General features: G+C 34.6%; 49 protein-coding genes (1 of these 49 only partly in view). 8 read left to right on the forward strand and 41 right to left on the reverse strand.

What is annotated here, in order from left to right:
• The 5 genes from IE051_RS15155 to IE051_RS15175 form a co-directional block, all read right to left on the reverse strand.
• Positions 1-181, reverse strand: partial view of a WD40/YVTN/BNR-like repeat-containing protein gene (locus IE051_RS15155; protein WP_189362174.1) — the 5' portion only. 3,101 nt of this gene lie to the left of the window's left edge; the window shows 181 of its 3,282 coding nt (coding positions 1-181); the start codon lies at positions 179-181; its stop codon lies beyond the left edge, outside the window.
• 258 nt (positions 182-439) lie between these two features.
• Positions 440-1,393 (reverse strand): proline iminopeptidase-family hydrolase, encoded by a 954-nt coding sequence (locus IE051_RS15160; protein ID WP_189362176.1) that lies wholly within the window; start codon positions 1,391-1,393, stop codon positions 440-442.
• A 213-nt stretch (positions 1,394-1,606) separates the two neighbouring features.
• The gene (locus IE051_RS15165; RefSeq protein ID WP_189362178.1) at positions 1,607-1,855 is read right to left on the reverse strand and encodes a hypothetical protein; all 249 of its coding nucleotides are present in this window, start codon (positions 1,853-1,855) and stop codon (positions 1,607-1,609) included.
• A 646-nt stretch (positions 1,856-2,501) separates the two neighbouring features.
• A complete protein-coding gene (locus IE051_RS15170; protein ID WP_189362180.1) occupies positions 2,502-2,963 on the reverse strand; it encodes a DUF4174 domain-containing protein in 462 nt (153 codons plus the stop codon).
• A 111-nt stretch (positions 2,964-3,074) separates the two neighbouring features.
• Positions 3,075-5,264: an acylase gene (locus tag IE051_RS15175; RefSeq protein ID WP_189362182.1), complete on the reverse strand. Its 2,190-nt coding sequence runs from the start codon at positions 5,262-5,264 to the stop codon at positions 3,075-3,077.
• Between the two features lie 423 nt (positions 5,265-5,687).
• On the opposite strand from IE051_RS15175, the gene IE051_RS15180 reads away from it, so the two are divergent.
• The 3 genes from IE051_RS15180 (at position 5,688) to IE051_RS15190 (ending at position 9,274) form a co-directional block, all read left to right on the forward strand.
• Positions 5,688-6,632 carry a phosphatase domain-containing protein gene (locus IE051_RS15180; protein ID WP_189362183.1) on the forward strand — a complete coding sequence of 315 codons (945 nt, stop codon included), beginning with the start codon at positions 5,688-5,690 and terminating at the stop codon, positions 6,630-6,632.
• Positions 6,629-7,534: a diacylglycerol/lipid kinase family protein gene (locus IE051_RS15185; protein WP_189362185.1), complete on the forward strand. Its 906-nt coding sequence runs from the start codon at positions 6,629-6,631 to the stop codon at positions 7,532-7,534. Before IE051_RS15180 ends, IE051_RS15185 begins: the two co-directional genes overlap by 4 nt.
• A gap of 171 nt (positions 7,535-7,705) precedes the next feature.
• On the forward strand, positions 7,706-9,274 hold the full coding sequence (locus IE051_RS15190) for an amidohydrolase family protein (RefSeq protein ID WP_189362186.1): 1,569 nt from the start codon (positions 7,706-7,708) through the stop codon (positions 9,272-9,274).
• Positions 9,275-9,373: 99 nt separating this feature from the next.
• Here the strand turns inward: IE051_RS15190 and IE051_RS15195 are convergent, their stop codons facing one another.
• From IE051_RS15195 to IE051_RS15250, 12 genes are all read right to left on the reverse strand, one after another.
• Complete coding sequence (locus tag IE051_RS15195) at positions 9,374-12,298, reverse strand: M61 family metallopeptidase (RefSeq protein ID WP_189362188.1); 2,925 nt, start codon at positions 12,296-12,298, stop codon at positions 9,374-9,376.
• A 321-nt stretch (positions 12,299-12,619) separates the two neighbouring features.
• Complete coding sequence (locus IE051_RS15200; protein ID WP_189362190.1) at positions 12,620-13,090, reverse strand: OsmC family protein; 471 nt, start codon at positions 13,088-13,090, stop codon at positions 12,620-12,622.
• Positions 13,091-13,267: 177 nt separating this feature from the next.
• Positions 13,268-14,275, reverse strand: a complete 1,008-nt coding sequence (gene ahr, locus IE051_RS15205) for an NADPH-dependent aldehyde reductase Ahr (RefSeq protein ID WP_189362192.1) — start codon at positions 14,273-14,275, stop codon at positions 13,268-13,270.
• Positions 14,276-14,622: 347 nt separating this feature from the next.
• On the reverse strand, positions 14,623-15,507 hold the full coding sequence (locus IE051_RS15210; protein WP_189362194.1) for a DUF302 domain-containing protein: 885 nt from the start codon (positions 15,505-15,507) through the stop codon (positions 14,623-14,625).
• 11 nt (positions 15,508-15,518) lie between these two features.
• Entirely contained in the window at positions 15,519-17,261 is a 1,743-nt protein-coding gene (locus tag IE051_RS15215; RefSeq protein ID WP_189362197.1) for a sulfatase family protein, read from the reverse strand.
• 157 nt (positions 17,262-17,418) lie between these two features.
• Positions 17,419-18,714: a hypothetical protein gene (locus IE051_RS15220; RefSeq protein WP_189362198.1), complete on the reverse strand. Its 1,296-nt coding sequence runs from the start codon at positions 18,712-18,714 to the stop codon at positions 17,419-17,421.
• An 85-nt stretch (positions 18,715-18,799) separates the two neighbouring features.
• On the reverse strand, positions 18,800-19,273 hold the full coding sequence (locus tag IE051_RS15225) for an AraC family transcriptional regulator (protein WP_189362200.1): 474 nt from the start codon (positions 19,271-19,273) through the stop codon (positions 18,800-18,802).
• A 217-nt stretch (positions 19,274-19,490) separates the two neighbouring features.
• A complete protein-coding gene (gene arsB / locus IE051_RS15230; RefSeq protein ID WP_189362202.1) occupies positions 19,491-20,537 on the reverse strand; it encodes an ACR3 family arsenite efflux transporter in 1,047 nt (348 codons plus the stop codon).
• 2 nt (positions 20,538-20,539) lie between these two features.
• Positions 20,540-21,172: an arsenate-mycothiol transferase ArsC gene (locus IE051_RS15235; protein WP_189362203.1), complete on the reverse strand. Its 633-nt coding sequence runs from the start codon at positions 21,170-21,172 to the stop codon at positions 20,540-20,542.
• Between the two features lie 25 nt (positions 21,173-21,197).
• On the reverse strand, positions 21,198-21,665 hold the full coding sequence (locus tag IE051_RS15240; protein WP_189362204.1) for a DUF6428 family protein: 468 nt from the start codon (positions 21,663-21,665) through the stop codon (positions 21,198-21,200).
• 49 nt (positions 21,666-21,714) lie between these two features.
• A complete protein-coding gene (locus tag IE051_RS15245; protein ID WP_189362205.1) occupies positions 21,715-22,047 on the reverse strand; it encodes an ArsR/SmtB family transcription factor in 333 nt (110 codons plus the stop codon).
• Between the two features lie 284 nt (positions 22,048-22,331).
• On the reverse strand, positions 22,332-22,928 hold the full coding sequence (locus IE051_RS15250) for a TetR/AcrR family transcriptional regulator (RefSeq protein WP_189362206.1): 597 nt from the start codon (positions 22,926-22,928) through the stop codon (positions 22,332-22,334).
• Positions 22,929-23,000: 72 nt separating this feature from the next.
• Between IE051_RS15250 and IE051_RS15255 the strand changes: the two genes are divergently transcribed.
• Positions 23,001-23,435 (forward strand): cupin domain-containing protein, encoded by a 435-nt coding sequence (locus tag IE051_RS15255; protein ID WP_189362208.1) that lies wholly within the window; start codon positions 23,001-23,003, stop codon positions 23,433-23,435.
• A 118-nt stretch (positions 23,436-23,553) separates the two neighbouring features.
• On the opposite strand, the gene IE051_RS15260 is transcribed toward IE051_RS15255, so the two are convergent.
• From IE051_RS15260 to IE051_RS15330, 15 genes are all read right to left on the reverse strand, one after another.
• Positions 23,554-24,315 carry a DUF1330 domain-containing protein gene (locus IE051_RS15260; protein ID WP_189362210.1) on the reverse strand — a complete coding sequence of 254 codons (762 nt, stop codon included), beginning with the start codon at positions 24,313-24,315 and terminating at the stop codon, positions 23,554-23,556.
• Between the two features lie 10 nt (positions 24,316-24,325).
• On the reverse strand, positions 24,326-25,198 hold the full coding sequence (locus tag IE051_RS15265; RefSeq protein ID WP_189362212.1) for an SDR family oxidoreductase: 873 nt from the start codon (positions 25,196-25,198) through the stop codon (positions 24,326-24,328).
• A 63-nt stretch (positions 25,199-25,261) separates the two neighbouring features.
• On the reverse strand, positions 25,262-26,119 hold the full coding sequence (locus tag IE051_RS15270; RefSeq protein WP_189362214.1) for a helix-turn-helix domain-containing protein: 858 nt from the start codon (positions 26,117-26,119) through the stop codon (positions 25,262-25,264).
• A 340-nt stretch (positions 26,120-26,459) separates the two neighbouring features.
• Entirely contained in the window at positions 26,460-27,131 is a 672-nt protein-coding gene (locus tag IE051_RS15275; RefSeq protein WP_229796838.1) for an alpha/beta hydrolase, read from the reverse strand.
• Positions 27,132-27,424: 293 nt separating this feature from the next.
• Positions 27,425-27,928 (reverse strand): hypothetical protein, encoded by a 504-nt coding sequence (locus IE051_RS15280; RefSeq protein ID WP_189362218.1) that lies wholly within the window; start codon positions 27,926-27,928, stop codon positions 27,425-27,427.
• Positions 27,929-28,090: 162 nt separating this feature from the next.
• Complete coding sequence (locus tag IE051_RS15285; protein WP_189362220.1) at positions 28,091-28,525, reverse strand: cupin domain-containing protein; 435 nt, start codon at positions 28,523-28,525, stop codon at positions 28,091-28,093.
• A gap of 316 nt (positions 28,526-28,841) precedes the next feature.
• Complete coding sequence (locus IE051_RS15290; protein WP_189362222.1) at positions 28,842-30,002, reverse strand: PepSY-associated TM helix domain-containing protein; 1,161 nt, start codon at positions 30,000-30,002, stop codon at positions 28,842-28,844.
• Positions 30,003-30,081: 79 nt separating this feature from the next.
• Positions 30,082-31,305: a DUF4374 domain-containing protein gene (locus tag IE051_RS15295; protein WP_189362224.1), complete on the reverse strand. Its 1,224-nt coding sequence runs from the start codon at positions 31,303-31,305 to the stop codon at positions 30,082-30,084.
• 31 nt (positions 31,306-31,336) lie between these two features.
• Positions 31,337-33,715, reverse strand: coding sequence for a TonB-dependent receptor (locus tag IE051_RS15300; protein WP_189362226.1), 2,379 nt, complete (start codon positions 33,713-33,715; stop codon positions 31,337-31,339).
• Between the two features lie 377 nt (positions 33,716-34,092).
• Positions 34,093-35,691 carry a glycoside hydrolase family 30 protein gene (locus tag IE051_RS15305; RefSeq protein ID WP_189362229.1) on the reverse strand — a complete coding sequence of 533 codons (1,599 nt, stop codon included), beginning with the start codon at positions 35,689-35,691 and terminating at the stop codon, positions 34,093-34,095.
• Positions 35,692-35,891: 200 nt separating this feature from the next.
• Entirely contained in the window at positions 35,892-36,965 is a 1,074-nt protein-coding gene (locus IE051_RS15310; protein ID WP_189362231.1) for a serine hydrolase domain-containing protein, read from the reverse strand.
• Positions 36,966-37,082: 117 nt separating this feature from the next.
• Positions 37,083-37,895, reverse strand: a complete 813-nt coding sequence (locus IE051_RS15315; RefSeq protein WP_189362233.1) for a DUF3179 domain-containing (seleno)protein — start codon at positions 37,893-37,895, stop codon at positions 37,083-37,085.
• 29 nt (positions 37,896-37,924) lie between these two features.
• On the reverse strand, positions 37,925-39,640 hold the full coding sequence (locus IE051_RS15320; protein ID WP_189362235.1) for an amidohydrolase: 1,716 nt from the start codon (positions 39,638-39,640) through the stop codon (positions 37,925-37,927).
• 156 nt (positions 39,641-39,796) lie between these two features.
• Entirely contained in the window at positions 39,797-40,195 is a 399-nt protein-coding gene (locus IE051_RS15325; protein ID WP_189362237.1) for a VOC family protein, read from the reverse strand.
• 161 nt (positions 40,196-40,356) lie between these two features.
• A complete protein-coding gene (locus IE051_RS15330) occupies positions 40,357-41,241 on the reverse strand; it encodes an SdiA-regulated domain-containing protein (RefSeq protein ID WP_189362239.1) in 885 nt (294 codons plus the stop codon).
• 407 nt (positions 41,242-41,648) lie between these two features.
• Between IE051_RS15330 and IE051_RS15335 the strand changes: the two genes are divergently transcribed.
• Entirely contained in the window at positions 41,649-42,854 is a 1,206-nt protein-coding gene (locus IE051_RS15335) for a C45 family autoproteolytic acyltransferase/hydrolase (RefSeq protein WP_189362241.1), read from the forward strand.
• Between the two features lie 185 nt (positions 42,855-43,039).
• The gene (locus IE051_RS15340; protein WP_189362243.1) at positions 43,040-43,852 is read left to right on the forward strand and encodes a hypothetical protein; all 813 of its coding nucleotides are present in this window, start codon (positions 43,040-43,042) and stop codon (positions 43,850-43,852) included.
• Between the two features lie 125 nt (positions 43,853-43,977).
• Here IE051_RS15340 and IE051_RS15345 read toward each other — a convergent pair whose 3' ends face one another.
• From IE051_RS15345 to IE051_RS15385, 9 genes are all read right to left on the reverse strand, one after another.
• The gene (locus tag IE051_RS15345) at positions 43,978-45,417 is read right to left on the reverse strand and encodes a DUF1214 domain-containing protein (RefSeq protein ID WP_189362245.1); all 1,440 of its coding nucleotides are present in this window, start codon (positions 45,415-45,417) and stop codon (positions 43,978-43,980) included.
• A gap of 160 nt (positions 45,418-45,577) precedes the next feature.
• Positions 45,578-45,985: a hypothetical protein gene (locus IE051_RS15350; protein WP_189362247.1), complete on the reverse strand. Its 408-nt coding sequence runs from the start codon at positions 45,983-45,985 to the stop codon at positions 45,578-45,580.
• A 208-nt stretch (positions 45,986-46,193) separates the two neighbouring features.
• Positions 46,194-46,856, reverse strand: coding sequence for a CPBP family intramembrane glutamic endopeptidase (locus IE051_RS15355; RefSeq protein WP_189362249.1), 663 nt, complete (start codon positions 46,854-46,856; stop codon positions 46,194-46,196).
• A gap of 126 nt (positions 46,857-46,982) precedes the next feature.
• On the reverse strand, positions 46,983-47,819 hold the full coding sequence (locus IE051_RS15360) for a LytR/AlgR family response regulator transcription factor (RefSeq protein ID WP_189362251.1): 837 nt from the start codon (positions 47,817-47,819) through the stop codon (positions 46,983-46,985).
• Positions 47,820-48,008: 189 nt separating this feature from the next.
• Positions 48,009-48,986, reverse strand: a complete 978-nt coding sequence (locus tag IE051_RS15365; RefSeq protein ID WP_189362253.1) for an NAD(P)H-dependent flavin oxidoreductase — start codon at positions 48,984-48,986, stop codon at positions 48,009-48,011.
• Between the two features lie 193 nt (positions 48,987-49,179).
• On the reverse strand, positions 49,180-50,607 hold the full coding sequence (locus IE051_RS15370) for an arylsulfatase (protein ID WP_189362255.1): 1,428 nt from the start codon (positions 50,605-50,607) through the stop codon (positions 49,180-49,182).
• Positions 50,608-51,226: 619 nt separating this feature from the next.
• Complete coding sequence (locus IE051_RS15375; RefSeq protein ID WP_189362257.1) at positions 51,227-52,501, reverse strand: metal-dependent hydrolase family protein; 1,275 nt, start codon at positions 52,499-52,501, stop codon at positions 51,227-51,229.
• 86 nt (positions 52,502-52,587) lie between these two features.
• Positions 52,588-53,106: a RidA family protein gene (locus IE051_RS15380; protein ID WP_189362259.1), complete on the reverse strand. Its 519-nt coding sequence runs from the start codon at positions 53,104-53,106 to the stop codon at positions 52,588-52,590.
• A 485-nt stretch (positions 53,107-53,591) separates the two neighbouring features.
• A complete protein-coding gene (locus IE051_RS15385) occupies positions 53,592-54,653 on the reverse strand; it encodes a DUF3500 domain-containing protein (RefSeq protein ID WP_189362261.1) in 1,062 nt (353 codons plus the stop codon).
• 402 nt (positions 54,654-55,055) lie between these two features.
• Here IE051_RS15385 and IE051_RS15390 point away from each other — a divergent pair, with 402 nt between their 5' ends.
• Positions 55,056-55,904, forward strand: a complete 849-nt coding sequence (locus tag IE051_RS15390) for a tetratricopeptide repeat protein (RefSeq protein ID WP_189362263.1) — start codon at positions 55,056-55,058, stop codon at positions 55,902-55,904.
• An 80-nt stretch (positions 55,905-55,984) separates the two neighbouring features.
• Complete coding sequence (locus IE051_RS15395; RefSeq protein WP_189362265.1) at positions 55,985-56,719, forward strand: hypothetical protein; 735 nt, start codon at positions 55,985-55,987, stop codon at positions 56,717-56,719.
• Positions 56,720-57,511 lie beyond the last annotated feature (792 nt).

The raw sequence follows: 57,511 nt of genomic DNA on the forward strand, positions 1-57,511 counted from the left end.
GATTTACGGCAACATCTGAAATTCTACCAGATGTTAAAGAGGGGCCTATACTTCGCCATTTAAGTGAATCAATATTAAATTCGTCTAAAGGTTGTGTGTCTTCTTTTTTTGTTTTTTGAGCTTGAATGTCTTGGAGTCCAAGGATTAAGAGTAGAAATACAATGACATGTAATTTTTTCATTAAGGTGTTTTTTAAATGAGAATAAACTATTTGGGTATTAAGGTGATTCTTAAAGAACATAAGGATAAACCGATTCTGGGTAATAAAATATAGGACACGTTTTATAAAGTGACCTCCAGTGCGAATGGTAAATCTGACGTACTCAAATTTAATTAATTCAACTGAAACAAGCAATGCGAAAAAAGATTAGTAATTGCCCTATGGGTCCCTGCATAGGTTTGATAATAGGGCTAAGGTTGTTATTTATTTGATTTTTCCTTAATTCTCTTGGTGATCAATAAATTCTTGTATTGCTTTTACAACTGCAGGCCTATTATCATTGAGTGAAAAATGTCCTGCGTCAGGAATGGAAACAAATGTAGCTCCTTCTATCAGTTTACTGAGTGATTTAACGGTTTCTGGACGCGCTTCATCAAATTCACCAGTAGTGAACAACGCAGGAATTGTCACTTTTTTAAGGCTTTCAACATTATCGTAATTTTTTAAGGTACCAGTTGCAGTGAATTCACTTGGCCCCCACATGTAATTATAAATGAAATTATTTCTTTTGGAAATTAAGGTGTCATAAGGGTGTTTTATAAACTCTTTTCTACGACCATGCTTGCTTGCAAAGTAACTGTCTGCAGCAATATAGGAAGATGTATTAAAGACACTATCCTTCTCAGCAATATAAATGGCGTTTTGGATGGAGTCTGGAAGTTTTGAGATAAGCACTGCGGCGTCATTGGTCCATATTGGTGTGCTAAAATAGGGACTATTGAATATAATACCTTTAATACCTTTAGGATAGTGCTTGTAGTATTCAAGCGCTAATGCTGCTCCCCAGGAGCTTCCTAGTAAATAGAATTCATTCAGTTTTAGTTCTGATTTAATCGCTTTAACTTGCTCAACAAATAAGTCGACCTTTAATAAGGTTGTGTCCTGATGATGATCTGATAGACCCGAGCCTAATTGGTCGAAAAAAATTACAGGATGCTTATTGGATATCTCAGATAAATTGTAATAACTCCTACTTGTACCGCCCGGCCCGCCATGCAGGCAAAGTATCGGTGTTTTATCTCCTTCACCCATTATGCCATACCAAATTTTTCCACCTTTTACCGCTATGAGACCTTGTTTTTGATAGAGAAACGGATTTGATGGTTTTGAATTAAAGGTACAGCTGGAAATAAAAAGAATGAACAAGAGATAATAGATTGAAGTGCGGGTCATAAGTGTATTTTGAAATCCGTTTTTAGAACATAAGTATTTTTTTAAATGTACAAATAATAAACGTATTTAAACAACGCAATTCCTGGCCTAGGCTGACTTGACATATTGATACCTGTTTTGGTGATTTAAAGTCCAAATTACCTGCTTTAATCTGCTATCTAACATCTACTTTCTCCTGAATATTTGTAGCGACCAAGCGTTTAATTTTCCCATTCATGGCACTAAATGATGCCATTTAGATTGGTCTCCTTTTACAGCGTATAGTCCCATTATATGATTTTCATCAAATCCAAATATCAATGTTCTCGAGTCTGTTCCAAGCGCATAACGTTCTTCGAGTACAGATGCCGATGCACCAGTAATAGTTAGGTTTTTTGAATCGGTTTTTAAAGGGGGTTCTTGAGTGGTTACACCACACGAAAAGTGTAAATTTATATAATCCAGAAGTAATGGGCATCTCATTTCTTTCTCGATTCCACCAGAACCATAAAAGTTGATCAGAAAGCAGCCTTTCACTTTCTAAAAAGAAATGTTGTCTTCCACTTACCTGAGTATATTCGTTATTGTCGTATAGATACCTTCCTAAGTAGGGCATTCTCCTCGCGTACCCTTCCGGATCGACGACTTCTAAGACAATTTTTGAGATTCGACCGGACTTCTTTGAGGTATTAATAATGTTGAATCGGATATAAAAAGCTGTGTTCTTTCGCAAATGATATATACGCACCTTATCCCCAATGGAGACATCTATAATGGCTTTACGTATAATGTTAAAGTAGAACGTTGAGAAAGCAAGTATAAAACTTAATACACTTATGGATATGACTATAATATCTTTTGTTTCCATGTCCTATTTTCTTTAATCGAGGCTAAGTCCAATCGAAAAGATATCGATTTACATTGGGCAGAAATTTGGGCATAGAAAGTACTTCTACTAAAATACAAAGATTCTCTTAAACTAGAATGACTCCATAAGGACTAATCTTAAATGCCGCTAATTATTTCTAAAGTAGCTTATAGCGTGAGAAGTTGTTCTGTGAATGCAACATGTCATAAGGCGCAGGAACGGCCTAATTCTTTTTACAATAACATAGTTTTATAAGCTTTATTATTTTTTATGCTTGAGTTCATTCAGTCGCATGGGCATACGGTCTATGACATTATAAAGTTCTTTTGTTGTTAAGACGTCTTGTTTTTTTAGTTTTATTCCGCCATCCAGACCAATTAAAACAACCTCAAAATCATCGGAATCATCTGAGATATTTTTATGTTTATCTTCCAAAGATTTCCAGGTTGTATTAATTTCTAACGCGTCACCATCAATCTTTTGATATTTATCTCCAACAATAAGAAATAGAATTAATTTTCTCTCCTTTAATTCTGAAAAAGCGTTTTTAAATTCTTTGAGTTGCGCTTTATATTTTGGGCTGTTTTCATTTAATGTTTTAACAATTAAAATCCGATTTTTCCATTTATAGTTATCCAAATGCTGTCCGTTTACTTTTATAAACATCATAGTACATAAAAGTATTGGAAATATCCTAAAGACACTCTTTTTATTTTTACTCATATGTTTTACTCGCTTTTTTTGGAAGTAGCATGGTATAAGCAATTTTAAATTGCGGGTCATATAATAACTCCATTAATTTATAAACGAGTTTTTGTTCCTGTCCTAAATTCATTATTCATCTCCTGGGTGATAACGCGATACAGCTCTTTTTAAAACATCTTCTTTGTAGAAAGGAACAGTTTTAAATTGCATATCAGCATAAGGCTGCGCTTGATCGTTAAAGTGTTTCGAATTTGGATGTCCACTTTGACCGCCAACTAACATTGATTTGGCTTTTACCTTGTCTCCAAATTCTACAACAGCAACAAAACTGTTACCTCTAGTGCCATAAAGTTTTTTAGTGGTTTTATTAATTGAACCCCCATAGGCTGCTAAAGCTCCCCACCAGGCAGAAGCAAAGCCTATGGGAATACTTGGTTTATCATCATCAAATGTTAGATTTATTTCGCCATTTAATCTTTGGAACCGATTAACCTCACCCCATGGTATTTCCCAAAAACCAAAATCCTGCTCTAATTGAGAAATTGTTTGTTTGAAAAATTCTATTCTTTGCTCCAAAGGAGAAGCCTCACCGCAATAGGTAATGAATTCCATGCCTGAAAACCCCTTTGGCCACTCCGCTTTTTTGATAAATTGTACAGCATAGAAATGAGCCAAGGTCATTGCCACTGATTCTTTAGAAGTTCTGTAATCCCATTGGCGTAGTATGTTAATGGGTGCGTTAAGAGATTCTGATTGGTCTAACTCATCATAGGCTTTTATTAAACCCGGGATTAAAGCTTCAAAAGCTGGCAAATAAGAGTCATGTGCTAGTTCAATAAGATTGTCTATGGTATACCCCTTGCTTTTGGTGAGCAATGCTATGGCATGGACGCCGCGGAAATTCTCTTCATCTTCAGACATATAGTTGGGGTAGTCCTTTTTCTTTGGACTGAATTCGGCTGCGGCAGTGAAAGGCGTAGAATTGCAATTTTGGATCCAGCCATTTTCGGGATTGAGAATTAAGATGTTTTCATCAACGGTATGCAAGCCTTTCCAGTCGTTTTTTGGATTGCTGCCGTCTACCGGTTTGGTGTAATCAAAAACAGTGTCACGAACGGGAATGAAGTTACCATGAAAATAGGCAATATTACCTTCAGCATCTGCGTAAACCGTATTATTAGATGAATTCGTCCTTAAATTCATCATCTCTCTAAACCCTTTATAGCCGCTTTGTTTGGTTCGGGTATAAGATTGTTCTAAAGCCTTGGTTGGATTCCACATCATGGCTGTTGAAACCCATTGTTTGTCCTGCATGTGGGTGATAGGTCCGTGATGCGTATGGTATACCGGAAAACTTTTTTCTTTAAGCGTGTTTCCTTCTTTATATTTGAGACTGACTTCTGAAACGTTTACAGGTTTCCATTCATCGCCATATTTGTAAAATAGACCTTGCCCAGTTTTCTTTATGATTTCTTTAAATTCATCCAGAATATCAGTGTATGTGGAGGTGTGCATCCAGCCAGTCTTTTCATTAAAGCCTTGGTATATAAAAAATTGTCCCCAGGTTACTGCACCGTATGCATTTAATCCTTGTTCGCTTACGGCATGAACTTCTCCCCTGAAATAAAAAGAAGTATGCGGGTTAATAAGTAGAAGGGGATTTCCAGACTGGGTTAGTTTTCCTGAAATAGCAATACCATTTGATCCTTTTGGCTCAGCCATTTCCTGCTGCTTTTGTAAGTCTAGGTCTTTGTTCAATGGGATGTCCATACCACTGTCATAGAACATTTTTAATTTTTTAGTTGATATGCGTTCAATATCTCCCCCTATAGAACCTTCGCTAAAATACATTGGCATCCAAGGTTCAAAATGGGTAATTAACTTTGGTTTTACATCGGGGTTGTTGTGCAAGTAAAAATTAATACCATCAGCAAAAGCAAGGCATAATTCTTTTAGCCATTCAGGGCTATTGTTATAGTTCTCTTTTGCCTGTTCTTGGGTCATAAAAAGCTTGGCTCTTAAATCACTATATAAGGCCTCAGCGCCTTCCACTTCAGCTAGTCTGCCTGTTGCCCAAATGTAATTTTGTTCCACACGATTAAAATCATCTTCACATTGCGCATACAGTAATCCAAAAACTGCATCAGCATCTGTTTTTCCGTAAATATGAGGGACACCAAAATCATCACGTATAATTTCTGTATTCGCTTGGTGTTTATGCCAACGTGCGTGATCATCATGAACTTGATTACTGTGTTCCTTATTGGAGCAATTGAATAATATCAGTGCTAAAACGAAATAGATTTGCTTTATAGCCATAATTTTAGAGGGATTACTGTATTGGCATATTTTGCCGGTAAAGTCCTTAAAGTTAACTAAGAAATCGCAGAAAGAAAATTTCAGTGGTATTTTAGTTTTAATGCCTAATAAATTAGCATCGATATTATGGACTGTTTTAATATGACATAATTCCTGATTTTTGATTTCAAAATGTTATTGGATTTCTTATTAAATTTTCTTTACACCCCTCTGTATTTGCTCAGGTAAGGCATGCAAAAAAATCAATGCCTAAATTTTGCTTAATTAAGTGTTATTAATTCGTAATTTCACATGAGTACTAAAAGGTCTTTTTGGGTGTTTATAAAAAACAAAGTGAATGGTCTTTGTATTAAGAACAGAAATTGGACCAACGCACATGCCAAATGATCTCTAAATAAGTATTCATAATTTCATTTAAACAATATGCCTTTTATTCCGCAAATATCGGTAGTCTCCTATAAGTCAAGGACTATTATTAGTGGATTAATATTGAATACGCCATATAAAAAAAAGCGACAAACCGGACTTCTTAATACACTAAGAGGTGTTCTTAGCTCTTATAAAAAACCATTGCTTAAAAACCAGGAGATTACAGTTTTCATAGATAATAACAGCTATGTAGTAAAGACTAATGGCCATGCTGTTTTTGAAGTTGAATTGAATATTTCCTTTGACAAGGCACCTAATGTTCGTGTTTGGTATCAAGAAGAAGAATTACATATCCATCAGAATTACCCCATTTTTTTTAAATATTCAGATACGAGATTCGCTATAATTTCTGATATAGATGATACCATTCTGGTTTCTCATACGGCTAGTTTTTTTCAAAGAATAGGTGTGCTAAGTTTTATTCCTCCCGCAAAAAGAAAACCCATTGATTTTACTCAAAAATTGTTAAAATTGGTAGAATTGAATGATATTAACATGTTCTATGTTTCTAAAAGTGAGCGAAATTTGTTTGATGTTTTAACTACCTTTATTCAAAAACAAGCATTGCCTAAAGGCGTTCTGTTTTTAACACCATATTTAAATTTACGTGAACTTACAAAAAGAAAGAAAGGAAAGGATTTTAAACTGGACAGAATTGAATTTATCTTAAAGCATTCAAGTGATAAGAAATTTGTTTTGATTGGAGATGATACTCAAAAAGACATGGAGGTTTATGAAGTGATATCTAGAAAATATAAGAATCAGATTGTTAGAATTTATATTCACCAAACAAGATCAAGAATTAATTCGCGGAAACAATTACTTTGGAAAAAGCTTAAATCAACTTTTCCAAATGCCGTTTATTTTAATGAAAGCACAGATATAGTTAAGGAGATCGATCTCCTCAGAAATTTAATTACAAATAAAGCAGAGTTATGAAAATATTACTTGTTGTAAATCCAATATCAGGCGGTGTAAACAAAGAGCCGTTTTTAAATAGTGCTAGAAACATTTGTGAAAAATATGGTGTTGATTATGAGGTTTTTAAAACTACTGGTGAGAATGATTTAGAAAATTTACAATTAATCTTGCCTAAGATAAAACCAGATAAAGTGTTATCCGTTGGTGGTGATGGAACCACATTATTTACTGCGATAGCATTATTAAATACAGATTATCCCTTGGGAATTATCCCGCTGGGCTCCGCAAATGGTATGGCTACAGAATTATTTGTAAACCCAGACCCCATAGAGGCTTTTAAAGATGTCTTGCTATCTGATGTTGTTGAAGGTCTTGATTTAGTAGTAGTGAATGATGAACATTACTCTATCCATATTGGAGACGTAGGTGTAAATGCTAGTATAGTTGAATCTTATGAAAAAGATAAGAATAGAGGGATGGCTACCTATGCAAAATATTTTCTTGAAGCGTTACAGAATTTAGAGCCATTTAAGTTTTCTATAACGGCTAACGGAGAAACTATTAATGAGTCGGGGTTAATGGTTGGTATTTGTAATTCTAGAAAATACGGGACAGGAATTCCATTAAATATTGATGGTAATCCCATGGATGGAAAATTTGAGATCGTGGTTGTACAAAAAATCAATTCGAGTACATTATTAAAAGCAGGCCTGTCTAAATTTGATGAAAACTTTTATGATAGTCAGAATAGTATATCTATTTCTACCACAAAGGCAATTATTAAGTTTCAAGAACCTAGATTGTTGCAATTAGATGGTGAGGTTATTGGTAAGTTTTTAGAATTGAAAACAGAAATAAAACCCGGAGCTGTAAAATTGATAACACATCATGATAACGCGTTCCTTAAAGCGGATTCATAAGAGTATTTTCGCTTAGTTAATGTTTTTTCCAATGCACAACTGGGCCTTATCATGAGTAGCACAGAGGTTGTGAATTTCATCTAAAAGGTCATTTATGTTCTAAGAAACAAAGAAAATCCAATTGTAAAATACTGAAAACCTTTATCTTTAAAATTAGAAATTTCCGTAGCCATGATAAAAACTAAACTTTGCTTATTTATTGCCTGCTTTTTTACGCTCTTATTACAGGCCCAAGAGAACTATTTGGGAGAAGGCCCTTTTGACCAATTAATAATACGCGGCGTTACTTTGATTAATGGTGATGGGTCACCTCCAATATCGCCAGTTGATATTGTAGTTGAAAATAATAAAATTGTAAAAATACAAGTTGTGGGCTACCCCGATGTTGAGATTAAAGACAGTGATAGACCAAAACTAATACAAGGCGGTAAAGAATTGGATGCTTCTGGTATGTATTTATTACCTGGTTTTGTAGATATGCACGGGCATATTGGAGGAGATGCACAGGGTGCAGATCCAGAATATGTGTTTAAACTATGGATGGCTCACGGTATTACTACTATAAGGCAACCTAGCGGAAGAAGTGCCGAAGAGGTTTTAGAGTTGAAAAACAAAAGTAAGACCAATGAAATCGTTGCACCTAGAATCTTTGGGTACACAGGTTTTGGTAGTGGCGCTAAAAATGGAATTAAGACGCCTGAAGAAGCACGTGAATGGGTTAGAGAAAATGCCAAAAAAGGAGCAGATGGTATTAAGTTTTTTGGGGCAGAACCTGAAATTATGAGCGCTGCATTAGATGAAAACAAAAAATTAGGCTTAGGCTCGGCATGCCATCATGCCCAATTAAGTGTTGCCAGATGGAATGTCTTGCACTCCGCAAGAGCGGGTTTAACCTCTATGGAACATTGGTATGGTTTGCCTGAAGCACTATTTGAAGATAGAACAATACAGAATTACCCCTTAGATTATAATTATCAAAATGAACAGGATCGTTTCGAAGAAGCAGGTAAGTTATGGGCGCAAGCGGCCAAACCTCATTCAGAGCATTGGAATAAGGTTATGAATGAATTACTTGATCTAGATTTCACTATAGATCCTACTTTTAATATATATGAAGCCAGTAGGGATTTACATAGAGCCAGACGAGCAGAGTGGCACGAAGACTATACATTGCCGTCATTATGGGAATTCTATGAGCCAAGTAAAATTTCGCATGGATCGTATTGGCACAATTGGGGTACAGAACAGGAGGTGGCCTGGAAAAAGAACTATCAGCTTTGGATGACGTTTATAAATGAATATAAAAACAGAGGCGGTAGGGTGACCACTGGGTCTGATTCTGGGTTTATTTATCAATTGTATGGCTTTGCATACATTCGGGAATTAGAACTTTTAAGGGAGGCCGGATTCCATCCATTAGAAGTTATAAGAGCGGCGACATTAAATGGTGCCGAAGCTTTGAACTGGGATGATAAAATAGGTTCCATTCAAGTTGGGAAAATGGCTGATTTTGTTATTGTGGATGAAAATCCGTTGAAAAACTTAAAAGTCCTCTACGGAACAGGGGCTGTTCAATTGACAAAAGAAAACCAAATTATTCGGGCAGGCGGAGTAAAATACACTATTAAAGATGGTGTTATTTATGATGCTAAACGGTTACTGCTAGATGTTAAAAATATGGTAGATGATGAAAAGAAAAAACTGAACTGGAAACTTTCACAACCTGGTGTGACCAATTAGGGCTGAAACCAATTTATAGCCCAGTTTGAACTTTAGGATAGTTTAATACCCTGGCATCTAAGAAGAGTGCACTTGCTTCTTTCAAGTGTTTACCTTGATTTATCTTTTTACGGTATTGTAGTTGGCAACTTCCTCTAAAAACTTGTCCAATTGCGTTCTGTTATACCACGTGCCTTTTAGCATTACTCCATGAATATCTTGAGTGTTTTTTATATCCTCAAGTGGGTTTCTGTTTAATAAAACTAGGTTGGCATTTTTTCCCTCTGCGATGGTGCCTTCCATGGAAATGATATTTAAATACCTAGAGGCGTTTACAGTACTAGCTTTCAATATTTCATAAGGTTCTAGTCCGGAATCTTGTAAAAATTCAAACTCTTTATGTATAGAAAACCCTGGTACTACCATACCAAAGGTATCGCTTCCTGTAAGCAGAGGCACTTGATGTTCGTTTAATATTTTAGTGAACTTTTTCATCCAGTCAAAGAAGTTTTCAAAAAAGAGATCTGAATCTATTCCTACAATTTGTATGCCTTTTAGATCTGCTCTATAATGGTTCTTTTCTGTTAGGTATTTTTCATATTCGCCGCGTGTTAAGTAATTCGATTTAGGGTGTTTTTGAAGAAGGGCAAATTTCTCCTCATCAAGGTACTGTAAAATCATTTCAAAAATCACCAAGGTTGGCGCTACATATACACCGCTTTCTTTTACTTGTCTTGCCGCCTTGTTTAGATAATCTATATCATGGATTAATATTTTTGAATTTTCAAAAAGATCGACGTTTTCATAGACATTGCCTTCTTGAAAGATATAAATAAACTCCTCTACATGCTCAATAGATTTCATTCTCAGTGAAAATTCCAATGGTAAATTATGTTGCCCATGACCAATAACCGTAATGTCATGTTTATAGGCTTCATCAAGTAGCTTTAAGTAGTTTTCTTTTGGAATATCTACTCCATCCCCAATTTTAAGAAAGTTGTATTTTTTCTCTTTATGTTCTCTAACAATGCGCTCTATGTCCTCAAAGGTTTTCAATTGATCATAACTTAAATAAGGCCCTGTAGTAAAATAGTTTGGCCCTAAAATCTCGCCTTGTTTTGTTTTTTCTCTAATGGTTACATGGTCTTGGCCTCCATATTCGGCCATATTTCTTGCAATGGTAATGCCATTGGCAAGGAGTAATTTGAATTCGTTTTCAATAGGGCTTTTTTTATCTCGCCAATGATAGTGCATTTCAGATAAACCCGGAATTAGATATTTATCAGTAGCATCTATAACAAGGTCAGCCACGTGTTTTGGTGCTGTTTTCGTTGAGGTTATGCTGGTTATTTTGCCATCTACTACAACAACAGTTTGATCATTTAAGACTTCGTTTGTAGTCATTGGGATGACATTGGCATGCTCAAATACAACAGTAGAGCTGAATTTGTTCAACCAATGACGTCTTATTTTCAGTTGTTGGTCTGTACTATTTTCATACGCTGATAGTTTGCCGTCCTTGTAATTAAGACCAACCATATCAAAATAGGTTTGATAGGGTATGGCTGCACTTCCTTCAACATAGTTTTTTAAGAATTCACCGATAGACGGTTTCGTCAGCGCTGTTATTTCATCGAGCAAATAATCATCTTCAAAGGGGGTGTTTTTCCCATAGGTTTTAGAAAGCGTTTTCATTAAATCCAATAGACCTTGCTCACCATGACTTTCTTTTCGAATTAAAATATCTAAACACATGCCTATTAAAGCACCTTTTTGGTAGACATTTGGATAGTTGTTGCTGTATGGTTCTAGGAGTATGTTTTCACTCATCTCAGTAGAACTCATGGTATCATCATAGCGTTTCGAGCGCTTTATTTTATTAGTAATAACCTTATAGAACTGCTCCTCAGTAATTAGCCCTTGGTCTATTTTAAACAGTTTAGAAAAATACTCTGTCACACCCTCATACAACCACAAATGTTTTGAAAAACTTGGGCTGTGATAATTAAAGTTATGAATATCTTCAGAGTGAATGCTTAATGGGGTAATGGTATGTAAGAACTCATGAGAGATAAAGTATTTTAAATCGCTATATAAGTCTTCTTTAGCAGTGTTTTCAGGCATTACCATAACTGTAGATGTATGGTGTTCTAAGGCACCGTAGTCTTCTGGGTTGATTTCCGTACCGTCAAAAAAGTAGATGTGAATATCATATCGCGACGTAGTAGTCCCATAGTTTTTTAAATATTCTACTTGAGATTTCATGGTGTTTTCAACCACTTCTTTGATCTCTTTGGCCGTATAGATATTGTTAGGGGAGTAGGTGCTAATCACAATTTCTATATCCTTGATTTTAAATTTTTCAATATCAATATGGCCATACATGATCGGGTTGTCTATAACCTCAAAATAGCGCGTAGCAGAGAATGTGTTAACAACGGTTTTGTTGTTGGCGTTTTTTGAACTGGATTCTAAAGGCAGGGCTGTCGCGTACTTATAACTTTCTGGAGCATTAATTTTAATTTGGTAGTTATTATTTTCTAAACCTTTAAAATAGCCTATGAAACCGTGGAGGTTCAGTACATAGTTGTCTGGATCTATATTGGTGCCGGCAGGAAATTGCGGGATATTATCAAATTCACCTTCTTTAAGATCGTAGGTGTCTTGAACGAGATAGGTGATTGAAGAGAGTTTATTTGCTTTGTCAATTTTCCATGAATTGACATCAGTTTTAGAGACTTTTAGTGCCTTTCCTTTTTTGTCAAATGCTTTAAAATCATGAACAAATCTTCCAAAATCGCTAATGGCATAGGTGCCTTGAACCACCTTTGGCAGTCTATAAATCATTGATTTACTTGCTATACCATCAAAACTAATGGTTACAGGAACCATATCGTCTTTTACCTGGTTTAAATTTATTTCACTGTAAATTACAGGCGTTTTATCTACAGGGTTGTTTTTGGCTTCTGAAGGCAAAGCGCTTAGAAAGTATATTAAGACAATTAGGTTTTGGAAAAGGGATTTCGTTTGAATTAATTTTTTCATTGACTAGTAACGTTATTCGCTTTTGAACTTTAATATTATAGAACGGCTTTCAAAGTCCAACATCTCAATAAAATAAAGCTTTGCCATATTGAAATTGGAAAACAAGTAGTCTTCATGTTTTTAATTCATGAGGTTACTTTTTGAACAATGACCACAGGTTTAAATGGATGGTTGTACTAATTTTAAAATACCATATGCGGTGTTTTGAAGGCTAAATATAGGCGTATTCCTATTTTGTTGTATCAGATAATTGAATTTTTCTGGTGACTTTTTTGTTGGAGCCTTACAATAAAAGTTTGATTAAGGTGAAAACCTGATTTTTTATTCAGCAATTGTTTTTGGTTGATGTCCAATTTTGAAATTGCAAGAATTGGCTATAAAGCAAAGTTCATTCGCTTTTTCATGCAATTCATTCGCTTTTTCAATGCTATTTGGGTCTGTGATTTTCACTATTGGTTTAAGAGTTATTTTGGTAAATTTTCCGCTACCATTTTTAGTCTCTTCCATAATGCCTGTGGCGTTATCTAAATATTCAGTTACTATTATTTGATGTTCTGCACATAGGTGTAAATAGAAAAGCATATGACAAGAAGATAAAGACGACAAAAAAAGATCTTCTGGATTATATCTTGTTTTATCGCCCAAGAAAGCGGGGTCAGATGAACCATTAATAACACTATATTTGCCGTCACCTATGATTTTATGGTTGCGGTTGTAAGCCTTATAATTTAGCGTGCCACTTCCCAGGTTACCTGTCCATTCAACTTTTATTTCGTAATTGTGTTTTTTCATGCTTATTTTGAAATTTTATGTAGTATTCAAAATGCCACACCACGGTCTCAATTATCAGAAGTTACGTGGTATGGCACTAAAAATTTTATTTGGTCTACTGGTATGCCAAACCCAAAAATCCTTAAGGATATTCAGCAATAATCAGAAGCAATGCTTAATGGTCGGTATTGCTTGTCATTATTCGTTTTTTAATACAATTCTGAATCTGGCTTTTCCGTTTTCTAGATGTTCAATGGCTTCATTCACCTGAGACATTGGGAATTCCTCAACTTCAGGATATATATTATGTCTTACACAAAAATCGAGCATCGTTTTAGTTAATGCAGGACTTCCTATAGGACTTCCACCTACTGTTTTTTCTCCCATAATTAAACTAAAGGCAGGGATTGCCATGGGTTCTAATACAGCACCCACGGTGTGAAATTTACCTTTTGGTGCCAAAGCAGTTAAAAATGAATTCCAATCCAATGATACATTAGTGGTATTCAAAATAAAATTTAATTTTCCAGTGATACTTTCTAATTCTTCAGGGGATGTCGAGTCAATGACCTGAGTAGCACCCATATTTAAAATAGCGTCTTTTTTACTTGGGTTTGAGCTGAAGGCAATCACCTCACAACCCCAGTATTTTAAAAACTTAAGCGCCATATGTCCTAAACCTCCAATCCCGATAACGCCAACGGTATCGGTTGGTTTAACACCAGCCAATATAATAGGGTTAAAAACAGTAATACCACCACACAATAAAGGACCTGCTTTACTCATATCAATACCGTCAGGAAGAGGAATAGCCCATGACCAATGCCCACGAACCATATCGGCAAATCCGCCATTTCTACCTACAATAGTGGCCTCACTTTGACCGCAAAGATGGTGTTCACCGTCCATACATTGCTCGCAACTCATGCATGACGCAGACATCCATCCCAACCCTACTTTGTCTCCAACTTTCACGTTTTTAACCGCATTACCTGTAGCTATGACTTCTCCAATGATTTCATGACCTGGCACTAGCGGATATTGAGTCATTCCCCATTCATTATTTATCATACTTAAATCAGAATGACAAATGCCACAATAAGAAATTTTAATATCAACGTCTTCTGAACCTAGTTCTCCTAAGTCATAAGAGTAAGGTGTTAGTTTTGCATTTTGCTCGGTTGCAGCGTATCCATTTACTTTCATAATATATTGTTTTTATTAATAGCTTTAAATTACTCACACACACGGTGTTCGTGTGTGGTTTTTTACTGAAAGAGAAGTGGGGTATTTCCTTGTGCACATAAAGATAATTAATAAGATTGGATTTTCTTTGGGAAACTTAACCGCATTTAAAGGCAAAGGTCGTGATGCTATCGTTGTTAGTTTTTACCTCAATATTTATGATCATTAGGTCTTTTTTGTAAAACCTTGTAATCCCATTGGAAAATGGTTTCAGAGCATTTATAAGGATTCCATTTGCTCTGTAAGCCTTGGCTGTATGGTTGTCTTAAATTTTCAGTTTAAAAGATTATGAATACGCCTTAATGACTTTACTGTTTTAGAACAGCTTTGGTAAACGTGACTTTTAGTCGCTGATTAATCATGGCCTGCGGTTTAGTAAATGAGCCATAATACAGTTTTGCGAATGCTACTATATCATTGAAAGCAATCCATATTTCACCATTGTCCTTTTTGTAAACCAATAGCTTTTGACAAAAGGCATCCAATCCAATTTTTGGCATTGTCATCATGGCTTTTCCTCCTGGAGCTGGACCACCAAACAACAACAGTGTAGCCGGTTGAATTTCAACACCTAAAGCTTTAGCATCTTTTTGAAAATCAATATCTCCAAACCAACGTGTGTCATTTTGAGCTTCTACTATGGCCTTTAAGTTTTGCACCGTTTGATTGAAGTCAAAATCTGATTTTATACTTATAATCCCATATCCAACATCAACGGAGTCTGTCTTGGTTTCTGAAATATTGACACCTTTTATGGGTTCTAAAAGCTTACGCATGTGCTTCTGATAATCTTCTAATTCTTTAGCATGTAATCCGTGTCTTTTGGCAATAAAATCGGCCGATGTGTACGTCAGAGAAACACGAGAAGTATCGGCTTCAGTATAACATAGGATTTTATAAGGAAGATCAATACCAATAAGCGCATTTTTCTTTATCAATGCTGTATTCACATTGGGATCAGAGAAAATGGTGGCAATTGAAGGCGGGGTATAGACACCCTCTTCTTTTGCCATTTGGTGATGATTCAGGTTAATCACATATTTTTCTTGAATGTTTTGATTTAACGTCTTACTCAAAGCAGAAACTTGTTCAGCAATGGTATTTTGATTTTTAATGTTTTTAACCTCTTTTTTCTGATTTTGGCAGCTTGTGAAAATAACAAACAATACGCCTATTACTATGACTTTCTTCATTGTATTATGATTTATTCGCTAGCGGCTTTAAAAGCACTCCAATCCTCGTCTACCTTTACCAATTTATGTTGGTCTTCATAGCCCTTGTATAATGCCAACATTTCGTTGTATATTTCGGTCTGGTCTTCTTCCAATGGATTACTTTCAGAAGGATCATTAACTACATTATACAAATGCCATTCACCGTCACCAAACATACCTTTACGAACCTTCATTAACTTATAGTTGCCTTTCATTAAATACCCATTTCCAAAGAGTTCAAAGGCATACCAATCTTTATCAGTTCTTACATGGTTTGCCTTTCCGTCTAAAAATGGTCGTGCACTAATTCCAGAAGGTTGAACCACTGCTTTTTCATTGTATTGACTTCCCGGGTGATTAATTCCTGCATAGTCTAGAATGGTCATTGGAATATCTTTAACCGACATAACAACATTGCTTATTTCTCCTGCTCTACTATAATCACTGTTCATGGCTCCAGGTGGTACAATTACCATAGGAACACGAACACCTCCTTCGCCTATAAACCATTTCCACCAAGATAAACCTCCTGTTGCGGCATTTGCCCATGATGTGCCAATGTAATTACTGGAGTTGGCAGTACCAATGGCTTCAAATGAGGTATCGTAATTGTTGGCAATCCATTCTCCAAAATCCTGATTTCCAGTCTTTGGATTCTCAGCTTCCATCCCCTCCGGACCATTATCTGAGACATAAACTATCAGTGTGTTTTCTAATTGATTAGACGCCTTTAAATAATCAAGCATTTGCCCAATTCGGTTATCTTGGTCTTCTATTTCGGCGGCATAGGTAGCAAACACTTTGGCTTGATATTCCTTTTCTTCTTTACTCAGGTCATCCCACTTTTTTACCAAATCGTTTTCTGGAGAAGGGTTTGCAATCTCTGAAATAAGACCATTATTTTTTAAACGTTCATACCTAAATTGCTTAAGTCCTTCGTAGCCTTTTTCAAGATAGAATTGATAGTGTTTTTCAATTAATTCTGGTGGTGCTTGAATAGGAAAGTGTGCTGTGGTGAATGCCATATAAGAAAACCATGGCTTCTTTTTTGCGTTTGCCTCTTTTATGAACTCTATCATTTGGTTTGTGTAGAGTTCTCCAGAGTAGATGCCTTCGGGGCGGTTGTATTTTTCTCCATTCAAAGTCCAATGTTCTTCAAACTTTTTGTTTTTATAATCAGGGTCGCTGAAATCTGGTGTCATTCGTAGGTTGTTCCAATGGTTGGATCCCCCTGATAGTATACCAAATTCTTTTGTAAAACCCCAATGTAACGGACCATGTCCACCTGCGGCTTCACCACCCAAATGCCATTTTCCAACTTTCATAACCTCGTAGCCTTCATCTTTAAAAAGCTGGGTAATGGTCAGTGCATTATCAGTTAAATACCCTTCATATCCGGGTTTCCCTTTTGATGGCGGGTAGAAGGAGTAATCAAATGAACCCAGGCCCACCTCAATATTGTTGCAACCTGTAAGTAACATAGAGCGTGTTACAGAGCATACTGGTGAAGCATGAAAATTAGAGAAGCGCACCCCAGCATTTGCCAAACGACTAAAGTTTGGTGTTTTGATTTCTGATCCATAGATACCAAGATCTCCAAAGGCAATATCATCGCCAACCAATAAGAGCACATTTAATGGTTTCTCTTTTTGAGAGGTTACTTCCTTTTTTTTTGGTTGATTGCAGCTTGCAAAAAAGAGCATGGCCATGATGGCATAAATAAAATGTTTCATTTGAAAAAATTATTGATTTGTAATTAATACCTATATTACTGATCGCGATTAGTTGCGTAATTTATGTACTCAATATAGTAAATAAATCGCAGATAGAAAGTTGGTGCCTTATTTCTTTTAAGCACGCGTCCTGAAAGGTATGTGCTACTATTTTTGTTTACAATAGTTCTTTAAAATCACTTGATTCAATGATTTTTTTAAAGTTATTGGTGTTGAGTAATTCAAAAATAGCCTGTTTCTTATTGGTGCTATTTTCATAAAAAGACTTACATATTAAAAATCCCATAGTATATCCCAAATTACTTGGTCGGTCTGTAATGGCACCTCCATTGTGCATCCATTTAGATAAATCTTGGCCATAAATATCACGTTTAAGTTCATGCATGATAAACATATAATTACTATCTATTTGTAAATAATCAAGATTTCGTTGTACACCAGGACTCACCTGATTATTTTCTGCAAGTAATGATACCAAAAAGTCACAAACACCTTCTTCTATTAATTTTCCGAGTAATAATGCGCTGTTTTCAAAATCTGAATACGACTGTTGAAAATGCATAAGTTCATGTACCAAATCATACTTCATATTACTATATTCGGTAATTGTTGATAATTGCCATTCACTTAGGTTCTTTAAAGGCATGTCCTTTGATTTTGCAAACATATCAGCGCCAATAAATAGGGCAGACTCCGTAAGTGTACCCGTTCCATTGAGTAAATCTGGAACCAGATAGGTCTTAGGAAAAACGGCTTTGGGATATAATATTGAAAATTTTTGCATCATCAATTCTGATTGCTGGGATACCTTATTTAGCTTCTCAGCAGTCAAGTAATTTTTTAAATAGGTATAGTATTCTGAGTTTTTTTTAATCATAACCTGATACATGTTTTCCGTGTTTTCATACCTAATATGATAGTAATCTTTTAGGGCATTTGAGCCTTCACAAATGTATTCAGACAGGTGTTTTTTTGCATGGATTGTATCGTTTAAGGCTTGGTCAAAATAATTCCAAAATCGATCAATGGGTGTCGTGATAACTTCAAAATTTTCAACCGATCCATTTTTAACTTTTATGTCATTTAAAAGCCTATCTAATTCAGGACGTAATGCACTAGTCTGGCTTTCTTTTTCTATGCCAACTTTATCTAAAATGTACGGACTATTCATCCCGAAGTTGATTGCGCGCTTAATAGAAATTAAGGCTGAATCTATGTGGTTTGCCTCACCAAATTGCCATGCCGCATAGACAAATAATTCTGACGATTCATTTTTAGTGCCAGCTTCAAAATACAATTGTGCGGCTTGAGAATGATTACCTGCAGCCCGAAGCGAGTCGGTTGTTAATCCTATGGCCCCCAAGTCAACCAAATTACAAGGTTTTTGTAGTTTCGTTTCAGTTTGACAGGCTAAAAGCAAAATCGAAAAAAGAAGGACTAGATTGTATTTCATTTTATTGATTTTTAAATATCGCGCTTTTTAGTTTCAAATGTTGTAGCCTTATTCAGATGGGTTCATCATTACTTACAAGGTTATTTTATTCAATTGGAATACAGATGTCAATTATCGTTTTTTTAAGTGGATGTGTATTAGAATTATTTTGATAAACTTCAAAAGCGTCTTTTTTTGAAACTTTTAAATTGTTTTTATGTATCCAATCAAACATTTCAAGCCAGGCTTCTTTAAATTCAAAAAATGAAATTTCATATCTGCCAACAACACATTTCCCAGCGTTTAATTCTGTTTTTTTGATCTCATTTGTTGGTTCAAAAGGTTTGTTCGCTATGATACAGGCACTTTGTCGGACATTATACATTCCAACTACGTTTGGGTCATCGTGATAAATAGTTAAGGTTTTGTTCGTTTTAGGGTTTGAAAATCCATTGGAACGCGCCCATTGCATGAGTTTACCATAAGCTGCTCCAATGCCTTGAAAACTTCCTTGGTATTCTACCTTCGCAAGAGTGATTTTCCTTAATTCTAAAACTCTAATACGTTTTGCTTTTTTCAACTTCTAAACTTATGTTTTTTAACTACTAATCATTTCAGATAGTAATATAATTAATAACAAGCAAAAAGCGGTTCAGGATGGACCTAAACCGCTATTTTTTTATATGTGGTCACCCACTGTTTTTTTATTTTTATTGATTGGCTAGCCTTTACAAAACCATATTTTTTGTAATTTTTGATGCGGTTTTTGCTCGTACAGCTAGCTAAAGTATTGGGGTTTAAACCATGGCTTTTGTATAATACTTTTTCCGCAACCAAAAGGACAAACGCACTAATAAAATCAATGCGGGAACTTCAACTAAAGGCCCTATGACTCCTGCAAAGGCTTGCCCTGAATTTAGTCCAAAGACTGCAATAGCAACAGCAATTGCTAACTCAAAATTATTTCCTGCTGCAGTAAATGCTACAGATGCTGATTTATCATATTCAGCGCCCATAGCTTTGGTAAAGAAAAAGCCAATGATAAACATTAGTGTAAAATAGATAAGTAAAGGGACCGCAATAATAATAACGTCCATCGGAATTTCTACAATCAATTCGCCCTTTAGAGAAAACATAACTACAATGGTAAATAAAAGTGCAATTAAGGTCATTGGCGAAATAGTTGGAATGAATTTATTTGTGTACCATGCCTCGCCTTTTAGTTTAACTAAAATTAATCTGCTTAAAATGCCCATTCCAAAGGGAATACCTAAATAAATAGCGACACTTTCGGCCATTGTTCCAATTGAAATATCAACAATTGCGCCTTCAAACCCAAAGTATGGTGGAAGAATTGTAATAAAGATCCAAGCATAAAAACTGTATGCGAACACCTGGAAAATACTATTCAATGCCACTAAACCTGCCCCATATTCACTACTTCCTTCGGCAAGGTCATTCCAAACTAAAACCATTGCTATACAGCGTGCTAAACCAATTAGTATTAGCCCAACCATATACTCTGGATAATCTCGTAAAAGGGTTATTGCCAAAACAAACATTAAAACAGGACCAATAATCCAGTTTAGAATAAGTGAAATAGAAAGAATTTTAGTGTTTCTAAAAACCTTTGGTAACAACGCATAATTGACCTTTGCTAAAGGTGGATACATCATTAAAATTAAGCCGATCGCAATAGGAATATTTGTTGTTCCACTACTAAATGAATTGATAAGATTTGGAAATGTTGGAATAAAATAGCCCAGGCCAACACCAAAAGCCATGGCAACAAATATCCAAAGGGTAAGATTTCGGTCAAGGAAACTTAATTTTTTTGTGGCCATTATTATGAATTTATTTGAGAGAAAACGTAAAAGAGTTCAGTTGCAATTTGCAGACTTCTTTCATTGTACTTTTCTGCTTGTTGCGGTGTATTGTCAAAGGCTTTTGGGTCATCAAAAGTTATAGGAATACGTATTTCCGCTCCTGCAATAAATGGGCAACCACCATCAGCTTGTGAACAAGTCATAATCGCTGCAAATTCTGATTTTGGATTAAATTCGTCATCCAATTTTTTAGAAAACCCTATGATTGGATGCTCGTTATTAGCATATTTAATACTGTAAACAGGATTCTCGTTTGTTGAAATGGTGTTTATTTGAAATCCTGATTTTTGCAATGTTTCTGCAGCCATTGGGAACAGAGCTGTTGCCTCTGTTCCTCCTGAATAACAAAACACATTTTTAATATTAAAGTAATTTGCCATAGTTTGTGCCCAAACTTGCGATAAATGGCTTCTTCGCGAATTGTGAGTACAAATAAAATTGATACGAATTTCTTTGTTTTCAGAAACCTTAGATTGAATAAAGTCAGCGAGCGGTTGTAAAACAGCTTTGCGTTCACTCGAAATGGTTTCTGGTTTTAATCCTTTGATTAAATTGTCTATTTCTGAAAATAGCGTTGGTGCTGTGGTTGTCATTTTGTTTTAAATTTTGAATTGTTAATTAGCAACAGTTTCCGTCTGGCGAACAACAAGGTTCAGCGCTTAAAGTTGATAATTCTACTTTTGTCTTTTCTTCTGGAATTCCACATTTATCCATTGCCAAACATTCAGTTTGCTTGCTGGTTAGTAGGAAATGTTTCCCGTCAAAATCAAGTCCAAATTTCCCAATAGTATCTCCTTGATATTCTACTTCAATTTCTAAATCATCAATGTTCAAAACTTTTTCTGAAAGTTCTATAATACTCAGGAGTTTTTCTGGGTGCAACCTGTGGTCGTAGTCGTTGGCATTCCAAAGCTGAAAGTTTACAACTTCTTCGTTTCTTACTGTCCCTCCACAATCAATAAAATGTTTTGTGATTTTACCAACTTCTGTGACGTGAAAGTGGCTTGGTACCAATGTTCCATTTGGTAATTGAAAACCTATAATTTCTAATTCTTTTAATACTGATTTTACTTGTGATAACTTCATAACTATATTTATTTATCGTTATTTTACGATTAATTAATTCAAATTTTTTTTAACAACAATCTTTTATGTTTGTCAAATCTTGGTTTAGAAATGCGTTCATTACAGATTTCATTGCTTTCCAATTTTCTTTATGAATACAGTAACAAACACTAGTGCCTTCTACATTTCCTTTAATTAAACCTAAATGTTTAAGTTCTTTTAAATGTTGTGAAATGGTTGGTTGCGCTAATCCAATTTCGATAACCAAGTCTCCGCAAACGCACGAGTCAATCTTAAACAAATGCTGTAAAATTGCCACTCTTGCAGGATGTCCGAATGCTTTCGCAAACAGCGAAATTTCATTTTGTTGGTCCGTAAACATTTCGGTTTTTGCTAATCCCATTTTCTTTATTATTTCATTGCAATATTACGATTAATCTATTGAATAATAAAATTTTTAATTTCTTTTAACAGAAATTTTGCTTTTTCCGAATTGGAGAGCAAGGAACTATATAGTAGGAATACGTAGCAGTAGCCTTCTTTATTTGTGGCTTAGGGGTTGGTTCATTTCAACTAGTGTTGTTGGAACTCTATGAGCAAGGCGGACACAATCCTTGTTAACCGCCTGATGATTTTAGGAGTAGGGTATCACAAGTTATTCTGTACGCTCCTCGTTAGGCATGTCTATTATTTGGTATTGGATTCAAAGTAGCCTTTCAGAATTAATTGCACACCCCATTTCATAATTTCTATGGATTGATTATTATTTAAACCTGAAACATCTTTAGTAACTATTAGTGGTTCTATGCCCATTAAGAGGGTAAATAAATTGACTAGTTTTTCTTTTTCTGTAGTATTGATGGATGTGTTGTCAAAGGCAAGTTGTAATGTTTTTTTTCGCCTAGCACCTCTTTTCATTTCGGCTGGATTTGACGTTAATACGGTGCATAGATATTTTCTAAATGCTCCTTCGTGATCAATAGCAAGCTGGTTGTAGTAATGTTGAACCCCAAGAATGATGTCTTCCATATTTTTTTCTTTTAGGTTTTCAATAATACTTTCTGGGCTTTTTGTATTTAAATCTAATCCGGCTTCATTGGCTAGAATTTCAACTTTTGAATAATAGCGGTAAATAGTAGCTCTTGAAATTCCAGATTTTTTTGCAATATCTTCAAGGGTAAATTCTAACCCTTTATTGATGTAGTATTGCGCGCTAGCTAAAATTTTGTTTCTAGTTTCTAATTTTTGATTGACCCTGCCTGATTTGATGTATTCTTTTTTCATGAGACAAATATCTCATAAAATTTGGATATTTCAAAATTAAGATATAGTTTTGTGAGACAAAAATCTCATAAAATGAAAACAGACAATACAAAATGGGTTTTAGGTCATAAAGTAACATCTTATGATACTTCAGGTGATTATGATATGATGATGGCCGAAACACCACCACAGGTACAAGGTCCGCCACCGCATTTACATAATAGTTTCAAAGAGTCTTTCTTAATCATAGAAGGTGAAATGGAGTTTTTTATAAATGGCGAGGTGATACATGTTAAAGCAGGTGAGTCGGTTGATATTCCGCCAAAAACATTGCATACTTTTGGCAACAAAACGGATACCACTTGTAAGTGGGTAAATATCCATAGCCCTAAAGGTTTTAGAGCCTTTTTTGATACATTGGGCATACCTTTTGAAAATGAAAATGCAGAATTAGAATCTACAACGCCCACCATTATCAAAAAAGTAATGGAGACAGCGGCAGATTTTGATATGATAATAAAAGTTTAGCTAAGCCTTTCCTTATCGCAACATGTGTTGTAAAAGTAATAGCGATTTGAGTTCAAATCAAACCGCTACTACTTATATGCCCTGAAAACGGACCTATTTCTATAGTAATCATTTGTTATTATAAACTAGCCTCACCAATAAAAAAGTATAGATTTTTTAATGAAGCATCTCGTTTTGGAAACAAGGCTTGCATACGTTCATCTGTTCCCATTTGTTGTAACCCTTCCATAGAATCAAAATAGAAGCGATGAATTTCATCAGGCCGTTCAATATTTCCTTTGGATTGAAATGGCGCAATAAACCGTTCAAAGTGAGTTCCAAATTCTGGCATTATGGCACAAACTTCATCGTGGTAATCCTCAAATTGTTTTATATACTTTTCGCCTTCATTAAAATAAATTAATGCTACCCCATAAGTTTTGCTTGTATCACCAACCTCTTTTTTAAATTCAAAATTGGTGTTTTTACTAGTAAAAATTGAAATATCCTTAAGTGCTGGTATCGCATATTCATTTCTTATTTTTATAAATTCTGGATCTTCATTGAATTGGTTAAATGCCTCAATGCTAGGGTAGCTAGCAAAGTGAATTTCATCGGGCATTTCCATCTCTCCTTCGGCGAGCATCGTTGGCTTGATAATACGTTCAATTTTTCCGCCATACTTCTCTAAAATAGCACCACCTTTCTTTTTGTATTTTTCAAAGCGTGATTCCTCGCCATCTTTTATATACATTAAGGCAACGTTTACGATTTCTTGATTTTTTGTATCCATGATATCTGTTTTTTTTATGTTTATGGTTGAATTTTGTGCTTTTATACTACACGATATTAGAAGTGATACTAGCAACGTAAAATGCGTTAGTATTTTTAAATTTTTCATTATTCATAATTTAAATTAAATGGGCCATTTGTAAGGCCTCCTTTATTAGGCTTTCTTGAATTGAACTAGATTGACTATTCAATGCATTGGTGTTGTAGTCTATACCAACAGCTTGCCTTATAGGTCTCGTGCCTTTTTGTAGCTTGATTACTTTTAAAATAGCATCTGGAATTTCTTGTGGATTTGGTGAGGCATCGCTTTTGTAAAAAGCATCAAAATTTTGAAGCATGGCTTTAGGAACATCAGCCATTTCGCCATAACTTTCTAAAGTAGTTGTATCATCCTCTTTAGGTCCACTATATAATAGTCCTGATGGATAAGGTCCTGGTTCTATAATAGAAACATCTACCCCTAGCGGTTTTAGTTCGTATTTCAATGCTTCTGAATAAGCTTCTAAGGCAAACTTGCTAGCACAATAAATGCCAAAATAGGGAAACACTAATCGCCCAGCTAATGACGAAATATTGAGAATTAGCGCATCATTTGATTTTTTTAAGAGCGGAAGAAATGCTTTAGTACTTCGAATAGCTCCAAAGAAATTAGTATCAAATTGTTCTTGTACTTGCTCTAAACTATAGGCCTCGGTAATGCCAACATACATTACGCCTGCATTATTCACTAACACGTCAAGCCCATGCTCCTCTTCAATACGAAGTCTATCTACCAGAGTATCGGTGGATGTATCACTCGTGACGTCTAATTCAGCTACCGTTATTGCCAGGTTTTCTTCAATTGCAATGTTTTCAAGTGCTTCTTTTTTTATTCTGTTTTTTCCATGGGTGTCGCGCATGGTGGCCCATACGTTAAATCCATTTCTGGCTAGTGTCAATGCTGATAAATAACCAAATCCATTACTAGATCCTGTAATAAGTACTGTTTTCATATTTACATGTTTTTTTGTTTATGATGCAAAGATGAAAACAGAGACCGTGTAAGCGTTTTAAGATTAGTTCAAAGATTTGTCTAAATGGGTCAACTTATAAATTGTTGGAGAAATTCCATGTTTGTTTTTAAATGTTTTTGAAAAATGAGACACATTAGAAAAGCCACATTCATAGGCAATATCTGTAGTTCTTAAGTCTGTAGAAATAAGTAATTGCTCTGATTTTTCTAGCTTTTTTTCGCGTAAGTACGTGGCTGGAGATGAGTTGTATATTTTTTTGAATTCTCTTTTAAAGGTAGATAAGCTTTGATTATTTAAAATGACTAATTCTTCTAAGGTAATATTTTCATAATAATGGGCGGTAACAATTTCTCTGAAGGAATGTGAGCTTGGACTGAATAGATTAGAAAGTATGGATCTGATTGCGGGACCATTTTTGGTCTGGTTTAACAACAGTATGATTTCCTTTAGTTTTAAGATTAGTATTTCTTCTGAAATTAAATCGGGGTTCTGAAAATAAAACAATATTCCCTCAATATATTTCCTAATCAATATGTCGCTATTTAGTTTTGACATGCCTATATCTAAAGGAAGATTTTGTGTTAGGAAATCGGGAAGCTTGTTCTTATATATTTTTATTAAAATATCTGGATAAAAATGTACAGCAAGGGCCTGATAAGTCTCTGATTCTTTTGAAGGATACATATTACATGTGTAGTTCCCGCATTTCATTAATAACGATTCTTCTGCCTCAATTCGAAGTCGTTCAGTTTCGGATATAGAATCATACTCCCCTTTAAGAATATATAAAAAACAGGCCTCATTAGGCATTAAATTAGGCTTTTTATAAGGTGGCTTTAAAATAATGGTTTCAAATAGTAATTTGCCGAATAAGTCTATGGTTTTATAGTCTTGTACCATGCGCTTTTCTATTAAAAATAGTTCTTACTCATTACTTGGAGTTTTCCTGTTGGTTCATTTTGTTGTCAAAACGGGTCATTTTTTAATATCCTTTGTTATGTTTTTTTTCTTTTAAAATACATTATCAATGCCAATAGTAAAATGAAGCTCCCAACACCTACAAAGGTGATATACAAAGAATTACTTTCTGATTTGTAATTACTTGCTAGAATGAAAAAACCTCCGGAAATAGAATATAAATAGACGGGTTTTATTTTACTCAATTTTGTCATTATTGGATTGTATTTAATGTTTGCATAACAAGCTGATTTTTAATTGCGTTTTTGTGTGCTCCGTATCCTTAAGGGAATAAGCTGTTGTTAATGTCTTTCACGAACTCCATTAAAGCAATATAGGTGAAATCTTGCTGTTTTTCAAGTGAAATAGTAGCAGAGCTATCCATAAAAAGTTTTCCTAAGTAACCAAACTGGGAGTGATTTCCACCTTGTATCATAACCAACTTTGTATCCATGGGAAGCTTACTTTTGTTAGTCATAACTTCATTGATACTTGCTAAACCATCATTTTCGGCATAGAGTTTTATACAGGGTATATTTTGAGTTGACAAGTCAATATCGCGTGGGTGTGATGTGCCCATTAGGAATAATCCTTTAAATAGTAGTGGGTTTTCATAGACAAGTTGGGCAGCCATTTTTCCGCCTTGAGAGTGTCCTCCAATAACGAAGTTCCCTTCTTGGTTTTCCACAATTTTAAGTGCTTTTTTGTAATCATTTACAGGAAGTCTCCAGTCCATCTTAATCAAATGACAGGTAAATCCACTTTCTGCTATTTTTCTACAAAGCGGCGCATAGGCTTTAGGGTCTGTTAATCCTCCTTGAAAAAAGATTATCTCTGGTTTGTGCTCTGAGATTTTAGATTGAAATTTGATTTCATCATCTGTTTCAATTACAGATACCAAATTGGAGTTTGAAAATGTGTTATCAGGAAGGTTTCGAGATTGAAATGTACTCAAGTTCCAGATGAAAAAAATTATAACCATAACGAACCAAACAGTCCTGAAAATTTTTCTTTTATTCCACTTTTTAATTGTCATGTTTGGTCTTGAAATTTGGATGTGATGTATTATTGTTAAGGCAATCAAAATCTGGTTTTACAATTTCAAATTTTAATCGAGCATTATAAACGGGTTCTACAGTACAAATACGGTATGCTAGCAATCATTTTCCATTTAATAGTTCGAAAATAGATATCATGAGAAATAAAAAGGGTGTTTTTTATAATAATACCCATTGTTAGGAATAGAATTTATTCATATCGAATTTTTAATATTTCATTACTGTTTAAATTATATATATCACTCATTATAAAAATCAGTTCGTTAAATATTTTTATTCGATCAGGGTCATTATTCGATTTGTATAATTTTGAATAATTTGGTGATGCGTTACCTTCAGAATCTTTTGTATTTGGATTTGAAAAGTTCAGGTTGTTTAGTTTTTTTATTTGTAAATCATTAAGTTGATATGTACTTTCTAAAAATGTATTACTTACTGTTTCACAATAAAATTCCGTGCCGTTATTCCAACCCTGATATTGCAAATAATATTCACCAAAATCGATTACGAGATAATTTAAAATTGGTCTTTTAGTCATTAATTGAATAAATTCCGTTTTGAACTTTTCTTTGTTTGTTTTCCAATTATACTCTTTGGTTATTTCCTTTGAAACAGGCTTTGTTTTTAGTATTCGGAATAATGCAAAGAGAACAAATACGCCAATAATGATTCCTGCTAAAATTTTAAATTCCATTTTATGTTTTTGTATTCTAAATAAGGTTTAGGCTTAGGGGAGTTTGTTAACAATGCCCGAGATAAGCAAAAAGCATAAAGTGAGGAATACTGGGCGTAAATTCCAATTGCTACTTACTTCATCAAGCAGTTAATTGAAAATGGTATTAGCCACTATGTTTGACTACACAAATCTCAGATTATATTTCCCGCAGATCTTTCCAACTTTTTCTAGGTCGGGTGGGCCTGGAGGAAGTTGAGACAATTCTTCAAACATAACTTCTAGACCAGCTGGAAAAATACTTAGGATTGCTCTCGCATTTTGTTCACCAATGACTCTCCAAGAATGTGGAATACCTTTAGGACAAAAAATTAAGTCACCGGAATTTAAAATAGTTGTTTGTTCTCCAATGGTCATTTCCACTTGACCATCCATCACTTGAAATACTTCATCTTCATTGTCGTGCACATGAGGTGGGATTCCAATTCCGGGTTTATTATTCTGCTCTATTAGAGTAAACTGGCCGTTAGTGTCTTTTCCGGTTAGTTTAATGTTCTGATTATCTCCTAGGACATTTAATTTATGACCTGAATCTTTTTTTACAATTTTTGATTTCATTTAGTTCGATTTATTTTAGTGCCAACGTGTGGGTGAACGCTATCATTGCGTGTTTAAGCACTTAAGTTAGTAAATAAAATTTGAATTGAAAATCCGATAAAATTTTTGCAAGTAGGGTAGAAGTAAGCCATTTGTTTCAGATGTTGTTGTGCACAGCTCTTCCTTCTTAACGGAATGTAATTGCGCTTCCTTTGGTTTTTGGTTAACACCTAAAGTGCAACAACTAAGGACATTTAATATTTCTGAATCGTTGTGAATAGGCTATTTTACAAAGGATTGGCTTTGGTGTACTGTGAAAAAGTGGCTTTCCAACATATTAAATATTATCCAAAACTTTTTTCTTTTTATTCTTTCGTCCGTACCAAATAATAAAACCTGTAACGGGTAAAGAAGCAATTAATAAACTAACTAAAAACACTACTATTTGAGTTGGTAACCCTCCTATAGTACCAACATGTAAATCGTAATTTAACGCTTGTATTTTTTCGCCGTTATTTTTGTCAGAGAATTTAAATGTATTTAATAATTCGGCTGTTTGTCTATCAAAATACAGCTCGGTGCGTTTAAAGTTTTGTTCTCCTTTTTTGTAAACGCGTACAATGTAAGGCACACTTGGTTTCGGGTGTTTTCTAATTAAAAGGTATTCAAATTGAGGATATTTTGTTTTGGTGGTACTTAAAATAGCATCAAACGGTTGTTCTGCATTTGTAGGTTTTATGGGTTTAGAAATTGCGGCATATGGCATAGTTTTTCCACCGTTTGCAACCCATTTTACTGAACTATTAAAACTTTTTGAAGCCCACATTAATCCAGTTAATGCCAAAATTAAAGCAATAAGAAATACGTAAAAGCCAAAAACACGGTGTAAGTCGTAGTTTTTTCGTCGCCATTTAGAGGTTTTCTTCCAACGAAACCAAAAACTTTGTTTGCGTTGCGATTTTTTAGGCCACCATAAAATTAACCCAGAAATGAGCATAATAACAAAAATCCAAGTTGCACCCGCAATGATGTAATGACTAACGGTGTTATAGCCCATAAAAAGATTCATGTGAATGGCTAAGGCGACATTAAAAAATTCCCACTTGGTATTTTCAATGTAGATTATTTTTCCATTGTAAGGATTCAGGTAAACCGTTTTATAAAAGCTCATGTAATTGTGATAACCAAATGCGTTGTCATCAACATCTAAAAAGCTAATACTTACGCTGTGGTTAAGGGCGTCAGAAATAACAATGTTTTGAAAACTGTAATTGTTGTTAAAAGTATTTTCGGCTGTTTTAATGAGTTGTGATATTGTTACTCTATTTGCGTTTTTAGAAACTAATACCTCATTCCTGTCTTTATAAATAAGATCTTTTATATCATATGAAAACACATAAATACAACCCGTTATTGCCACAATAAAAACAATAATTCCTGATGCTAAACCTAGCCAAAGATGAATGTTTAGAAGTATTTTTTTAAAAGATTTAGTCATAGGAATGGGAATAAGCTCCGTATCCAATGGATTGGAATACGGAGCCTTACTTTATTGTTTTTAATTAAAAATTGAGATTCTAGTTTTTTAATAGAGAATTTACGTAAACATTACTTCCATCTAAGGCAGCACCTTGCGCAAATCCATTTGCACCACCGCCAATACTAATTTCATAAATGTGAGCATCACCTCCAGTGACACTTACAGGAATGTAGAACTTGCCTTCTTCTACACAATCTAAAGTGAAGATATTAACAAAGGAAGCGTTTGGTAAATTTAGCTCTGTAACTGTTTTATTAATAAGGTCAACTTCTACTAAAGTACCTGTGTTTTGAGATAAATCACCCCAAGCAGGAACATCAGCTACACGAACAACATTTGCATAGGCTATACCATCTGCTGCGTACCATGCATTCCATATCGCTACAGGTTCATTAAAATGTGATGAGAGATCTAGTACATAATTAGCGTCATAATCACCATTCGCTATTTTTACAAAAACAGATGGTTTATTTGCTAATTCATCATGACCAAACCAAAGCGAACTTGTCATGTTGTATTGGTAAATGTCTCCAGTTTCAGTGGCAAAAGTACCATTTGTTCTATACCCAGCTGTCATGCCTGCTGAGGCATCAGAACTTAAAACTACAGGGTTGGTTAAAGAAGGGTAGTCATATACTACAGTAATTAGGGCGTCTGCAATTCCTGTCCAATCAGAATTACCATAAGTAGAACCAAAATAGATTTTACCATTTTCAACTAGGGCATTAGACCACAAGTTTGTCTTATCATCAACCAAAGGGAAGCTTATAAATCCTGAATTTGTGGCGGCAAAATTGTCTAAATCAATAATAGCGTAAGGCGTGTAACCATCACTATTTGGATTGCTTGATAAAAACAAATCGCCATTATCTGTAGCTTGAATATAACGGAAAAAACCACCAGGAGTTAATACGGCGTTTGAAATTGCATCTACTTTAATAGGGCCATTTTCAGTTAATTGAAATTTTTCAGTTAAACCTTCAGTATTGTTTATAACATAAAGATATCCGTCTACGGTAGCTGATATATTTGACCAACCTTCGTACCCATTTCCAACTATAGTTAAGGAGCCAGTTAAAATATTATCTGTTGTTAAGAAATAGCCTTCGCCATCAACAGCGGTTCCAACTAAATAATCTGGATATTCTGTTTTAGGAGGTGTTACATTGGGATCATCATTTGAATCACAGCTTGAAAAATTTAGACTTAATACTATTAGTAAGTAAAATGCACTTGTTTTGAATAATGTATTCGTTTTCATGGTTTTAATTAAATTTAATTTGTAATTGTTTTTATAATTGATAGTTAATTTTTGCAAAAATGGCACGACCTGGTTTTTGTAATAAAAAATTGTCGTAAACCTGTTCGTTAAGTATATTAGAGATGTCTATGGCCACACTAATTTTTTTGGAAGGGAACGTATAACTCGCACCAGCATCAAAAACCAATTGCTTAGGAACGATATCTTTTTGATCTGCTGTTCCAAGGCTAGGCCATCTTAGAAAAAATTCATGAACATAGCTAGATTGCAGATAGGTGAAAATTTTAGATTTCTTTTGAATAAAGTCGTTGATCGTATATTCTACACCAGCATTAGCCAATAAATAGGGTTGATTTCTTAGTCTATCACCATATAAGATATTGTTATTCCCATTTTCATCTATTTTTTGTTTGTTTCTTATGTCTTGGTACGTGCCGTTTAAATTGAATCTTAGGTTTTGGTTATAATCATAAACAATATCTATTTCTGCGCCTGTGCCTCCAATCTTTCTTATGTTGGTATATTGTCCAAGTTCTTGGCCTCCAAAAATGTTAAGTTGAAGTTTGTCTGTAACGTTCCTATAAAATGCGGTTAAGGCTATTTTTACACCATGATTTCCAAGGGCATATCTTCCTAATATAGCGCCTACATTCACATTGAAACTTTGTTCCGGCTCTATCTCAAAATTTGGTTGGATGGTGACACCATCGCCAAGAGCCTCTGTTGGACTTGGTAACCTAGTTGCTTGTTCTAATGAGGATTTTAGAATAAGGTTTGGTAAAATTTTATAAGAAGCTGCAAAACCGCCACCAAAATTAGAAACATGGTTTTTGTAATTTATAATTTCATATTCAGTAGTGTAAACCAAATCATTAATTGAAGCATTAAATCCATAATACTTAAAGAATGCATTGGCATTTAGTTTATTATTAAACTTTTTTGTTTCTAAAGAGAGCCCTGCAAAATGCGAACCGATACTTTGAGGTTGGGAGTACGGAATTCTACTCGCTGCAGCAAAAGGATCATCGCCAGTTCGTCTTGTATTAGAGTATAAATAGTTAGCCCCGATTTTAAAATTTGCCGGTAATTCATAGGTGCCGTTAATCCTAAATATTTCAGATTTATCTATTTGAGTGTATAAAGAACTTCCATTACGACCAATTTCTCCACCAGAAGGGTTTGTGCCTATTATTTCTCCTCTCCAATCATATACATTTTTGGTGGTATCTATAACAACGCCTTTAGTATGTGAGTAACCCGCAAATGTATTTACATCTAATCCTTTTGTTAAGAAGTCCTTTTTTTGATAGGTTAAACTGGGCATAATGACTTCTTCGTTATTGCGCATTTCTCCATAAACATGTCCCATGGTTTGGCCCGTTTGTATGCCTTTTTTTTGGCCCGATACTAAAAGACTAATAAAGCATTGGTCTGCCCATTTTTTTTGTGAAAAACCAATATCGAACTTTGCACTTGCGGTTTTAAAATCATCGTTAAAGCGTTCTGCGGGATTGTCTTTTGTGAATTCTATAGCTTTACCTGTACCTTCTTCGCCATAAAAAACACCTTGTCCCCAAACTTTATAGTTATTATCAGAATAGGTGTAAAATGTAGACAGTCTTGTGGTAAATCCTGAATTAGATTTCCATTGGCCATGTAAAGCCACTTGGTGTGTATTAAAAGAACCAAAAGAATAAGATGCCGAGGCAAAATTTGTTGTTTTTTGATTGGTTACCAAATTTATGGCGCCGCCTAAAGCGTCAGAACCAAGGTTTACCGGAATAACCCCTTTGTAGATGTCTATGCGTTCAATAAGCGAAATAGGTAAGTTGTTTATAGAATAAGAAGAACCGTAATAATCCATGGGAATACCGTCTATAAAAAATCGAATAGCATTACCCGTTAAACCATTTATGGAGTATTCAAAATCAGAACCAATGCCACCGGTTGATCTTACGTTAATTCCGGGAGCCTTATTCAAGACTGCGTTTAATTCAATGCTTTGATTTCTTATCTTTTGAGTTTCAATAGCATCAACGCTAAAGCCTACTTCTTCAATTTTAGCAGCTTTAGTTTTACCTGTTACTACCACTTCATTTAACAAGGAAGTGTTTTCTAATAGCACAACGTTTTTGGTAACGGTTTTTCCAGAAAGTATTGACACATTAATTTCCTGGGTTTTAAATCCAATAGCAGATACTTTTAAAATGTAATCCCCAGGTAAAATCTTATTTATAGTGTACAGGCCGTCAATATCTGTTGATGTACCTTTTGCGGTATTATTTAGAATGATAGTTGTATCTAACAAAGGTTGTCCTGTATCATCACTGACTTCGCCTTTGATAACACCATCCATGTTTTGGGCATTCGAAGCAATTGAACAAAACATAATTATTGATAAAAAACGCATAGTTTTAATTTAGACTAAATATAAATAACATATATTTGGCGAAAATAAACTTATATTTTTGTTTACCAAAATTATTTATAATAAATCTAAATAAGGGTTTTTGAGTCCGGATTTCTGAATACCTTCAGTGCGTTTTTCTAGCGAGAAATGCGTGTTAAATTTTCGAAAAACACATTAATCTATGACCATAGCAAACAAGCCTATAGTCTTTGGGTTTTTTGTTTAGACCTTGTATTTGTGTGTTGTGTACAGTCTTGATTTTGGGAAATATGGTGTGGCTAATAGGTGCTTGATTTTTGGCTTATTATGTGGTCAAAGTGCAAAAATTTTATAGCGTGTTTATAGCCAAGTTTATTTATAAAGTTGTTTGATGTGAATTAATTGAATCGAAAATTAATGGTTTGAATAGCTCTTGGTGCAATATGTGTTTTAAGGGTTTCAGATTTCAAAGTTAGCCCCAATTCTAGGGGTTCTGTATTTCTATTATAGACCACTACAGCAATGGATCCATCGGGGTTTAAGGCTGCTGTGTATACAAGACCCTCCATCGCTTCACCAATCAATTCTATTCTGTGTGCGCCAGGTCTTATAAACTTACTAAAGTGGCTTAATAAATAATATAGTGGTGTATAAATGACCTCGTCAGTAATTGGGTTAATGAGTATTGGAGCACTGTTAAAGTTGTCGTATGGGTTTGGCTGACCTTTGTTACTCAGAATCATACACCATTCAACGTAACCTTGAACCCCGTGATTGAGATCGGTGATTATATCGTAAGCATAGGTGTCGAAGGGTACAAAAGTACCGGCATAATCAGTACTTTCCCGCCAATATTGACCAATTGGATCATTGGCATCAATATCAATGCTCGATTCAGTATGAATCATTCCTTTCTCTGGCCAAGTGGTTCTTAAAGTATCTAATGCTTTGGCATACCAATTATTTTCTTCTAGTTCAGAGTTCGTGTACCAGTGGAAGCCTGTACCCCATGCGTATTTGGCCGCCTCAGGATCGGTATATGTTGGTGTGACATAATCATTCATTGTGGACTTATTATGGTCATAAATAATAACACGTAATCCGGCATCTAAATCCTCAAGATTCAAATGGCCATCTTTAACAAGTTGAGGTCCTAAGTGATCCCTTAAAAAATCTCGACCTTGTTCAGCTGTAAACCCATTGCTGTCCCAGCGGGCATCATGCGCATGTAGAGGTTCATTCTGCGGGGTAATGCCCCAAAGGTCAATGCCATGTTCGGCATAGGCCGTTACGAATGTTGATAGATATTTTGCCCAAAGACTATAGTACTGAGGCATTAAAGTGCCATTGGTCATTTCTGAAGTTTCGCCTGTTTTCATCCATGAAGGCGGACTCCATGGTGAGGCTATGATGTTAAAATGTGCGTCTTTAACACTTTGCGCTTCTTTTATCATTGGGATGATGTCATAATCTGGTGTTATCAACTCAATACCTTTTACTTGCTCATTTTCCTCACCTGTAAAACCTTTCATGTCTTCATTTATACTGAAGGTAGAAAGGTTTTTATCACCAGATTCAATATAAGTGTAGTGATTATTAGAATAATCGCTGCTATTTATGTGTGTCCGTGTAAGAGAAAACCCTGCACCCGCTGTTGGGCTGAAAAGACGTGTTAATACTTCTTTACGAAGTGTTTCTGGAATGGTCGCCAAGTTCCATGCTGACGATTCGGTAAAAGATGCCCCAAATCCAATATACTCTTGAAATTTTTGGTCAGCATTAACCTGTAAATTAACTTTTTTGTATTTGCCCGTTGATTGTGTCGTGGGATTATTTGAAATTAATTTGAGATTATCCCCAGATTGTGAGGTTTGATATACCTCGACTACATAATCTTTTTGGTTTGAAGCACATGACGATATTAAAATTAGTAGTGTTAGAATCTGTACTAGGCTAATATGATGTCTGGATAATCTATGTATTAATGGATAATTCATAATTGTTGATTTTACGTCTGTGCTCAGTACGGCAATGGCATTCGGCGAATACCAAGCCAGACAAAAACATTTGTTTTGAGCTGTTTTCTAGTTTGTTAGGTTAAAAATAGGTAAAAAGCTATTGCGATAATGAAAATCAACCAACATTTTAATGGTAACAGTTTAAGCGTTACTAATGGCCATTGTTTAATGGGACACGTTTACTTTGTCAATACAATATTTGAAATTTCTTTTGTTATCGAATAGACATATTCTTCAGCTTTATTACTAAGCACAATTATTGTAATTCCTTTTTTAGGGTAAATCCACATATCTGATGCAAAGGTGTCACTCCCACCATTATGCCATACGAGTTTATCATCTAAATCATTATTTTCAATAACCCAACCATAGCCATAATAAGAATTGCCATCCAAGTATTCTGAGATATGAGGATAAAGATATGTTGATGTGGATTTTTCGTCGAGTATTAAATTGGCTTTGATTGCTTTGCTCCATATTAGCAAATCCCCAGCTGTAGATAATAATCCTCCGTTACCTTTTAGATTAAGATAAGGCCCTTGTTCACTCCAATTCCTTTCATTTGGTTTTATAGACTCAGTACCATTCAAAAAACCGTTAGCGATTTCATTAGTATCCCAATCTGGAATCACATATCCCGTATGGTTCATTTTTAAGGGTTTAAATATCTCAAAATTTAGAAAACTTTCGTAATTCGTTCCGCTAACCTTTTCAATAATTAATGCTAGCAAACTGTATCCTATGTTAGAGTAATGATGGTCCATTCCTACTGTACTGATCAACTTAGTAGCAAATACTTTGTTTAGAAAGGCTGCCTCAGTAATCGTCTCGTAATCATCTCCTACAACATCTGTCAACCCAGAAGAATGCGTGAGTAATTGATGAATTGTTATGTTTTTTTTGTCATGAGGAACAGCATCAAAGTATTTTGATAATCGATCATCAAGAGCAAGCTTGTTTTGCATTACCAATTTCATTATTCCTGCCCCTGTAAACTGTTTAGTAAGAGAACAAATATCAAAAACTGTATTTAAGTCATTAAATTGGTTGGGCTGACTATTCTTTTTCCCGTATGCCTTGTGATAAACCAAACTGTCATTTTTAGCGACTAAAACAACACCTGAAAAGCCGTTCTCAATAAGCTTGTTTTCAAAATCGATAAAATCTGGATTAATTTTATCTTCTGATTTTTGCTTACATGAGTGGGCTAAAATGAATACAGATAGTAGATAGATGATTCTGACAGTTCTCATTTTTTTATTAAGGCTAACCGGCTTGTATATGATTTGTTCGGGTTAAATTAGTAATAATTTTAGAATAGTACTGACTTCATTAATTTTAAGTGGACTAGTAAGTCATTAAATACGTTGTTATTGTTGCACTGAAAAGTTCTCTACAATAGAGGTTATATCTTCCATTTTTTTCCATTCGGTTGGCCTTTCAAAATCCTGCCCTGATTTTAGAACTTTCGCCTTGGGGTAATTTTCACGTATGTTTTTCCAGTTGGTATCACGCCATTTGTCTTTATCCATCTCAATAAGCTTTACATTCTTTAAAGGTCCAGAAACAGCTTTTCCAATCAATGGCCACCACAGGCTTTCTGTTTCCCTATCCCAAAACACAAACCCATCTAATCCATTCCAAACATTTTCGTCATAATAGGTGTATCCACTTAATGCGAAGGTTAGCTCTTTATCTCCATAATTCCGCTCATAAATAGCCCCTAAATCAGCTAATATGCAGTAAGCCGCCATTATTGGCTGTCCGTCTAAAACATCGTTTACAATTTCATGTCTTGTTAAGTCTTTGACAGAATATGCTTTGACTTCATTACCAGATTGGGCTAACAAAAATCGTGTGCTATCTGCCCAAACCTTGCTTGCTTCGGCTACAGTAATAAATTCAGGTTTTAATAATGCTGGAAATTTTTCGCGTCCTATACCGTAGTGAAATTGTTCGTCTTTGAGAAGGTAATTAGTAATGTCAAAATGTTCATTTTCATTTTCTCCACCGTATAACATTTTCTTGCCATCAATTTCGAAAAATTTGCCATTTTCAAACGCAATTGGTCGTTTAATTTTTACATTTTCTTTGCTGTCTTCAGATTTGGCTTCTTCTTTTTTTGTTTGCTCTTTACATCCTATAGACAGAATTGTAAGAATTAGTAAAATGATTTTTTTCATGTTGCTTTGGTTCATGTTTGCCAACGGTTTTAGTTATTTGAGTATACTACCTTGCCTCTAAATATGGTTTGCATAACGTTTGTGTTGTAAATGTCTCTTTTATCAATTTCTAACAAATTTTGATCAAGGATTACAAAATCGGCTGATTTTCCAATTTCTATCGAGCCAAAGTCATTCGCATAGTTATAACCTAAAGCCTGAGCTCCCCCCAAAGTAAAGCCTTTAATTGCTTGCTCAATGGTGATAGCATTAGATATGTTAATGGTCCCTAATTCTGACTGCCCTGGTACCTCCCTAGTAACCCAGCCCTGCATATAATAGAATGAATTAGGTTCTGGCACTAAAGACGAGGGGAAGTCACTTCCGAATCCCGCTATTAGACCTTTTTCAATACTGGTTTTAACAGGGTATTGCTTTTGATGCCTTTCTTTTCCGAGGGGCGTTTCTACAAATAATTTCATTTGAGGATGTGGCACTGCTAACATAGGAGAAAAATTCATTGTTACTTTTTTCAACTTAGAAAGTCTATCTAAATCGGCTTCTTTTACAAATGGCGCATGCCCGAAATGCAGTACACCTTTAGAGTCTGGATAGGTAGCCTCTGCTTCTTCAAAAATGTCAATAATTAACGTTGATGTTTGGTCTCCCATTGCATGAATATGCACAGAGATATCTTTAGAATGATAATCTAATATAGCCTTACTATAATCCTCAATTGGCAAATACATAGACCCTTTTGTGTCAGGGGCATCGGCATAGGGCTCCGACAATAATAGTGTATGAGAATCAGCTGCTCCATCAGCAAATATTTTTACATAATGAGGTTTAATTAATTCTGTTTCATATGCTTTCCAGTCGTCAATAAATGCTTTGGTATCTTCGTCATTAGTAACCCTCAGTTGTGATGTTAACCAATCTAATGCTGGAAAAAGCCGAACATTTAATTCATCATTTTTCTCAAGTAGCGCTGCCCCTAAAAGATGTGAAGCCGCGCCTTCGGCTGGTTGAATATTGGTTATGCCATATTTAGAATACCGTACTAATTCATTTTTAAACAAAGGTGCGAATTCGTTAGGGTTCAGGTAGTTCAAATTATTCATAATGGTTACCATACCACTTTCTCTAACCGTTCCAGAAGGTTCATTTGTTCCAGGGTAGCGATCAAAAATATAAGAACCTTCATTTTGAAAATTTTCATCAACACCAGAAATCTCTAGTGCTTTTGAATTAACCCATGCTGAATGACCGCTTTGACTTAAAATAAAGACTGGTTTATCTGGAATAATTTCATCCAGTATTTTTTTATCTGGACTGTCATTTTCAAATAGTCCACCAACGTTCCAGTTACCACCTAAATAGACATCTTTGTCTGGGTTTTCATTAACATATTTTCTGATGTCGGCTAAAATAGCTTCCCGATCTCCTGGATTCGTCAAGTTCATACTTCCTGTTCCCAAATCAACACCAGTAAAAGGGTGCGCGTGCATATCTGTAATTCCAGGCATCACAAATTGCCCTTTTAGGTCCACTACTTTGGTGTTATCTCCAATTAAAGCATTAACATCAGTTGTTGCGCCTACCTTAATAAATTTACCATCTTTAATAGCAATAGCCTCTGCCCAGGGTTGAGATTCATTTACAGTATAAATTTTTCCATTGATATAAATATAGTCGGCCTTTTCTTTTATTTCATTTTGGCATGAAAGTAAGAGTGTTGAAATAAAAATAATTATTATGTATTTCATAGTTATTGTTTTAATGGCATACAACGCGTTTTTGAGCGCCAATTTTCCGCAGGAAAATGAAGTGACCAATACGCCAACGTTTGGAATTAGTATTAAACTTAAGCATTATTTTTATATCATGTTATATACAGTAGATTATTTAGTTTTCAAATCCGTTTACTGCAAATAAACTTCTAATGGAATTCCATTAGGGTCACGAAAGTAAAATGCGTAATAAGATGCGGTATAATCAGGGTATTTTCTTGGTGCACAAGTGATTTTTACATTCAGTTTTTTAATCAATTCATAGATTTTATCAACCTCGTTTTCGTTATTCAATTCAAATGCCAAATGGTCTAATCCAACATTACGGACAAATTTTCCGCTTTTTTTATTTTGATCAAATCGTATATAAAGATTATGTTCGCCTTGCTTATAAGATTTCATTTTTCCAAAATCACCTTCACTAACATAGTCAATTTCAAATCCCATTGCAATCAGTAATTTATCATAAAATAGTTCGGATTCATTGAAATCTTTTACGTTAAAAATAATATGCCCGATTATTGCTTTCATAGAAGTGCATTTTGTTTATTGTATTGGGTTTCGGCTATGGCTAGTTGCTAGTTACTTAATGTACTAAAGTTAGTAAAAAAGAGACAGCGAGAGGAGTATTCAAAAAATATTCCGATTGGCACTTAACAACATCAAGCAATCGCTTGAAGCCATTGTTAGCATTAGTGCTTTTTCACTCTAATCATAATCGTTTTCATAGATTTCTGACTACAGTCTTTTTTGCCTTCACCATTGTCACTAGTCACGAAAATTGATTCATTATCTGAATAAATTCCTTCTATATTCGTAGCAAAGGAATTTCTCATAAAATAGACTTCTTTGGTAAGTGATAATAGCATATTTGATTTTGAATTTTTATTAGAAAGTGAATCAATTGATATGTGGTCAATTTCTGTTTTATCCAAATGAGGTTGGCCCTTCACGTAGTATGATTTTAAACACAATAGCGTATTGTTTTCATAATCGATTGATAATCCTGTATATCGCCATTTTTCATCTTTGTGCTGAACTAAAGTTTGATTTCTATAATTCAAATTCAAGGAACCATCTTTTTCAGACATTGAGAAAGCATGTATTTCACTTTGGAGTTTTTCATTTTTCTCTCTTAATAAATACAATACTTTCGATTCCTCATCAACTGCAATTCCTTCAATACCATATCTGCCTTTAAATAAACTTAAATCTATTCCATTCGGTTTTAAAGTGATTAGTTTTTCAGTTTTAAGATTGAATGAAAATATTTTACCATTCTTTTCATCTATTAGTAGCAAAAAGTCTTTGAATAAACTTAACCCTTCTATTTCAACGCCATTAGGCATATCATCTATGTTTAAGCGAATTGTTTCAATATGAGTCAGGTCTTCTTTTTTGATGACAAATATTTTAGCGCACCGCTCTGCTGCTAAAAACAAATTTTTTTCATTCCCAGTTAAACCAGAAATTTCAAATTCTCTATCAAAAAATGAAGGAAGGTCTAAAAATTGTATTTGTTGCGCATTAAGTCCCAATGAAATTATTCCTATAACTAGTATGATTAAATTTTTCATTTAGCACTTTAGTATTAATGATAACTAGTAATAAACGGTCTATGGCCTTAGATGTCCCATTAAGCCTTATAATCCCTTTATTTACTAAAAACTAAAATATGGGCTTTAAAACAGGTGATATCTCTCAAATATAAAGATTTGCATTGTGTTGTTTAGAATAATTCCTATGTTTTTTCATCGCTTTTTCATCCGCCTTATGATCAAGGTTTTGAAGAAGTAGGACGCAAATATGAGTTTCTTTTTTGAATAAACCAGCTGCGCTCCTTAAAAAAAACACCTTCGTAACTACTTCTTTATAAGTTAGTTGTGTTTTATTTGTGCTATTTTAAATAAATCTATTAGGGTTTAACATCAAACTTCGCACTGTTGTAAGTGTAGAGATTATAATAACCATAAAATAGAGTATTATGAAAAATTTAAAAAACAACTTAGTAATTGCCCTTATAGTATTGGGGATGAGCATAACAACCTTTGCTCAAAAAAAACAGATTAATGACATCGAAATACCAAAGGTAGAGACCAGAGGAGGGGTTTATTATTTAGAACTTGATGGAGAGACACCATACATTAGAGGCTATCAACATGGCGCAGCTATGAAATATGTAATAAAAAGAACCATTGCCCAGTTTGAGCAATGGCTCACAGAAAATGCAAATGAAGACAACCCAGAACAGTTAATTAAAGATTTTGCCAAAAATACAGGGCATATAAAATCGGTAAAGAAACGACTGCCTAAACTGTATGAGGAAATGCAAGGTATTGCAGATGGTGCGCAGGTAGATTTTAATAAACTATTTGTTTACCAGAGTTTTGATGAGGTATTCCTATATTTAATGAGTTCTGGTAGAATCTCGCTTGGAGATGGGCATTGCACCACTACAGGAGTTTATGGCCGAAACGATTTACCTAATTACGTTACTCATAATAATGATATACCTACCTATCATGAAGGGGCTGTTACAGTTCTAAAAATTAAATATCCTAACTCTGATTTAGAAATATTGCAGCAAACATTTGCAGGTCAAATTGGACAAAACGGTGTTAACAATAGAGGCGTAAGTGTTGGGGTAAACACAATTGCTGATTTACCAACAACAGACTATGGGATTCCAGTATCCTTCAATGTTAGAAAAATTTTAGAAAGTGAAACAGCATTAAAAGCTTATGATTATCTTTCAACTATGACAGCTGGTACAGCTATGAATTATATGATAGGCGACCGCGATCAAGTAATATCTGTTGAAGCTTGGGAAGATGAGGTTGCTATGGTAACCGGTTTCGGTGATAACTATGCCGTTCACACCAATCATACACTTATAAAAGATGCTCCTATTACATTCAAAATGGATGCAGAGACAGGAGGAGGAAGTTACGGCTATACACATCAACGATTACATACAGCCACAGAAATTCTTGATAAAAGTGCGTCATCAATTGACTATAATGGTGTGCGTGATTTAAAAATGGTAAAGCCTATATTAGTTAACCCCGGAAGCCCTACAGGACGAACCATCATGTGTATGATAGTAGAGATACCTAAAGCAGGAAGTCCGATACTATACACCACTCCTGATTCACCAAATTGGTATGACCATGTTAGTTTTCAATTCTAAATAAAATAAATACCTTTCGTCTTAAAATCATCTGTGGTTACGCCATGGATGATTTTTTTGGTTAAAAGGTTAATTACTTGGCTGCAGATTGAAAGGCTGTTAGTTAACAAAGTATTTTAATAAAAACAATTTGTGTATTTTTAGACATAGTTTAGAGTTTAACTCTTATTAAACACCCTTAAGCCATGTCGCAGAGATTCGTCATCTCATTGTTTATAGTATGCTTTTGGTTCGGTCAGACCACTACCTTAGAAGCACAGGAAAATCAGGAGTCAGATTCTATATCAAAACCCAACGATTGGAATTTCCGTATTAGTCCTTACTTCTGGTTTGTAGGTTTAAAAGGAACCATATATAGACCACCCCAACCGGAATTAATGCCAGAGCCTCCGCCACCTAAATATGACATTGATGTGGGATTTAAAGACATTAAAAACTCCATTAAGTTTGCATTAATGCTTGCTGGCCAGTATAAGACAGAGCATATTATTACGCAGTTCAATTTTTCATCCTTGATCTTGGAAAGTGAAGCCATTACGCCTTATGAATTGGTTTTGCAGGACAATATTATTAAGCTGACCTATATGGCTGGGGATATTGGTGTTGGATACAGAGTTGTAAAAAATCCGAAATTTGAATTTGATGCCTTATTGGGAGCTAAATTTATTTTTTTTAAAATAGGCTTGAAAACAAATGCCATTGGTATTGGTCAAATTGAAGGAGAGCGAAGTCAATATTGGATTGATCCTGTGATTGGAACAAATTTAAGGTATAGGCCACATCCAAAAATAGAGTTGATAGGCTACGGGGATATAGGACCAACAGTATTTAATACCTATAATACCTCTCAATTTATGCTTGGTGCAAACTACATGTTTACTAAAACCTTTATGGTTAGTTTCGGCTATAGATCTTACCATCTAGATTTTCCTAGAAAAGAGGCTATTTTCAATGGAAACGTTAAAGGTTGGATTATGAAAGTTGGATTTCAGTTTTAAATGTCCTAATTACTTATTCATAACTACCGCTAATTATTCAAATACTTTAGACATCCACTAGTTTAAAGATGTTCAGCTTTTTAGTATTTGAGCCGTACGCCGGAGGGTGTGACTAGTCTATGTTGTTATAGTTTTTCAACATCGCCAAGCATCCACGTCTTATAGAAATCTTTTGTTTTTGGTCCATATAGACGGAACAATAGAAAAAAGTCTTCACCTGTAGGTATGCAATTTGCCTCCTTACCTTTTGGAGGATTTGGTCCAAAATAAATATCATAAGAGCCATCGTCATTAGCAACCATTGTATCTGTATTTCTTGAAGAGAGACCCAATCTAGGAGCATTTTTAATGAAGCCTTTAGTTTTGTTACTGTATACTATAACAGACCAGAAATCATTTGCAGGTGTATCTTTAGGTACATTTAATTTATAGGTGTCTTTGGCATTAAAAAGGTTTCCTTCACTATCTTTCAATCCATTTAGATAGAATGTGCCACCTCCTAAATATTTCGGTAAATAGGTAATAAAGAAAAATAAATTGGCCCGATCATCTATGAATATTTTCTCCTTGTTTTCGAAGGGAAAGCCTAGCTGTGGTTGTCCTTCTCTAAATTTCCATACTTGCCATTGCGTTTTTCCTTGCCACAAGGGTACCATGGTTTTGCCTGGCGTAAAAAAATTAGTTTGCAAAGTTTCCCAAGCTAATTCGGTACCTTCTTTAATAGCCTTTTTTTGAATTTCAGAAGGGTTAAACGTTTTCCCTTTTACAATACCTAAATCTTCTAAAAGGGTGACCATGACTTTATCTTGTTTGCGAACTGGGTTGTTTTGAATTAAATGATCGATATCTTCAAAAAAGGTGTGATCATAGGTCGGTAAACTATTAAATGCTATGGGGTTAACATGGATGTATTTTGTGGGTGGAGGATTACTTGCCTCAGCCAAACTGTATATTTTTATGGTTTGAGCATATTCGGCGGCATCAACATCTGTTGCACCATTGTATAAACGCGGTCTAAATGCAAATCCGATATCATAGGTGTCGAATTTTAATACGATATACCCATCAGGAATTGCACCATCATAAGTGTCGGCCACTAATACATACTTTGCACCTTTTCCCTTATCCGCACCCGCTGGTCCTACATCTTCTATAGGTTGAAACCAAGCATTTACAAAGGAGCCAAAATAGCTCACTTTATCTGAGGCAGCTGGGACATCAACAATCATAGGGCCATTGGCAATACTAATATTACTCCAAGCATAGGCCGTAACATCATTGGCAGTTAAAAAGCCATGTTTTGAATCGAAAGGTTTTGTTAGGTATAAAACGTCTCCGTAGTCTCCTCCCAAATCTCTTCGCGTGGCCTTTATGAAGTCTACCAAGGCAACTCCTGGCATTGCCCAAATAGCAGCCTGTGTAGCACGTTGCACCATGATTTGATATCCAATACTTTTTTCAATGGTGTCCTGTTCCACTGAAGCTTTATCCTTTTTTTCTGCGGAGCAAGAACATAGAGAGAAAATCAATGAAATGATCAAGCATCCTAAAATATTTTTATTCATGTTGGTGTTTTTAATATTTGTTAGCGCATTTGTTTATTGTAATTGGCCTTGTTTGTAAACTAGGATTTTCCGCAGAAAATCACAAGCCAGAATACAAAAAACTCCCATGTTAGTACAAAATAGTCATTATTTTAAACCTTGCTGTATGCTCAAATAAAAATCAATTTCCAGATTGGATAATTTTTATGCTGTCAAAATAATTTCCTGCCTGTACACCAATGGTAAGGGTTCTCGCTGAGCTGGTTTGGTTTTCAGTCATGGCAATGTGAATTTCATTGGTGTTTCTTCTTTCAATGGTAAATGCTGTGTCTTCAATTAAAAATTTATCTTGGGTTGTATCAATTTCGCTTATATCGTAACTCCAGTCATCATTTAGAGCTATTCCGTTTATCCACCACCAGTTTCCTTCCGTAGTTATAAGCACAGTATTAGATTCTGCAGTAAAATTTATCTCCTTATGGGATAGTTTTATATTATCCTCCCATGCCCCTTCATTAGTGTTTTTATCACAAGATAAAAGTCCTAGAAATAGGATTGAAATTACACCATACATTAATTTTTTGGGCATTGCACTGGTCTTGAATTTTTTATTTAGTTGTGCTGTCTCCCTTTAGAACAGGACTAAATCATTAAAGCTATGTGCCAAGATAAGCATTTCTGTTTAGGAAATACCGCGGTATAGAAGAATAGCGCTTGGATGAAATAACATGGATTTTAAAATGCTCATATGGCTAAATAAAAAAGGTTAGTTTAGCTTATTAATGGTTTTTAATATGTTAAGTCAAACCAAAGTAAACACAAATTATGGCAATGGTATCAAAAAAACCATGAACAGCGATAACAAACCACAAATCGTATTTACGTAAGTAGAAAATTAGGGCTAGGATGGCGCCAACAACCCCTGTAACAAGTTGCCCGGTGATGCCTTGATAACTGTGCATAAAGCCAAAAAAACAAGCAAGGACGATAATATTAAGTACAATACTAACTTTACTTTCTCCAAAGAATTTTACAAATTGTCGCATAAAATAACCGCGAAAGATAATTTCTTCTCCAAATCCTGCTGAAGCCCAAACCACCACTAAAGCTGTTAAACAGGCCGAAAGATTGCCTTTCAATGGATCAAAACTTGAATAATCTATTGGCGCTCCGGTGAGTGTTGTAATTCCCGGAACCAATATGAATACATAAAAAATAAAGAGGCCCATGGCCACTAAAGGTGCAAGGACCAAGATGTTTTTTAATGTGAATTTTTCGCGTTGAAATCCAAGTGCCGAAAATGGTTTTCCATTGTATTCTATATAATTCGCAAGAATAATTAATATGGAAATAATAATATTTACCACATAATTAATCTGGATAGGCCCAAACCATAAAAAGCAGATGATAGCTAGGGTAAGTAATGGCAGTACTATTTGTTTTAAACTTAGGTTTTTCATTGTGTTTTTTGATTTTTGTTTTAAGCGAAATAATGAACAAAATCTCTGAAAACCCCTTTAAATAAGTGTGTTTTTACTGAGTGGTCGTAAAATTATAACTGAATGGTAGGTCGTTTTTGGTATTTTTTATTGAAACCAATTCATAAAAGCTTTTCGTTTGTAACGACTGATAGTGATTTCAGGAATGGCATGGTTTTCAACAGTCGTTTTTAAACGAATGCGCAACTTGCCGTTTTCAATCTTTTCAATCTGGTCTACAGCATCTTTGTGAATGATCATTTTCCGATTGACTCTAAAAAACAATTGATCATTTATTTTTTCTTCGAGCTCATTCAATGTGAAATCTGTATTAATGGTTGTGCCATTATTCTGAACCGTATACACAATTTTGTTTTCAATGTAAAAGCAGGCAATATTTTCATAAGTGAGCTTCGTTGTTTTTGCGCCGCTTTCAATCGTTATTTCAGCATCTTTTATGGATAACTTATACAAATAGTATACGTCTTGAGCATAGGCTAAACCAATGAGAATAAAACTTAATAATAGGGTAATTAGCAATCCAATTAATAAATAATAGAATTCTGTATTTCCCCCAGCAAGTATATTTATTATAATATTAATAGGAATATATAGTATGGTAATATAAGCGAGGGTAGAAGCCATATACCTGGAGATGGAAACAATTTCTACCTTTTTTGAGAAGTATGTTTTCTTATAATGCTTAAAATTCAACTCCGCAATGATGCCAATAAGAATACATAGGACAATAGTAAAAAGAAAACCTTCTAAGGGGAATCTGTAGGACCCACCATCTGGAAAACTTTCTGGCGAGGCTAAATGATTAACTATTAATGAGAAAATGGTAAATAGTAGGCCTTTCTTTAACAAGCGCCAGGTTGGACTTTCAATAAAAGAATGCCTAAGTTTTTTTACTACATGCTTATTGCCCAGTTTGCTACTCATGAATTGAAAGCGCTTTGTCTTTAGATTCAAAAATAGAAAATAATTTCTCTATAACATTTTTGTCAAGGGTAATGTACGGTACTCTTGTATTAAGTTAGCGAATAAACAGTATCCCATTATCTAGAAGCCATAAGAAATGTAGCTATGAATTTTCAAGTAATGAACTATGGGCGCTGTTAGTAGCAGTAATTATTTTATTAAGTTTTCAATAAGTGCATGTACCGTAGGAATGTCGTTGATTTCATCCACGCTTTCTCCTGCATAATGCGTCATTGCCTCGATTTCTCCAGTAACTCCTATTGTTGGCGCACTAAAACTATACCGTTCAATATTCCGATTATGAGCATTTTTTCCAATAATATCATTTTCTCCTGGACGATTTCCAATTTTCGGACAACCTTCTGACTCCCAATTTTCGAAAGTTGAATTTCTTAATATTCTATGAATAGAACTTTCCCATCCTTTATTCATACAAACAGTTTGTACAGTGTCCATTTTTTTTGCTGCAACAATGGCATGTTTATAATCTTCATGAGCGCCACTTTCTTTTGTGGCAACAAAACGCGTTCCCATGACCACTCCAGCCGCACCTTGATTTAAATACTTAATTATGTCATTTTTAGTCGATATACCCCCTGAAGCCAATATTGGTATGTCTTCAGAAACCGATAAAACCTCTTTAAGTGCTATTTCTAAAGGTTTAGAAGCATGGACATGTCCGCCTGCTTCGGTCCCTTGACATACTAAATAATTAGCGCCCAACGCAATGGCTTGTAATGCACTTTCTTTGCTGGTGACTTGCACACCCAAAACAACGGACTTGTTTTTTAAGTATGCTATAATTTCTTGAGTTGGCATGCCCCAAGAAAATTGAATAATATTAACGCCTAATTCTACCGCAGTCCGTAAAGATTTTGGCTCAAAATTTAAAACATAGTTTGCATAAAAAGGCCTTTTTGTTTTTGACTGAATAGATTTAATTGTTTGAGTTGCTCCCGCGGGATCTGACCAACTTAAAGCTGTTCCGCCTAAACAACCAGCATTGGATACAGCTGCTGTTAAATTAGGAATGGCTACACCTCCAACTGGTGCTTGCACTATGGGGAGTTGTATTCCTAACAATTTAATTAATTTTTGAGAATGCTTATTTAAAGGTAAGTTACTCATTATTCAGTATTGTTAATTCGAAATAATTCCATGTAATAATTTGTAAAATAATTATTTCCACTCATTTTCACTTCACTTTTCCATTTAAAAGCGTTTTCTGAAATATCAAAAAAGCACTATTTCATGTTTAACAATGTTTTCATAAGCTTGTGATTTTAACTGAATGCATTGGTGACAATTTTAAGTCCGTAGATTAATTCTCGGGATTATACGGATCTTTTTGGCCCGTTATAATGGCTGGATACTTTTTTAAAGAAATCATATGTTCGGTTAGCTGAACAAGTGCAGCTTTAGGAACCCAGGTGTGCGGAAAGAGCACATTGTTTTTCTCTTGCGGATCAGTATAAAGATTATATACCCTTGGCATGGTGTAGGTATCTAATTTTCCATTCCATGCAGTTTGCTCCTTAAAATGAAGTTTCCAATTTTTCCACTTTACTGCAAAAATGTCTTTACCCATATAAACTACAAATCCATCTCTACCTGATTTTTCCTGCTTTCCTAAAAAGAAATCAGACATTTCAATGCCATCAATTGCGCGGTCTTTAGGAATGCTACCTCCTGTAATTTTTGCTATTGTTGGAAATAAATCCATAGCATGTACTATTTCATCACTTACGGTGTTTGCCTGAACTTTATTAGGCCAACGAATAACAAAGGGAACGCGTAAAGCCCCTTCAAAACTTGAAAACAAAGTGCTTCTCCAAGGGCCGGCCGAACCATTAATTGCTGTCTCAACGGTTAAATTTGTGTTTTGAAAATCTAAAGCTTCTGGTCCGTTATCTGCTGTGAAAATAAATATGGTGTTTTCTGCTATTCCCAAGTCATCCACTTTTGCAAGAAGTTCACCGGTATAATCATCAATTTGAGTCAGTAAATCTGCCCATGGGCCATTTCCGGTTTTACCCTTATAATCGGGATGTGGCATGGTAGGAAAGTGCGTGGCAGTATACGGCAGATATACAAAGAATGGTTTTTTAGCTTTAGCTTGTCGTTCCATAAAATCCATGGCCTTATCTGTTAGGTCTCTATCAATTAATGGTCTATAATCTAAACGATAGGGTCTTACTTTTTTAGGCGTTTCACCTTTTTTAGCTTCCATAACGTAAGCTTCGGAAACTCCACTTTCAGCAAAACCATCCACAGAAGAATACACCGATTCATCAGTCGAATTGGGAATGCCATACCATTCATCAAATCCTTGATCAGTAGGGAAACGCCCTTCGGTTCTTCCCAAGTGCCACTTGCCATACATTCCTGTAGCATAACCGGCATCAGAGAGCATCTCTGCCATGGTTACTTCCCATTGTACTAAACCATAAACGCCTTCGCCCAATGGAACCGTTGCGTTACCGCTTCTAATGGCATAACGTCCAGTCATAATTGCCGATCGGGAAGGTGTGCATTGAACTTCCACATTAAAATTAGTTAAACGAAAACCTTCGGAGGCTAGTTTATCAAGTTTTGGCGTTGGTGCGCCACGTGTAATGCCGCCACCGTTAAATCCAGGTTCACCATAGCCAAAGTTATCAAGGAATACTAATACAACGTTAGGTTGTTCTTGAGCCATACTGCTGGTAACTAAAAAAAATGAAAAAATAAGCGTTGGTAAAACTTTCATGATATGTGGTGTTTATTGGATAATAGCTGTAGTAAAGTTAAAACATTATATTTTTGGTATTCAGAAAAGGACTATTTAAAAAACGAAAAAGTACATCAGAAAAACGAAAATATGGCATTTTAGTGTATTGTGATACCTTCCTATTACAAACGTGTTGTATTTTGTAGTGTTTCAGAAGGAAATTCGCCAAATAATTCTGAGTGGTTGTTCTACCTAAATAAAAGCCATTGGAGAATATCCCTTCTCCAAAAGAATAAAACCTATCCTAATTCTCCTTTGACCTTACTGTCGCCTTAGGCAATATACTTTCTAAGGACTTTGCATAGTCTTCTGTTGAAGTAGATTGTACGCATAAAATATTGTTTTTCATTTAAAAAATTCAAGTCCAGTTGGTTGTAATGACAACAAGTTAATGAAAATGTTTAAAAAGTAATTATAATTATATTAGATAATAACCATTTAATGAATTCATTGTTGAAATGAATGCTATTTTTTAGAACAATCACTCTGAAAAACGAATGCATTCGAGGTTAGGTAAAAAACGCTTTTAAATACGTGGTTACCAGGGACTGTTTTTTCTTGTAGTTTGCTTCTCTTAGCTTTTTACTGTGTGCCCGTTTTATTTTTCATTTTTATAGACAACGCCATCTTTCATGACAAACTTTACGCTTTCCAATGTTTTAATATCCTTAATGGGGTTAGAATCAACAGCAATAATATCGGCAAGTAACCCTACTTTTAATTCGCCTCTGTCAGAAAGTCCTAGCATATTTGCAGCATTTATCGTTGCTGTTTTTATGGCTTCTATTGGACTCATGCCACAAGCTATTAGTGCTGAAAATTCAATAGCATTTTGACCATGTGGAATAACAGGTGTATCTGTGCCAAATGCTATTTTTACGTCCGATTTTATGGCTTTTCTTAGGTTTTCTTTGGCGAGTGGTAAAACGTATTTTGCTTTGCCAGCCATTACAGGATGCATTTTATCAACCATGTCATTGACCACATTTGAAAGTCCAGTTGTAGGAACTAAATACACGCCTTTTTCTTTCATTAAGCGAATGCCTTCATCATCTAATAAGGAACCATGCTCAATGGAATAAACACCAGCGTTAATTGCTGCGATAATACCTTCGGTGCCATGGGCGTGTGCAGCAACTTTAATATGATGTCTTGAGGCCTCTTCGACAATAGTTCTCATTTCCTCGTTACTTAATTGTTGGGCTCCTACGGCTTCTTCCATAGAAAGCACACCTGCCGTAGCATGTATTTTTATGAATTTTGCACCATGCTTAATCTGATAGCGTACTGCTTCAATAGCATCAAGTTCTCCATTAACAATGCCATCTCTGGGACCTAGCTCAATTAATCCTTCGGATAGGCCAAGAGAAAGATCTCCATGTCCACCACTTATTGTGATCATATGCCCTGAAGGGATTACTCTTGGAGCAATGATTAAGCCTTTATTGGATGCTTCGGCAATTGCCACGTCAATAAGTTCTGGGGTAAGGTGCAGCTGTCCAATATTTCTAACCGTTGTAAACCCTGCCAATAGTGTTTTTTCCGCATTAACAATGGCCCTAATCGTACCTTGGCTTGAACTTTCCTTATAGATGTAATCCCAATTTCCTTCAAAGTCACTATCCAAATGAACATGCATATCCATTAGCCCGGGTAAAAGTACTTTTCCATTCAGGTCTATTATTTCTGTGTTTTCTGGCAGTGCTTTTGGGTCGATATCCTTTATCATGCCATCTTCAATAAGCAGATTTGCAGGGGTAACCAGTTTTCCTGTATTAACATTCAAGTATGCATCTGCTTTTAGTAATTTGGGTTGTGCCTGAGAAGAAAAAGTAGTTATTAAAAGCAGTATTAGAGATAATAAATGTTTCATATAAAATAGTTTTAAATTATGTAGTCTTTATTCGGGATAAGCGTGGAATAGTAATTGTTTACAGCTATTGTTGTGCGTTCTTACTACTATTCAGATTTATGTACTTCAAGTTCGATTTCAATCATAAATTCAGGTAAAGCTAAACCCTTTACTTCAAGCCAAGTTCCAGTTGGGAATCTGTTTTTATAAATTTCAGCTCTATATGCTGATTTTTCTAGCATTTGTGCCATGTCAGTAGTGAAAACGTCTTCTTTTACTACATCGTCAAATGTGCAACCATAATGTTTTAATATTTTTTCCAAATCAGCATAACAGTTTTTCATCTGTTGTTCTATATCACCAACGGCGGTTGGATTTCCTTCATCGTCCATGCTTACTGCTCCAGAAATTTTAATGCTATTTCCAATTTTCACGGCGTGGGAATATCCATAAGCTTTTTCCACTTCTGGTCTCAAGAGAAAATATTCAGGTTTCTCTGATTCAACTATTACCTCTTTTTCAACTTCTAGCGTTTTTTCCTTTTGCTTTTGTTCACAGTTTTGTAGTCCAAAAGTCAATAGGCAGAGTGTTGTGAGTAAACTCAATCGGTTGGTTGTTTTTCTCATAATTCTGACTGTTTAATGCCTACTTTGGTCGCTTGTCGGCTTTTCCGTTTTATTTTTAAATCAGTTTTTCTCGTATGACGCACAACTCGTTATGCACTCATAGAGTCTATTGTTTTAGGGGTTGTTTTTCCCGATAAACCTAACAATCATTTTGCTTATCTGAAATAGAAATATAGATATTAAAATAGGTGCTATCTCTCTCAAATATAGTGATTTGGTTGTTTTGTTTAGAACTATGACGATATTATTTTTGGGTCTATATGCGATTGCCTATTGGTAGAAGATTCTTCTCACGCTTGTGCTCGTTTGTATCGAGTGCCGTATTTAAGTACGTAAAACAACAAGCTAAGCTTTAAACTAAAGCTTTTGTAATTTAGTAGTATGAGTAAGAAATACAAGTTTCACAATAAACAAGGTTTATATTTGTAAGTTTTGCCATAGTAAATAGGAAAGATGTTTTTACCAGACAAATTTATTTTAATGTATTAGTGTTTATGTTTTAGATGATGCGTTTTAAGAATATCTTCTCCAAAATCATTAATCTTTTCTCTCCAAATAGCATGAATGTGGTCGCCATTATTTCTAAAACCTACATTGTCATATTCAATTATAAAATCAGGTCCATTAATGATATAATAGTGAGGAGCTTTACTTTGATAACTACCAATCCAAGCAAAATAGATGTTTTCAACACCAGAAGTCTTAATCTTGTCAAGATTTTCCTGTGCTTTATCGTTCTCAAGATTGTTAACATACTCTTTTATTAGCAGCATCAAAAGTTGTTTTTGTTCATTTGTCAAATGTTCGGCTTTAATACCATTGTAATCCGTTATTCTTTTATCACTATCTGGATTGGTTATTATATCTTTTGGGACTTCTTCATTTAAGGTAGCCTGTTTTTTTTGCTCTTCATTAAATGAGTTAATAAGCTTTATGCCATAATCTTCTTCTTTACTTAAATATCTTAACCCTATGTGTTTGGTAAATGGCAAAACTTCTGAACCAGCTCCAATAAACATTGGTGTGAAAGAAACATGCTCTCCAAAAACTGTTATATTTATTGATAGATGATGTCCTTCAAATTTTATTCCCCAAGGTTTGGTAAGACTTGGTTGGTTCCAAATGGAAATAAAGAAATTATTATAATTCCAACCCAATTTTTTTGTTTGTAAGAACAATTTCTCTTTAATAAACTCTTCTTCAAAGGCTGCTTTTGCTCCATTATTTAGAATATCATCTAATTGCATAATACTTGTTACTTTTAAATATCCTTGGGAACTAAATATAGTTATGAGTAATTCGTGAAGTGTGGTTTTAGAAGCATTTGATAAATCACCGAGTTTTTTCCCTGGTCTTTTTACCATTCCGCTAGGTAGATTAGTCCATTCTGTTCTCAATGAATCGCTAAATTTTTGTAATATTTCTTTGTTTTCTTGTTCATTCAATGTTTCAAGAAATAGGTTGCTAGCAGTAACCAATTCTTCGGTTGTTTGAGAAAAACTACAAATAAACTGAAGCGCTAAAATTATCGTGAATAGTTTTCTCATTATAAGTTGGTTTTAATTGTTTGCAGCTACTTATGTAATATCCGTTTTTGAGGTTTTATTTCCGGATAAACCGAGTAATCATTTTGCTTATCTGAAATAGAGATATAGATTTTAAAATAGGTGCTATCTCTCTCAAATATAATGATTTGGTTGTTTTAATTAGAATTATGCCTTCGTTATTTTGGGTCTTTATGCGATTGCCTATTGGTAGGATATCCTTCTTTTGATATAAGGGTAGGTTTAAGAAGATGTTGATTAAATGTGAAAGTTAGGAAGGTTTTATTTGAAAATTATCAGATGAAGCTTTGAAAGAAATTGCTGGTCTTTATGAAAAGGATTAGTGATATTTATCATAATTTTCTCATGGTGTATCTAGTATTTTTGCAAAAAAAATTTAATTATATGAGGTTACATAAAAGAAGGTTTTTTAAGGTTTTAGTTCTGATGCTTTTTATTTTACCATTTGGGGTTCTAGGTCAAAGTGAAGACAATGTTTCTGAAATTAATAAGCAGGTATTTGATGAAGATCAAGAAGTTAATTTATTTGATAGCATGATTACAGAATATACTAAAGCTATAGAGCTTAGTCCTGACGATCCTTCACCTTATTTTGATAGGGCATTTGTAAAAAGGAGGAAAGAAGACTACTATGGAGCTATAGCTGATATGACTGCAGTTATAAACCTTAATCCAGTTGATTCTATTGCTGCTCTTGCTTATCATTCAAGAGGGCTTTTTAAGGTTAAATTAAAAGACTATAGTGGAGCAATAGAGGATGCAACTAAAGCTATCAACCTCAAGCCTAATGATGCTAGTTATTATTCTGTTAGGGCTATTTCTAAACAAGAGTTAAAAGATTTTTATGGAGCTATAGCTGATATGACTAAGGTAATTGAACTTAACCCTAACGATGCCTCTAACTATGTTGTGAGAGGCAATATTAAAAATGATTTAGGAGACACTTCTGGGAATATAAGTGATATTACTAAAGCAATTGGGCTTGATCCTAATAATCCTTATTATTATTATATTAGAGGAGTTTCAAAAGGTCAAATAAAAGACTATTATGGAGGGATAGCTGACTTAACTAAGACTATAGACATTTCTCCTAATTATGATGGTGCTTATTATGTCCGAGGGTTGATGAAATTGTCACATGGAAATTCAACTGAGGCTTGTATTGATTTTAAAAAAGGAGTTGAGTTAGGAGATGAAAAAGCAAGGGAGTTGTTTGAAAGTGAATGTAACTAGAGTATATGAAGATGATAAATGATGTGTATCATATTTTTCACCTGCAAATATTAGTGTTTTTGCAAAAACAAATTTGAGTTATGGGAATTTTTGGAAGTAAGAATAGTGAGTTAACTAAAGAGCAATGTGATAAGCTAAATGGTTTATTGCCTAGTAGTCTTAGAAAAGGTACATGGAAGACTAATGATTTTAAAAATCAGAATATGGAAGAGGTTCATATTCACAATCGAATGAAAAATTATATAAAATCAAAGATTGATTTATATAAAAAGGCTGAGGACTCTATTGTTAAATTACAAGTTGAAATTGATTTAAAAGCCAGTTCTAAAATTAAATTATTCAATACAGAAATATATGAAGCTAAGCCAATTGGATTAGTTGATGTTGGAATTGTTAAGAAGTTTGGCACTGCTTCTACAGGTAATCGATTTGAAAATGGTTTGTTAGGTTATGCTTTAGAGCAATCTTTGGATGATGCATGGGCTAAGGGTAATTCTCAAGAAGTATCGGTTAATGAAGTTAAAGAGTTGCTGAAACTGAGAGCTTTTAAGCTTTTTCCAAATTGTAATCTAATTTATAAGTATGATGTTGATTTTAGAGAAATTGGCTCGTCGGGTAATGTGTTTGTTTATTTAAGAGGTACAGCATGTGCTGGGAGAAATGATGAAGTAGCTCTTGAAATTGAAAAAGGTAGGCAAGAGTTTGAAAGAAGAAATAAGGAAATTGAAAAAATGAAAGAAGATGTAGAATTGATGAAAATTCAATTAGATAAAATCCCAAAAACTCCTGAAGAAATTGAGAATAAATTAGCTTAATCACTTATTCAGTCCTAGAATGAAAAGATTAATATATCTGAAAAATTTAATTTGAAACTAAAGGGAAATATGATAAAACAAGTAGCGTGTCGCTACTATAGCGCTACTATTAAAAATAAAAAATCCTGTTAATCAAAAAAATTAACAGGGTTTTTCAGTACACAACATTGACTTATTCTCGAACCAAACGATTAAATTGTTTGAAGATTTGTGGTTAAATGGAAACGATTGATTATGATTGGTATTCAAAACTGTAGCTCCCAAATAATAGGTTCAGCTTATCCTGATTTGACCTCTCTTTTTCTCGTCTGGCGATGTTATTATGAAATCATTAGATTATTTTATTCTGGGCTATGTTGAATCATCTTAATATTTAAAATCTAATTGGTCTCCATTCTAATGCTTTTTCTCGGGATAAAAAAAATAAGACAACCTATGACTTATCGGTCTTTTAATTAAACGCAACTAGTAATTCGCTTAATTACAATATATTATGCAGCTTGCTTAAGCATCCACTAATTTGAGTGGTGACCTAATTTAAAGTGTCGGATTCAAAATAGGAAAAGTCACCTATTTTTTATCATGCCTTTTTGATCCAATGTGAAAAATCGGAGATTTTTCCGGTGCTGACAGAAAGCAGAAAAGGCAATTTTACCTCCAAACCGCCATTGGATTATAGACCAGGTCGTAGGTTTTTTTCTGTTTTTAAGTTAATCCAATCTTCAATACTTTTTGTTAAGTCACTTATTGGTATAGCTCCATTTTCTAAGATTTTTTCGTGAAACTCTTTGA

Origin of the sequence: Algibacter mikhailovii (assembly GCF_014651495.1) — a bacterium.
Classification (GTDB): domain Bacteria; phylum Bacteroidota; class Bacteroidia; order Flavobacteriales; family Flavobacteriaceae; genus Algibacter_E; species Algibacter_E mikhailovii.

What these genes read in the sequence shown, in the direction of transcription:
- IE051_RS15270 (WP_189362214.1), bottom strand. Translation starts at nt 26,119, where the DNA reads ATGGTACAAGACTATAAAACCATAGACTTATTCGGCAAATTACTATTT.
- IE051_RS15310 (WP_189362231.1), bottom strand. Translation starts at nt 36,965, where the DNA reads ATGAGAACTGTCAGAATCATCTATCTACTATCTGTATTCATTTTAGCC.
- IE051_RS15280 (WP_189362218.1), bottom strand. Translation starts at nt 27,928, where the DNA reads ATGGAATTTAAAATTTTAGCAGGAATCATTATTGGCGTATTTGTTCTC.
- IE051_RS15250 (WP_189362206.1), bottom strand. Translation starts at nt 22,928, where the DNA reads ATGAAAAAAGAATACATCAAATCAGGCAGGGTCAATCAAAAATTAGAA.
- IE051_RS15220 (WP_189362198.1), bottom strand. Translation starts at nt 18,714, where the DNA reads ATGAAATACAATCTAGTCCTTCTTTTTTCGATTTTGCTTTTAGCCTGT.
- IE051_RS15185 (WP_189362185.1), top strand. Translation starts at nt 6,629, where the DNA reads ATGAAAATATTACTTGTTGTAAATCCAATATCAGGCGGTGTAAACAAA.
- IE051_RS15170 (WP_189362180.1), bottom strand. Translation starts at nt 2,963, where the DNA reads ATGAGTAAAAATAAAAAGAGTGTCTTTAGGATATTTCCAATACTTTTA.
- IE051_RS15285 (WP_189362220.1), bottom strand. Translation starts at nt 28,525, where the DNA reads ATGAAATCAAAAATTGTAAAAAAAGATTCAGGTCATAAATTAAATGTC.
- IE051_RS15175 (WP_189362182.1), bottom strand. Translation starts at nt 5,264, where the DNA reads ATGGCTATAAAGCAAATCTATTTCGTTTTAGCACTGATATTATTCAAT.
- IE051_RS15265 (WP_189362212.1), bottom strand. Translation starts at nt 25,198, where the DNA reads ATGAAAACAGTACTTATTACAGGATCTAGTAATGGATTTGGTTATTTA.
- IE051_RS15255 (WP_189362208.1), top strand. Translation starts at nt 23,001, where the DNA reads ATGAAAACAGACAATACAAAATGGGTTTTAGGTCATAAAGTAACATCT.
- IE051_RS15305 (WP_189362229.1), bottom strand. Translation starts at nt 35,691, where the DNA reads ATGAATTATCCATTAATACATAGATTATCCAGACATCATATTAGCCTA.
- IE051_RS15365 (WP_189362253.1), bottom strand. Translation starts at nt 48,986, where the DNA reads ATGAGTAACTTACCTTTAAATAAGCATTCTCAAAAATTAATTAAATTG.
- IE051_RS15370 (WP_189362255.1), bottom strand. Translation starts at nt 50,607, where the DNA reads ATGAAAGTTTTACCAACGCTTATTTTTTCATTTTTTTTAGTTACCAGC.
- IE051_RS15210 (WP_189362194.1), bottom strand. Translation starts at nt 15,507, where the DNA reads ATGAAGAAAGTCATAGTAATAGGCGTATTGTTTGTTATTTTCACAAGC.
- IE051_RS15375 (WP_189362257.1), bottom strand. Translation starts at nt 52,501, where the DNA reads ATGAAACATTTATTATCTCTAATACTGCTTTTAATAACTACTTTTTCT.
- IE051_RS15300 (WP_189362226.1), bottom strand. Translation starts at nt 33,715, where the DNA reads ATGCGTTTTTTATCAATAATTATGTTTTGTTCAATTGCTTCGAATGCC.
- IE051_RS15190 (WP_189362186.1), top strand. Translation starts at nt 7,706, where the DNA reads ATGATAAAAACTAAACTTTGCTTATTTATTGCCTGCTTTTTTACGCTC.
- IE051_RS15200 (WP_189362190.1), bottom strand. Translation starts at nt 13,090, where the DNA reads ATGAAAAAACACAATTACGAAATAAAAGTTGAATGGACAGGTAACCTG.
- IE051_RS15350 (WP_189362247.1), bottom strand. Translation starts at nt 45,985, where the DNA reads ATGCCCAAAAAATTAATGTATGGTGTAATTTCAATCCTATTTCTAGGA.
- IE051_RS15195 (WP_189362188.1), bottom strand. Translation starts at nt 12,298, where the DNA reads ATGAAAAAATTAATTCAAACGAAATCCCTTTTCCAAAACCTAATTGTC.
- IE051_RS15380 (WP_189362259.1), bottom strand. Translation starts at nt 53,106, where the DNA reads ATGAGAAAAACAACCAACCGATTGAGTTTACTCACAACACTCTGCCTA.
- IE051_RS15160 (WP_189362176.1), bottom strand. Translation starts at nt 1,393, where the DNA reads ATGACCCGCACTTCAATCTATTATCTCTTGTTCATTCTTTTTATTTCC.
- IE051_RS15325 (WP_189362237.1), bottom strand. Translation starts at nt 40,195, where the DNA reads ATGAAAGCAATAATCGGGCATATTATTTTTAACGTAAAAGATTTCAAT.
- IE051_RS15240 (WP_189362204.1), bottom strand. Translation starts at nt 21,665, where the DNA reads ATGAAGTTATCACAAGTAAAATCAGTATTAAAAGAATTAGAAATTATA.
- IE051_RS15340 (WP_189362243.1), top strand. Translation starts at nt 43,040, where the DNA reads ATGTCGCAGAGATTCGTCATCTCATTGTTTATAGTATGCTTTTGGTTC.
- IE051_RS15180 (WP_189362183.1), top strand. Translation starts at nt 5,688, where the DNA reads ATGCCTTTTATTCCGCAAATATCGGTAGTCTCCTATAAGTCAAGGACT.
- IE051_RS15355 (WP_189362249.1), bottom strand. Translation starts at nt 46,856, where the DNA reads ATGAAAAACCTAAGTTTAAAACAAATAGTACTGCCATTACTTACCCTA.
- IE051_RS15335 (WP_189362241.1), top strand. Translation starts at nt 41,649, where the DNA reads ATGAAAAATTTAAAAAACAACTTAGTAATTGCCCTTATAGTATTGGGG.
- IE051_RS15290 (WP_189362222.1), bottom strand. Translation starts at nt 30,002, where the DNA reads ATGACTAAATCTTTTAAAAAAATACTTCTAAACATTCATCTTTGGCTA.
- IE051_RS15330 (WP_189362239.1), bottom strand. Translation starts at nt 41,241, where the DNA reads ATGAAAAATTTAATCATACTAGTTATAGGAATAATTTCATTGGGACTT.
- IE051_RS15390 (WP_189362263.1), top strand. Translation starts at nt 55,056, where the DNA reads ATGAGGTTACATAAAAGAAGGTTTTTTAAGGTTTTAGTTCTGATGCTT.
- IE051_RS15395 (WP_189362265.1), top strand. Translation starts at nt 55,985, where the DNA reads ATGGGAATTTTTGGAAGTAAGAATAGTGAGTTAACTAAAGAGCAATGT.
- arsB (WP_189362202.1), bottom strand. Translation starts at nt 20,537, where the DNA reads ATGGCCACAAAAAAATTAAGTTTCCTTGACCGAAATCTTACCCTTTGG.
- IE051_RS15165 (WP_189362178.1), bottom strand. Translation starts at nt 1,855, where the DNA reads ATGAGATGCCCATTACTTCTGGATTATATAAATTTACACTTTTCGTGT.
- IE051_RS15345 (WP_189362245.1), bottom strand. Translation starts at nt 45,417, where the DNA reads ATGAATAAAAATATTTTAGGATGCTTGATCATTTCATTGATTTTCTCT.
- IE051_RS15385 (WP_189362261.1), bottom strand. Translation starts at nt 54,653, where the DNA reads ATGAGAAAACTATTCACGATAATTTTAGCGCTTCAGTTTATTTGTAGT.
- IE051_RS15295 (WP_189362224.1), bottom strand. Translation starts at nt 31,305, where the DNA reads ATGAAAACGAATACATTATTCAAAACAAGTGCATTTTACTTACTAATA.
- IE051_RS15320 (WP_189362235.1), bottom strand. Translation starts at nt 39,640, where the DNA reads ATGAAATACATAATAATTATTTTTATTTCAACACTCTTACTTTCATGC.
- IE051_RS15315 (WP_189362233.1), bottom strand. Translation starts at nt 37,895, where the DNA reads ATGAAAAAAATCATTTTACTAATTCTTACAATTCTGTCTATAGGATGT.
- ahr (WP_189362192.1), bottom strand. Translation starts at nt 14,275, where the DNA reads ATGAAAGTAAATGGATACGCTGCAACCGAGCAAAATGCAAAACTAACA.
- IE051_RS15235 (WP_189362203.1), bottom strand. Translation starts at nt 21,172, where the DNA reads ATGACAACCACAGCACCAACGCTATTTTCAGAAATAGACAATTTAATC.
- IE051_RS15260 (WP_189362210.1), bottom strand. Translation starts at nt 24,315, where the DNA reads ATGAAAAATTTAAAAATACTAACGCATTTTACGTTGCTAGTATCACTT.
- IE051_RS15245 (WP_189362205.1), bottom strand. Translation starts at nt 22,047, where the DNA reads ATGGGATTAGCAAAAACCGAAATGTTTACGGACCAACAAAATGAAATT.
- IE051_RS15215 (WP_189362197.1), bottom strand. Translation starts at nt 17,261, where the DNA reads ATGAAACATTTTATTTATGCCATCATGGCCATGCTCTTTTTTGCAAGC.
- IE051_RS15360 (WP_189362251.1), bottom strand. Translation starts at nt 47,819, where the DNA reads ATGAGTAGCAAACTGGGCAATAAGCATGTAGTAAAAAAACTTAGGCAT.